Genomic DNA, 57671 nt, shown 5'->3' with positions numbered 1-57671 from the left:
GCCAGCACCTGCTAGGCCCATAACGTGCAAGCGATACTTCATGTTCATGCTGCTGTTATACACAGGACTTACGCAAGTCCGCCATATTTCAAGCATTTTTATTGGTGTAATGGGCTCTCTGGGCACCAACAAATATGTGTAAGGAGATTTCTGAGAAACAATATCCCCATTATTTGGAAAAAAGGCGCGGCTTCGCCGCGCCTTTTTTCCAAATAATGGGGAAGTTCTTATCTGGAAATCTCCTAAATCCTAAGAACCCGTTTGAGAAGGCTGCCCTTCTTCCCCCCAAAGGGTAGAAGAGCAACCTTCTTAATAGACTTTCTGCACAAATTGCTAGACAGTGAAGCCGCGTTAATTCACGCCCTCAAAGACCGTTCCGTGCAGGAGGCCTCATAACTTTGCAAATAACTTCTAATACAGAAAATTCTTACGGCATCCCTGAGGAAGCCTTATGGGATAGCTCATCCAGTGACCTATCATCAAACACTTCAATGCTATGGGTGATAGGCAATAGGTTTGAGATACTTTGAGCAATGAGGCTGAATTAGGGTTCAGCCCCATTGCTCAAAGTCATGATCCTAGGTTGGTTCTAGACAGCCGGAATGCTTTCAATCAAATCCCAGCGATTTGTTGTGGTAAACGCATCGTAGAGTTGGTTGAACATTCGGCGGCAATGGTTGTCTTGGCTGAGGGGTAATTCCTCATTCTTGACGACCACGTTCATTTGAACACCTTCATCGGTTTCAAATGCTCTGTCAATGAGAACTTCGATAGTCACCAGGCGCGAGTAAGTTACGCGGCCCGGTACTTCGCGGGCCACCATATAATCGTCCTCATCGTAAATAACGTCACAGTCGCAAGAGCGCAACACATCGCCCAATCTTTGTCGGAAAGACTCCAGCGGTGTCGCCACTTTAAAGAGGCTGGAATAACGAGCCATCGCTCAACTCCCGAATAGGCATTTAGCTCAGAGACTAACTGAGGTTTCAAAGGTTCCTCGTTGACTTCAAAAAGACACGAAACCTGAGAAGGGCAGTCTCAAGCGATTTCTGAAATAGCTGACTCCGTAAAATTAGTCCAGTTAACCGAACTTTACGTTGCTATTTCCCAATATTATGCATACTACGTAACAATTTTCACTCACCCTGAACATTTTTCACGACGAGCTTACTCTGTTTGACGTCGTCGTTGGCTTGCGGCTTCATTCCAAAGACCTGGATACACAAGGCTTTGAAGAATTTTCTTAGAAAGAAGATTGAGAAACCAGCCTATAGTATTTTCATACTTTTTTCCAATCCTCAGGCAAAAACTACCAATTTTGTCAGATCTTATAAGTACAGAAACCGACAGTGCCATATACAAGGGACATTATTGGTGGGAATTCGAGGCTCGTTGATCGTTTTTGAGGGGGGCGAGGGGGCTGGAAAGTCGACCCAGCTGCAGCGAGTCTGCCAGTGGTTACAGCAAAGTGATCTCTGGCAACAGCTGAAAGCTATCGGAATTGCCTCAGAGATGGTGATTACCCGAGAACCTGGCGGTACACCTCTGGGTTCTTCCATTCGGCAGTTACTGCTGCACTCTCCCGTGCAGGGAGATGAGGTAGAGGTAATGGGCGATCGCACCGAGCTCCTCCTCTATGCTGCTGACCGCGCCCAACATGTTGAAGCCATGCTTAAGCCAGCGCTAGCTCAGGGGGCTCTGGTGTTTTGCGATCGCTACACCGATTCCACAGTCGCTTACCAGGGATACGGTCGAGGTCTCGATCTGAGCCTCATTCACCAACTCAACCAAATTGCTACAGGGGGTCTCCGCAGTGATCTGACCTTATGGTTAGACATTGATCCAGTTGTAGGTTTAGCCCGCACCCAACGACGAGGTGCGGCTGATCGCATGGAGCAAAACAAGCTTGATTTTCATCAACGAGTGCGGCAAGGCTTTCAATCACTATTCCACGAAAAGGAATCGCGGACGGTGCAGATTGATGCCAGTGCGACTGAAGATGTTGTCTTTGAGCGGGTTCAGGCTGAACTGTGTCACTATTTGAAACAGGTCTATGGGGTCGAACCGGCTGCTGTAGCTGTACCCTCTGATCTGAGTCTAACGGTGCCTCCCGAATAGGTTTTATGGCGATCGCAAATCCTTCCCTACATTCGATTTATGAGTCAGTCGTAGGGCAGCCTCAGGCTATTGAGTTGCTGGTCTGTGCAATGGAGCGCGATCGCCTTGCCCCTGCCTATCTCTTTGTCGGACCAGCCGGCACTGGCCGACGGCGGGTAGCAGAGTGCTTCATTCGCTGTATGCTTGCCGGGAGCCCGGAGATGCTCCACTCACCTGTGCTACGCCAAAGAGTGGAACAGCGCAATCATCCTGACCTGCTGTGGGTCGAACCCACCTATCTGCATCAGGGAAAGCGCTTAACTCCAGCAGAAGCCGCCGAAGCTGGGGTAAAACGTAAAGCTCCCCCACAGATTCGTCTGGAGCAAATCCGAGAACTGAGTCAGTTTTTGAGCCGTCCGGCTCTGGAAGCTCCCCGTTCTGTCGTCGTGTTGGAAGCCGCTGAAACGATGGCCGAAGGGGCGGCTAACGGTTTGCTCAAAACCCTGGAAGAACCGGGACAGGCGACGCTAATTCTGATGGCCCCCGACGTAGAATCCTTACTGCCCACCTTGATTTCTCGGTGCCAAAAAATTCCCTTTCGGCGGTTAAGTGATCCGGATATGGCCACCGTGTTGCGCCGGGTGGAGCAGGATGAGGTTTTGCAGCACCCCGAGATCCTGGCTCTGGCTCAGGGGAGCCCAGGGGAGGCGATCGCCCACTGGCAACAGCTTCAAACCATTCCCCCAGAATTGCTAGAGCAGCTCACTCAACCTCCAACGACGCTGCGGCAAGCCTTAGAACGAGCGACTCAAATCCACCAGAGCCTTGATACAGAAGCTCAACTGTGGCTGGTGCAATACCTGCAACATCGCTACTGGCATCAGTTTCACCAGAGCCAGTACCTGCACCATCTGGAGACTGTACGCAAACAACTCCTGCGATTTGCTCAACCCCGTCTGGTTTGGGAGGTGGCATTGATGCAAATGCTACCGCAGGAAAACCGAATTTAGTGTTTTGTCAACTTTTAGGGTGAGATACGCGATACATACCAATCTCAAGCATGTTCATGAGGCCAGAAGGGATGGATTGAGGTTAAGCTCCAACCTTTCCTTCTGGCTGAATGCCTGTGAGTCAACCGGTAAAAACAACTTCGAATCTGCCATGATGCACGGTTACATCCCTCCCCACCGTTTTTTCCCATATCTGACCTGGACCGATATTGACACCATGCCTAACCGGGCTAATGTCGTGATTGTGCAACCCATTGGGGCGATCGAACAACATGGGCCACATCTACCGTTGATTGTGGATGCGGCGATCGCCACCGCAGTGGTTGGTAAAGCCCTGTCCCAGCTAGATCCCAATATCCCTGCTTACAGTTTGCCCCCGCTTTACTACGGCAAATCCAACGAACATTGGCATTTTCCGGGCACCATCACCCTTAGCGCCCAAACTCTCATTCAAATGCTTATGGAAGTAGGGGAAAGCCTTTATCGTGCAGGCTTCCGGAAGTTTGCCCTGATCAATGGCCATGGTGGTCAGCCCCAAATTATGGAAATTGTGGCGCGGGACCTACATCAGAAATACGACGATTTCCTGGTTTTTCCCCTGTTTGTCTGGCGAGTCCCCAACCTACCGTTCCAAGACCTGCCACCCAAGGAGTTGGAGTACGGTATCCACGCCGGGGAAATCGAAACCAGCGTGCTACTGTCGCTTCTGCCCGAACAGGTGCGGATGGATCAAGCGGTAGCCGAATACCCTCCTGAATTGCCTGAGGAGAGCGTACTGAGCATGGAGGGAGCCTTACCGTTTGCTTGGACAACACGAGATTTGAGCCGGAGTGGAGTCTTGGGTGACCCCTTGCCTGCAACTGTGGAGAAGGGCGATCGCATCCTCAATGCTGCCGTCGAGAGCTGGGTCTGTGTTCTTAAGGATCTTCATCGGTTCCGACAGCCCCAGGTTTGAGACGTTCAAGGCTTATACATTCTTGTAGTGTGCGAAGCCCACTACAAGAATGTTTGAAAGCAGGAGAGCCTGATTCTGTCGCCGCTCTGCGGTGAGTCTGTAGAAAAAGCTGAACTTCGTCGAAAATTTGCGTTTTTATCCTTCGATCCAGCCTGCCCCCTTTAGAATGGAGAAACAATAGGTACATATACACGGTGTTAGGGTATGGCAAGTGATGACGTTCAGATCTCCCATTCCCTTTCGGATCGAGAACTGCAAATTGTAGAACTCGTTGCGGCGGGGCTTACGAACCAAGACATTGCGGAAAAGCTTGAAATTAGCAAGCGTACCGTAGACAACCACATCAGCAATATCCTGACCAAGACAGAAACGGGAAACCGAGTTGCCCTCGTCCGTTGGGCCTTGCAATGGGGCAAAATCTGTATCGATGAGGTCAACTGCTGCACGCTACCCCCACCTCCTGGAGGTGCGCCAACTCCCGATATTGTGGCCGAGCCCGCGGAGGATACAGAACAAGTAGTCTCATAGCTCGAATAAACTAGCCTGACTTCTATACCTACAAAGTTCCCTGCCTCAGGTTAGCTTCTTCTCCATGACGATTGGATGTAGCAGATTGAACGATGACCGAAGAACACCATTGGATTACCTGCACAACCTTGCCGCTGGCTATTTACCGTGAAGTTGCCACCCACCTGCGGCAAGTGCCTGGAGTAGAGGCGGAGGTTTTGCCGCAAACCTCTTCTCAATTTGACTACTTACAAAGCCAGGCCGGAGGCTTGCGCTATTCTCTGAGTGCAGCCGATGACAATGCCCGCCAACGAGTCTCACAGATTTTGCAGTACTATGGCGATCGCTTTGGTCCCTGGCAACCCCTTCCCCAACCAAGCTAACCTTCAATCCGATTAAGAACGAGGGCGCGAGATAATTGCTACCTCACGCCCTCGTTCTTTCGGTCATCCTTATGAAAGCAAAATACCCCCTACTTGTCCTGTAAGTAACGTCAGTTCGGGATAAGCCCAACCGCCCATTATTGCGTGCGCGTCGCGTACGCAATAATGGGCTTTTTCGAGTGCCGCGCGAAGCGCGGCACTCGAAAAAGCCCTTAACCCGAACTGAGGTTAAGTAGGGGGTATTGGCTGTTTATATTGGGCAATTTGGTGAGGGGCGATCGCCAAACTATTTAATGTTTAAAGAGCTGTTTGAAGTTGGTTTTGTGCTCCAGGAAGCCAGAAAAGTGGCAATTTTTGAAGGGGTTTTAGACCGAGAACGAATAAGCACCTACCTCAAAGAGGCAGGTGCTTGTGGAGTTAGAACGGATTCCTGCTAGACATTAATCTACAGGTACCGATCCCGTGCCATACCGGCAGAAATTTACCAGAGGCCCCGAACAGGCTCGTTCGAGTAGTTCTGCTGGGTGTTGCTGGGAGCTTGAGTGGCAGGACGGTTGTAGTCCACTGTGGGCTGCTGCTGGGTGGTCTGGCCTGTTACAGGGCGGTTGTACCGAGGACGGCTGTCAACCTGAGGCTGGTTGATGTAAGTTTCACGGGTGTAGGTATCGCGCTGAACTCCACGATCAGCTTCACCAGTCCCCTCCACTTCATAGTCGTCTACACCAGGATCGTCACCTTCGTTGTCATTGATCACGCGGTTGGGAGAATTATCGATGGAAGATTGACCTTCACGATCAGCTTCCCGAATGGAGTTATTTTCAGACTGGCGGACAGGACCCCGGCCTTCACCGGTACCCTCTACTTCGAAGCTATCTACGCCGGGGTCGTCACCCTCGTTATCGTTAATCACACGGTTGGGGGACTGATCCAGAGAGGACTGCCCTTCATCATCAATTTCGCGCTGAGCATCAATCTGAGGCTGGCGAACATTGGGGCGACCTACGGGCTCACCAGTGCCTTCCGTTTCAAAGTTGTCGACACCGGGGTCATCACCTTCGTTGTCGGTGATCACGCGGTTAGGAGATTGATCTAGCGAGGAGCCGTCTTGCAGAGGAGAGCCGTTCTCGATGATCTGAGCGACGGTGGTTTCCCCACTGTTGGAGGTGTGCTCGTGAGCTTGAGCTGCCTGAAAAGGCGCAAATGCCAACCAAGCTAGTAGAGAAATGCCCGCAGTAGTAAAAATAGATTTCATGACCGTTGTTTCCACTTGCTAAAAAGGACTAAGCAGGTAAGTTACTGCTACAAACGGACGTAGAGAACAAATCTGCAATTTCACTAACCGCTGGTTAGTAAAGGTGCCAGAATAATCAAGAGACTAAGATCAGACTCTGAGTAATTTAGGCAGCAGAACCGGGGCAAGAAGCCAACCTGTATGCCTCCAGACCCTTCGGTAATATGCAGTTTGTTTAAGCATTTGGGCTTAATTAAGCCTTGTGCTCATTTGTCTTGTCCAATGCTGTTCCACGCTATTGTCAGATGAAAAGCCCTGATTTTTAGCCTGCCAATGGTTAGATCGAAGGGCATCTTGGGGTGTATATTCGTTAGTTTGGAACTCTGGTTGGCAGGTTACGACACAAAAAACTATGGGCGCAATTCAAGCAATTCGAGGTACACGAGACATTCTGCCGGGTGAGGTGGGTTACTGGCAGCGGGTCGAGGCGATCGCCCGCGAAATCCTCCATCGAGCTGCCTACCAGGAAATTCGCACCCCTATTTTTGAGCAAACAGACCTATTTGAACGGGGCATTGGCGAAGCGACCGATGTGGTCGGCAAGGAGATGTATACCTTTTCAGATCGGGGCGATCGCTCCCTCACCCTGCGGCCTGAAAACACCGCTGGGGCCGTACGCGCCTTCATCGAACACAACCTTTATGCTCAGGGAGGGGTGCAGCGGCTCTGGTACCTCGGTCCTATGTTTCGTTATGAGCGCCCCCAGGCCGGGCGGCAGCGGCAATTTCACCAACTGGGGGTAGAGGTGTTGGGTAGCAGCGATCCCCGTGCTGATGCGGAAGTGATTGCCATTGCTACTGATTTTCTACGGGCTATTGGCTTACAAAATCTGAAGCTGGAATTTAATTCAATTGGAGATGCCAGCGATCGCCAACATTACCGGGAATCTCTCGTAGCTTACCTCACTCCATACAAGGAAGAACTCGACGAAGATTCACAGCATCGGCTGACCCGTAACCCTCTCCGCATTCTCGATAGCAAAGATGCGAAGACCCAGAAAATTTTGGAAGGGGCTCCCAGCATTTTGGATTGTCTCAGCCCTGAATCCCAGGCACGCTTTGAGCAGGTGCAGCAACTCCTGACGGATCTAGGCATTTCTTTTAACATCAACACTCGTCTAGTGCGAGGGCTGGATTACTACACACATACCGTCTTCGAGATCCAGTCTGATGACTTGGGGGCTCAGGCAACGGTTTGTGGTGGTGGGCGGTACGACGGTCTGGTCACTGAATTGGGTGGCCCTGCAACTCCTGCTGTGGGTTGGGCCAGTGGTTTGGAGCGATTAATTATTCTGTTGCAACAAATTCAGCCACTACCTGCTGCAGCGTTAGATTTTTATGTCGTATCTCGGGGCGATCGCGCTGAAGCGAATGCCCTTAAACTGGCCCAAACCCTCCGACGCTTGGGTTTTGCCACGGAGCTAGACCTGAGCGGCAGTGCTTTTGGTAAACAGTTCAAACGAGCCGATCGCAGTGGTGCCCTCGCCTGCTTTATCGTAGGTGACGAAGAAGCAGCAGCGGGTACTGCTCAGTTGAAGTGGCTGGGGAGTGGAGAGCAGCAGGCGATCGCCCAAAGTAGCTTGGCTCAAGAGGCGGATGCTCTACGGCAGCAAATTGCAGCCCTCCGTCAAGGCTGATATAGCCCCAGGGTTTGTTTTAAGGTCATTTTTACGTGTGCGGAACGCACGAAAAAATAACCTTTCGGCCAGCTTTAAAACACACTCTAGGCTTTTCGCTAGGGTGAAGGTAAACCATGGTTGAGGGGTGGCACGTTGTGCTACCCCTCAACTATTTGCGGCGGAACTTTCCTAAGGGAGAACAGGGCGATCGCTTCCAGATGGCGCTCCTAACCTACAGGGATGCAACGACCCTATCTTCCTTACGAAGATTACCAGCCTCCCCTTCGCTTTGAACAATGAGAACTGGACAGGATGCATGGTGCAACACATAGTTACTGGTGCTACCCAATAAAACCTCTGTGAGCCCTCGCCGTCCCCGACGACCCATCACAATGAGATTGGCATGCCAGAACTTGGCAATCTGGCAGATGGCTTGGCCTGCTTCCTGTGGGTGGATACTGACCTGTACCGATACCCCCTTCTGCTGCGCCTCCTCGCAGAGATCCTCGAAGTACTGTTGAACTTGCTGGGATTGCTCCTCCATCTGAACCTGTTGCCAGTGGTAAGCCTGATTAACTAGCTGAGGAGCCAGCCCCATTTCCCCAGGAAAAAGAAGAAACTTAGGTACCAGTTCTTCCGTCAAACTGTGAAATAACAATAATTGGGCATGGTGCAATTGGGCCAGAGCTAAAGCCTGGTCGAACACCTTTTTCCCTAAAGGCGAGTCATCAATAGCAGCTAGGATTTTCTGGAAATTCATACGTTGCTCCTGCCGATACTTGTTTGATTCAATCTGCACAAGGAGGGGAGGTAGGATAACGAAACTCGATGTGAACTGTTGGCGTTCAGGGTTTTAGGCCCTTCATCCAACCACAACTTTAGGTTTTTTCAAAAAGAAAAATGAGTATGAGTTACTTCTCAGTTGAGGCAACTCACGAACCCATGTTCACACGCAAGGGGCTCACTCTATTTGTAACTTAAAGCTACAGTACATTCCTCCAAATAGGATATTCTGCGACATTGCTTAATGGATTAATTCATGGGTTTCTATCAACCTTTTATAAGCGAGCTCTTCATTAGAAATCGATACATGACCCATTTAATCTAATGTAATTATTCAAGTTATGGCTTTAGTGATTGATTATTCATCTTCAATTTATTGCGGCATTTTCTAATCTGCTAGGTATGAGGGAAGGGCGTGGGATGAAATCTCACAACGCTCTCTCGTACCTAATAGCTTGGAAAGCTACTTACTGACTTAATGTATTCATTCCTATTTGTGACCATTTCTATAAGAAAATTAGATGTTCTACTCCCATTCTTTTTATAAAAAATGGTTGTAGCTATAACTCAAAAGAGAATGGTTGAATTGATGTTATATAGCAATGGACAAGTCGGTTAAGTACAGCAACAGTAGCGTGGGGCACGCTGTATCTCAAGCTACTGTACTTAATCAACGCGCACAGCACTATAGATACTTGGCTGTCTACCTTCAAGGATGAGGGTAGACAGCAAAAACTGTTCAGGATTTTGCTAGACATAACGCTTTAAACGCGCCATAGCAAAAATCAGGGCTTCTTTCTCGTTACGAACCAAGAAAGAAGCCCTGATTTTTGCTATAGGAATGGGTCTTAAACTAGCATGCGTTCTAAGGCATTAATATCGGGGATGCTCAGGGTTTCTCGCTCCCGCACAATCAACCCCTTACGCTCCATGCGGCTCAGCACTCGGGTTACAGTCTCCCGAGCAAGTCCGCTCAAACTGCTCAGCTCCCGATGAGGCAGGTTAGGGATCTCGATGCCCTGCTGCCCTGCTCGGCCCTGACCGTCGGCCAGAAACAGGATGATGTCAGCGACCCGTGACATACTGTCAGACTCCCGCAAGCGCAGACGGCGGTTAACTTGCCGCAGCCGTCGTGCCATGAGCTGAGCCAATCGGATCCCCGCCTTGGGTTCTGATTGAAGGAGGTTAACAAAGTCTTGAGCAGGAAGGTTCCCAATGGTGGTAGGGACCAGGGTAATGACGTCTGTTGAGCGGGGAACCTCATCCAGTGGAGCCATTTCTCCAAAAAGCTCTCCGGTTCCCAAAATGTTTAGGGTGACTTCTTTGCCATCCAAGTTGTAGGTGCGAATCTTGACCCAACCTTTAAGGATGAAATAGACCGAACTTCCCCAATCGTTCTCCAGCAATAGCACCTGATTCGCCGGATGGTTACGAATAACCACATGGCTAATGGCTTGCTCAACCGATTCTTCGGGTAAGCCTTCAAAAAAGGGAGCATCGCGAATTAGATCTGGATCCCGAGAGTCACGAGAAGTCATTCGATCCTGTACTGGAGTCATATCAACCTAGACACTAGGATAAACATGCATACCCCTTGTTGGTCAGCGAATTCAACCAGAGCAAGAAGCGGCTATGCACGCTCCTAGGTGCAGCTCATCGCCATGGTATAACCGGGTAGGATTGTAAAAGGTTAACGCAAACTGGGAACAAACGTTCAATTTCCTGGCAATTCCAAAGAATTAGGCTGGAACTTTATGGTTGAGTTCGGTCTACTGAACAGAGGGTGTTTGAACCCCTGAGCCAGGCTCAAGGAGGTCAAACACCCTCTGAAGAATTATCCCTGGTTACGGAAACGCTCTTCCGGTTGGAAATTCTTGCAGAGGCAGCGCTCCAAATACCGAACCCGGTAGAAGTACCAGAACCGGCGAGGATCGAGAATAAGGGGCGATCGCTCGTCAAACACGGGTTGGTTCAGGAAGTGCCAGAGGGGTACGAAGAGGTTCGGTTTCATCATAGGGGGGAAAAAACAGGTTAACAATGAGGTGTGCTCTGGAATCGCTATAGATAGCGCCCAACCCTCTTGCGATTCCACTTTCAGAATGCCCAATTACGTATGTGATCGCACATTCTAGAAACGGGAATCACAAAATTTTTGTTCAAGATTTGTTGTGCCCTATCAGCATAAATGCCGAAATCTTTTTATTCTTTTTACAGCGAGCACATCATTTGAACATAACTCTATTGCAAGCATCCTCTAAACAATAGGAAAGCATAGTTTGCTGACCCTAATGAGAAGCTTTTTGAAAGCTTGATATTTTGCCCGTCCTCTTGACAGAGACAAGTTTATGACAATTTGTCGTCAACCCTTATAAATCAACCGGAGTGAGAGTTTAGCTACTGAATTATGTAAAAGTCTCCTGACTTAATCCTTAAAGAAATCTCATCAAAAATAAAGAAAGAGGGTAGCTGTTTAGTGGCTACCCTCTTCTCTTATCCTGATGAAATTACCTACAATTGCTGGAACAAACCTGATAGTATTCCTTGCTTAACTAAAATTTGATTAAGATATACTTTCAACCCATTAATTGGGCATAGTGTAAGCACAATTAATGGGTTAAGAAGATTGATTTGAGTTATTAAAAGTGGAGCTGAGGAGAGTCGAACTCCTGTCCGCACTGGTTATTAATACCCCACTCACTCACAGGCTTAGCTTCTCTAACCCTCGAAGCAGGAATCGTCATTTATCCCTGACGATGGGATTCTCTGGTGAAGTCTTAGCCAGTTCTCAACCAGAGGCAAGAAACTGGAGCATCCGTTGGGGGTTGGTCTACGATCCTTAACGGAGTCAAACCGCAGACGCTCGAACCAAGAGTGGTTTTTTAGGCGGCAGCTACAGCTACGCGCTTACGAGCAAAAGGTACGATGTTGTTCGCATGTACTTGTTTTGAGCCATTTATTTACGAGAGTTAGCTCGCTCTCGGCCTGCATCATAGAATAACGTTCGCCAACACGTCGAAACCGTTACAGCCCCATGTGCTTTAACCATTATAGCCACTCCCTTCCATTTCGGGAGGGTTTCTCATGAAGGTCAGCAATTCTCATTTTTGAAATCCAGCCCGAAAACCGCTCGCCCCAAGCGAGCGGTTTTCGGGCTTCAAAGCCGAGAGTTCGTGCCCGTAGGGCACAAACTCTCGGCTTTGAAGCCCATAATGAGAATTGCTGCATGAGGGTTGGGTGTGGTGCAGAAAAACCATCACACCCAACCCCGCAGAGACATTGCAGAGCTAGGCGACAAGCTCAATTTGTCTGTTCGATAACGTGGCTCTATTCGATAGGGTGGCAATTTTGACTTGTGCTTCGGTACCCGAGCCATCTGCATCAAAGAACAAGCTACCTGTGCTCTGGTTGTAGATAAAGCGCTGATTAACTGTGCTGGCTGTCGTTCCTAAGCGGAAGAGCGAAGCATTGAGCAGAGATCCAATTGCTTGCGTGAGATTAAATTCTGTGCGAGAAATTAAAATACGATCTTCTGCTCTGTTGAAATCTGTCAGGGTATCAGCACTTGTGGTGCGTACTCCTGTGAGGTTGAAGCGATCGCCCCCATTCCCCCCGGTCAGAACATCCCCACCGGCACCACCCAGCAGAGTGTCGTTACCATTACCGCCGTTCAAGCGATCGTTGCCGTTGTAGCCGACGAGAATTTGGTTGCCACTGCCACCTGCCAAACGATTATTGCCAGCGTTGCCTGCTACAAGGGTTGTGACGCTGGAAATAGCTGCATTGCCAGCAATATCTACACTTCTCGCTGTGAGGTTGAATCTGCCGTTTGTCAGATTGGGTGTATTCAGGCTCCAGCGACTGTTGTTGGCGGCTACGACGGTTCCCAATGCAGTCGTGCCTTTACGGACCGTTACAGCGCTACCAGACTCAGCAATGCCATTGAGGATGAATCTATTCGTTCCAAGCGGGTTGCTGTAGCTTGTAAGGGCGGGAAGGGTGGAGATACGTCTGTCGAGGGCATAGGTTCTGGATACACCAGCGATCGCATTCCCAGCAGTATCAATGGTGCGGGTCAGCAGATTACGAGAACCGGGTTGGAGAACCACGTCTGCGGCACTCCATGTGTTTCCGTTGATGGTCGCTGTGTTCCAGGTTGCCCCACCATTAGCTGACACCTGGATCGATTCACCCGTCGCTAGTGTACCTGTAAAGGTTCCTGTTACGGTCTGGTTCGCCTGATTGGTGATGAAATCTTCAGCTATTCGGGAGTCGGCACTGAGGGAGGAAATAGCGCTAACTGTTGCACTGGGGGCGATCGTATCGATGTTAAAAGTGTGGGTTACAGGGTTGCCGATGTTACCGGATAGATCGACCGTTGCCAGGGTAATACTTTGGCTGCCTTGCCCCAGGGCTGTAATATCGGCGGGAGTTAGTGTATATTGCCAGGTCGCTGCATTGCCGTTGCCAAAGACAACCACATCACGAGTGCCTGGTGAGCCTGAAATTGTCAAACTAATTTGGGCACCAATTTCTGTTTCGCCTGATAAAGTCACTTCCGCAGCGGCTTCGGCGGCGTTGATGACGTTATCACTGGTAACCGGATCAAAGGTGGGATCGGCTGCTGTTGTATCTAAGTCGAAGATAATGCGAATCGTATTTGAGACGTTGCCATTTGGCTTGAGTTGGCGCACATCGACAGTGTAGCGGCCATCTGTCGTGGGTGCGGTATAGCTGGTAAGCCATTCGCCATCGTTAATGCTGTACTGCACCGTATGGTTTTCTAAAACCCCGGTCACGGTGAGGTCGGCGACGTTGGTGTAATAATCTGTGGGGATGTTGGAGTCGGTGGTGAGGGCGATCGCTGGCATAGGAGGTGGTGCCGCATCGACCAGAACCGAGCGTGTACTCACTGCGCTAACATTACCGGCGGCATCGGTTGCCGTAACGCTGATTGTCGTGTTGCCATCGGCTGGAATGTTGAAAGAACCAAAGCGGATACCCCAATTGCCCATGCCACTAGCAAAGGCATCAAGGGTAACGTTCCCCCAGGTAATCTGGAGATAACTTCCCAACTGAGCGGTACCCGAAATTAGCACTCCTGCTTCCTTTTCGGCTTGGGTAATGATGTCGTCAGTGGCGACGATGTTAATTTGTGGAGCCTCTGGGGGTACCGTGTCAGGCCCATCTTCAACGTTAAAAACGGAGAGTCTGAGAAGGGCTGAGTCGCTCAAACCACCTGCATCTGTGACCGTGAGCGGGAGGATAATGACAGCTTGCCCGTCTAAACCCAAAGCCTCGAAATCAAGAGACACACCATCTTTAAGTTTGAGTTGATTACCAACAAACTCAAAGCGATCGTCGCCAACACTGTAGGTAAACGTCTCTCCCTCATCAATGTCGGATACTGGACCTATAAAGCCAGCGATCGCCCCCGGCGTATTCTCAAACACAGGTGTTGACGCATAATTAAAACCAAAGCCATTTGGTCGATCGTTGACGCTGTTGATGGTTAATGCAACTGTTGAGGCCGCTTCAGCATAGGCTGTACCATCCGAGCCATTCCACCCAAAGCTATCGGTGCCATTAAAGTTGAGAGCGGGCACAAAGCTCAGGTTATTAAGATCGGCAGCGGCAATTTCTTGATTGAGTGTGACAGCAGTACCGTTGAGCCTGAGCACACCATTTGTGGGGAGTGCTGTGATTTGAATTTTGCTGAGGCTATCCCCTTCTGGATCATCAAATGCGGCTGTGAAGTCGTTAAGGGTAAAAGCAATGGTCGTATCCTCGTCGCCTGATTTAGCGAAATTGGTCATGAGCTTGCCTTGGAAGAGGAAGGTGAATGAGTACCCGATACAAAAGGGGCGATCGCTGAAATGCTCAGAACGCTTAGAGTGATATGGCTTTGGCTGAAATGACTGCGATCGCTTGACACCAAATCAGTGCTTAACACCCACACAGGGTGTTTTTAATTACACAATTTGAATGAAACAAATTCCGAAGAAGTACGATGCAGGAATAGATTAATGCCGCTTTGTCATCCCCAAATTCGCATCCTGCATCTTTACTAAAACAAAACCTAGAACCGTTGTTTTTTGTCGCGCCGTGACGGAAAAATAACGGTTCTGAGTTTTGCTGCAATATATGAGCAAAGCTTTGCGTGTATATATTTCAACTGCTGCTACCGGGTTTTGGGAGTGCTGGCACAATGGATGCAATGTAAGGATTGATAGGAACAGCAGCGATGACCGCAGCAGGAAAATGGCAATTTTGGATTGATCGGGGCGGCACCTTTACCGACATCGTGGCCCAGAGCCCAGCGGGCGATCGCATCGTTCACAAGCTCCTCTCCGAAAACCCCGATCGCTATCCTGACGCACCATTGCAGGGTATCCGCGATATTCTCGGTGTTGCGTCCGATGCCCCCATTCCTGCTGAACAGATTGCCTGTATCAAGATGGGCACGACGGTGGCGACCAATGCATTATTAGAGCGGAAGGGCGATCGCACGGTTCTGCTGATCACCAAAGGCTTTCACGATGCCTTGCGTATTGGCTATCAGAATCGCCCCGATATCTTCGCCCGTCACATTGTCTTACCCGAAATGCTTTATGAACGGGTGATAGAAGTGGACGAGCGAGTGACAGCTCAGGGAGAAGTGTTGATCTCTGTTCGCCCTCTGGTCAGTGGTTTGATTGAAGATTTGCAGGATGCTTATAACGCAGGCATTCGTTCTTGTGCGATCGTGCTGATGCATGGTTACCGTTACCCTGACCATGAGCAGCAAGTAGCTGAATGGGCACGACAGGTTGGCTTTACCCAGGTATCGGTGTCCCATGAAGTTAGCCCACTGATGAAGCTGGTGAGCCGTGGCGATACGACCGTCGTGGATGCTTACCTGTCACCCATTCTGCGGCGTTATGTCGATCGCATTGCAGCAGAACTGAACTTGTCAGGTGACGAGTCGCCCCGCCTTATGTTCATGCAATCCAACGGTGGATTGACCGACGCCCAACTGTTTCAGGGCAAGGACAGTATTTTGTCCGGGCCAGCGGGTGGCATTGTGGGTGCAGTCCAAACCAGCCAGCACGCGGGGTTCGACAAAATTATTGGCTTTGATATGGGCGGCACCTCTACGGATGTCTCGCATTTCAATGGTGAATATGAGCGCACTTTCGAGACGGAAGTGGCTGGTGTGCGGTTGCGGGCACCCATGATGGCGATTCACACCGTTGCTGCGGGTGGTGGGTCAATTCTGAAATTTGACGGCTCCCGTTATCGTGTAGGACCAGCATCGGCTGGGGCAAATCCCGGTCCGGCTTGTTATCGCAAGGGTGGGCCGCTGACGGTCACCGACTGTAACGTAATGCTGGGCAAGGTACAGCCCGAGTTTTTTCCCAAGGTCTTTGGGCCAGCGGGAGATTTGCCTCTGGATGCGGAAGTGGTACGTCAGAAGTTTGCAGCCCTAGCCGAGGAGATTCAGCAAAAAACAGGGGATGTGCGATCGCCCGAACAAGTCGCCGAGGGGTTTCTGGCAATTGCTATCGAAACGATGGCTAACGCTATCAAAAAGATCTCCATCCAGCGGGGCTATGACGTCACCGAGTACACCCTGTGTTGCTTTGGAGGTGCGGGAGGACAGCATGCCTGCCAAATCGCCGATGCCTTGGGCATGAAGCAAATCTTCCTGCATCCTTATGCAGGTGTGCTGTCGGCTTATGGGATGGGATTGGCGGATTTGCGATCGCTCCGAGAACGCGCCATCGAAGCAGAACTCACCGAAGCGCTGCTGTCCACTTTGGAACGGGTATTAACGGAATTAGCCATAGCGGGTCGAGACGACCTCCAGCAACAGGGCATTAAAGCGGCAGCCAGCGATGCTCCGTTACAATCCGCGGGCCAAATTCAAATTGTTGCCAAGGTACACCTTCGCTACCAGGGTACCGACTCGTCTCTGCTGGTGAATTGGGGGAATTTGGCGAGTTTGCGATCGCAATTTGAAGCCCAACATCAGCAACGCTACGGCTTCAGCATGGAAAACAGACCTCTAGTAGTGGAAGCGGTTTCTGTGGAAGCGATCGGGGCAATGGATGTAGCTGGTGAGTTAGGTAGGGAGGAAGGCAGAGGGCAGGAGGCAGACGGCAGAAGGAAAGAGGCCATTGCAATGGTGTCTCTTTATAGTGGTGGTGCGTGGCATGAGGTTCCGGTTTACCGGCGGAGTGATTTGGGGGTGGGCGATCGCATCCCCAGCCCAGCCCTCATCATTGAACCCACCAGCACCACCGTTATTGAACCCGGTTGGGAGGCTACACTCACGGCACAGTCCAGTCTGCTACTCACCAAACTTGCTGAGGCTCAGATGGGGGACAATTCTGTTCCATCGACCCATCCATCCCCCTACCCATCGACCCAGCCCGACCCCGTTCTGCTCGAGATCTTTAATAACTTATTTCGGGCGATCGCCGAAGAAATGGGCGTCACCCTCCAGAACACCAGCTACTCCGTCAACATCAAAGAGCGGTTGGACTTCTCCTGTGCCCTATTTGACTCTCAGGGGCAATTGGTTGCCAATGCCCCTCACATTCCCGTTCACCTTGGCTCCATGAGCGAAAGTGTGAAGAGTTTGATTTCAGCAGTGGGTGATTCTATACAACCGGGCGATGTCTATGTTTCCAACAACCCCTACAACGGCGGCACCCATCTCCCAGACATCACAGTTATCACGCCGGTCTTTCCCCCGGATTCACCCACGGTTCCGCTCTTCTATGTAGCTTCGCGTGGTCATCATGCGGATGTTGGGGGCATGACCCCAGGTTCCATGCCCGCTCACAGCCAGACGATCGAACAAGAAGGTGTTTTACTCGATAACGTGCTGCTGGTTCGGGATGGGCATTTCCGAGAAGCCGAAATTCTGGGACTTTTAACCACTGGGCAGTATCCGGCACGTAACCCTGTGCAGAACCTGGCAGATTTGCAGGCGCAAGTGGCGGCCAATAAGCGAGGGGTGCAGGAATTGCAGCGGATGGTTAGCCGCTATGGGTTAGAGCAAGTGCAGACCTATATGCAACACGTTCAGGACAATGCAGAAGAGTCGGTGCGGCGGGTGATTACGGTGCTGTCTGATGGGCAGTTTACCTATCGCATGGATGATGGAACGCAGATTCAGGTGGCGATCGCCATCGACCACCCCACTCGCTCTGCCACCCTGGATTTCACAGGCACCTCTCCCCAACAACCCAACAACTTCAATGCCCCTCTCGCTATCTGTAAGGCTGTAGTCCTATATGTATTCCGCACACTGGTGGACGATAACATTCCACTGAATGCTGGTTGTATGAAGCCTCTGAGCATCAGTGTGCCGGAAGGGTGTTTGCTCAATCCAACCTATCCGGCGGCGGTAGTGGCGGGGAATGTGGAGACGTCGCAGGCGATCGCCAATACTCTTTACGGTGCTTTGGGGGTGATGGCAGCAGGTCAGGGCACCATGAATAATTTCACCTTTGGCAACAAGCGCTATCAATATTACGAAACAATCTGTGGTGGTTCAGGGGCGGGACCAGGCTTTGCCGGAACTGATGCTGTCCATACTCACATGACAAACTCTCGGCTCACGGATCCGGAAGTGCTGGAATGGCGCTTCCCGGTTTTAATTGAGAGCTTTAAGATTCGCCCCCATAGCGGTGGTAGAGGGCAATATGCTGGTGGAAATGGGGTTATTCGTCGGATTGAATTTCGAGAGGCAATGACGGCCTCCATTCTGTCAGGCCATCGTAAAGTTCCACCTTTTGGATTAGCTGGAGGGGAACCGGGGGTCATCGGGCGCAATATTGTTGAGCGAGAAGACGGCCAAATCGAATTTCTCAAGGGCTGCACAGAAGTTGCGGTACACCCAGGCGATACGCTGATTCTGGAAACTCCGGGGGGTGGAGGTTACGGGTCTTCTTCTTGAGTTGATCGCACTACGCACTTAGGAGGTTTCTGCATAAGAATCTACCCAGGATGTTGGTGCTTTGCCCGCGAAGCGGGCAAAGCACCAACATCCTGGGGGTAATTTCATTGTTGGAAATCTCCTTAAAACCAGAAGGGTTATGTTTGAAAAGCCGCGCGAATTGCAGCTGTTCAAACATAACCTGTGCGTAAAGCTCTATCAGTTTTGACAGACTCAGGGCTAAAGGGGAGATTGCTTCTAACATTCCCCGTTTTTTGTTAATCCCAGGGCGAGGGCTACAAGTTTTGCACGGAAACCTTATGGTTTCTACCTAAAATTCATTCTTGAAGCCGCCGCGCCATCCCGCATAATAGGAAATATTCGCACTAATGATGGGTAGGGTAACTCAGCGGCAATGCCAGGGTAATCCCCTCTGGAATAGTGTGTCTTCCTAAAATCATTGTTAAAATCGGTTACAAAGATTAAACTAATCCAACCATCCAACGAGGGAAGCAGTGGGAGCTATGGGTCGAGTCGGTGTCCTCTTGTTAAATCTGGGCGGGCCGGACAAATTAGAGGATGTACGTCCTTTCCTCTACAACTTGTTCGCTGATCCAGAAATCATCCGTTTGCCGATTCCCTGGCTGCAAAAACCCCTGGCCTGGTTTATTGCAACCAGCCGCAGCGGCAAATCCCAGGAAAACTATCGTCAGATTGGTGGTGGGTCGCCCCTCCGCCGTATCACGGAAGAGCAGGCGCAAGCCCTCCAGCAAGAGTTAACCCGCCAGGGTCAGGAGGCTCAGGTCTATATCGGGATGCGCTACTGGTATCCCTTTACGGAGGAGGCGATCGCCCGCATCAAACGCGATGGTGTTGAGCGCCTAGTCATCCTTCCCCTCTACCCCCAGTTCTCCATTAGCACCAGCGGTTCTAGCTTCCGATTACTTGAGAAGCTGTGGCGGGAACACCCCGACCTCAAGCCACCCGAGCACACTGTCATTGCATCCTGGTATCAGCGTCCGGGCTATCTGCAAGCCATGGCAGATTTGATCGCCCAACAGCTTTCTCAGTTTGAAAATCCTGACTCCGTTCACATCTTCTTCAGTGCCCATGGGGTGCCCGTGAGCTACGTAGAGGAAGCGGGAGACCCTTACCAGCAGGAGATTGAGGAATGTACGCGGCTAATCATGCGGACCCTCAATCGACCCAATGAGTACACTCTGGCTTACCAGAGCCGAGTTGGCCCTGTGGAGTGGTTGAAGCCTTACACCGAGGATGCAATCACGGAGCTGGCTGAGCGGGGTGTAGATAAGCTACTGGTTGTGCCCATTAGCTTTGTCTCCGAGCATATCGAAACCCTTCAGGAAATTGACATCGAGTATCGGGAGATCGCAGAAGAGGCGGGAATTCACACCTTTCAACGGGTACCTGCACTGAATACTCATCCCATCTTCATCGACGAGCTGGCAAAGATTGTGGTAGATGCCCTCAATAAACCCAGTGTGGATGTGGCCGAAACCCTGCGTCCCAACGATACGATGAAGATCTACCCGCCTGAGGGGTGGGAGTGGGGCCTGACGCCGGGTGCCGAAGTGTGGAATGGTCGTCTCGCTATGCTGGGCTTCCTGGCCCTCCTGGTGGAGCTGATTAGTGGTCACGGCCCTCTCCATTTTGTCGGATTGCTCTAAACAAAATTTGACTTTCACAGAATAAAAATCTGTGGAGACAAAAACTTTAGAAGCCGCAGTTCCCAAGGAACTGCGGCTTCTTGCTTTGCCTACAGGGTCCGTTCAAATAGGCTTAATCTCAGATGCCTGTTGTTCAACCCAGGCTTCCCACAGGTCAGGTCGGCGCTCTTGGGTGCGCCGAAGCTGTTGTTCATGTCGCCAACGCGCGATCGCCCCATGATTTCCTGACAGCAACACCTCAGGCACCTTCATTCCTCGAAACTCAGCCGGACGGGTATATTGCGGGTAATCCAGCAAACCGGCCTCAAAACTTTCAGCCTTTAACGACTCCTCTTTACCCACAGTTCCAGGCCGCAAACGAATCACTCCATTCATCAATGCCAGGGCTGGAATTTCTCCACAGGTCAGAACAAAATCTCCCAGAGAAACCTCGCGGGTCACTAACTCTAACACCCGCTCATCAACCCCTTCATAGTGACCACAGAGAATCACTAACTGATCGTAATTCTGGGCCATGTCTTGAAATAGCCCTTGCCGCATCGGCTCCCCTTGAGGTGTCATAAAGACTACTTCTCGACGGGGTAACACGGGTAAGGATTCGATCGCCGCAAAAATGGGTTCCGGTTTCAGCAGCATGCCCACACCACCGCCATAGGGTTCATCGTCCACCTTCCGGTGTTTGTCTATGGCAAAATCGCGCGGATTTGTGAAATGCACCTCAGCAATACGGTTGGCCAGAGCTCGACCCATTAACCCAGACTCAAGCGGCGAGGTAAAAAAATCGGGGAATAGGGTTACTACATCAAAGCGGAGGGGTAATGGCCCCTGAAGATCCATCATTGTCATTGCCCAAATATTGCCATCTGTCCATCATGAGCAATTTTTCTCGCCCCTTTCAACGATATAGCAACCACCTGAAAGTTTGAACTATTGAGAATAAACACAGCCATTCTTCTCAGGACTTATGCATTTGTGTTGTGGTGGGGTACTTCGCACCCCACCACAACACAAATGCATAAGTCCTGCTTCTGATAAGCTTCAAGCCCTGAAAACAGTCCAAAATGTCAAGGTTTCCTGTCTCAACAACAGGCGCTGTCCGATAGATTAATTTAGAAGGGGTTGAATGAATTGATTCTGGTGTGCCTGTCATCCTAAACATCAATTCCTAGAAATCTTCCAGATATGGAACGTTTCAAACACCTCGATCGAACGTGGACGGAGTGAACGGGTAGGATATGAGGATCGGTTGATTGCATTAGAAGCGTGAGGTCTTGTCTTATGAAAAGCGCTGCAAAAGCGATCGCCCCCCTCTTCGATTATCGTGGCTAGCCCGATGAGTGATTCCGCTAACCAGACCGGATTAGGGTTCTCTACTCATGAAAAAACAAACGTTTGCCCTAAACCGGTTATTGCGGCAAATCACCAACTTCACCCCAAGGAACGGTATGATGCTGCAATTGGAAACTGAAACCCTGCTTCCCAGGATGTCCGAGAAAACGAATACAGCAGTACTGGTAATCGGTGGTGCCGAGGACAAAGTCCACGGACGGATGATACTTACAACATTTTTTAATCGTGCGGGTGGCACCGATGCCCGAATTGCGATTATTCCGTCTGCCTCACGGGAACCTGTGATCATTGGCAACCGCTACCAAACCATCTTTGAGGATATGGGAGCCAAGGCCATTGAGGTGATCGATGTTCGCGAACGGGAGCAAGCTGATGATCCCCATTGGCAAAGCTTCCTGGACGATTGCACGGGGGTGTTTATCACCGGGGGCGATCAACTGCGGCTCTGTGGTCTGCTGGCCGATACGCCTATCATGGATAAGGTTCGCATTCGCGCTCAACTTGGCGAAGTTACCCTCGGTGGCACCAGTGCTGGGGCTGCCATTATGGGCCAGCATATGATTGCTGGGGGCGGCAGTGGAGAATCACCCAACCGTTCTCTGGTTGACTTGACCGCCGGACTCAACATTATTCCAGATGTGATTGTGGATCAACATTTCCACAACCGAAACCGGATGGCCCGTCTGATGAGCGCGATCGCCTCCTATCCCGATCGCCTGGGCATTGGCATTGATGAAGACACCTGTGCCATGTTTGAGTCGGATGGATCGTTCCAGGTCATCGGGAAAGGCACCGTTACAGTCATTGATGCCGGAAACATTTCATTCACAAACCAGCCCAGCGTGGGAACAAGCGATCCTCTCAGTATTCACAACATGAAGGTGCACATTATGTGCCATGGCGATCGCTACGATTATTACAAGCGAAAGCTTCTGCCCAAACACGTCTAATTCACGATAGAAATAGTCGTTTGGTATTGGCGATTGTAAGGTTTTACCAACTTTTTGATAGTTTTGCTACTAAACTATCCTTAAATCACTCTCTCCTTAAGGGGTTCGTAATTAACGTCTTAATGAACGCATGCTCGATTCCTTCAGACTCTTTTTACGGACGCTCTACCTATTGGCAACAACTCGTCGTCAAAGTGTTCTCCAGGAACAGTTTGATGGTTTCCTGGCAAAGGACACTAGAGCTTTGTTGTGATGGCCCGCATCTGCTCTCACCTTCAGACCTAATCCTGTATGAAAATCCTTAAGACTCAAACACTGCGAGGGGCAAATTACTGGAGTATCCGGTATAAGAAGCTAATCGTTGCTCGACTGGATCTGGAGGATTTAGCAAATCGGCCGTCTAACGAAATACCGGGCTTTTATGAAGGCTTAGTGGAAACCCTTCCGAGTTTGGTCGAGCACTTCTGCTCCCCTGGATGTCGTGGTGGTTTCCTGATGCGTGTTCAGGAAGGCACGATGATGGGGCACATTGTCGAGCATGTTGCTCTGGAGTTGCAAACCCTGGCCGGGATGCCCGTTGGCTTTGGCCGCACTCGGGAAACCTCAGAGCCCGGAATCTATCAGGTCGTATTTGAGTACGAAGATGAGCAGGCCGGACGTTATGCTGCGCGGGCTGCTGTTCGTCTCTGCCAAAGCATTGTTGATCGCGGCACCTACCCGGCTGAAGAGCTAGAGCAAGATTTACGGGATTTACAAGAATTTGCCCAGGACTCCTCCCTTGGGCCCAGCACCGAGCATATTGTCACAGCCGCTAAGGAGCGCAATGTTCCCTGGATGCCGTTAAGTGTGCGATCGCTCATCCAGCTTGGCTACGGGGTTCACCAAAAACGTATTCAGGCGAGCTTGACCAGCTTTAGCGGGATCTTAGGCGTAGAGCTAGCCAGTGATAAGGAAGGGACAAAGCGGATTCTCCAGGACGCTGGGGTTCCCGTTCCCCGAGGCACCGTTATTTACTATGAGGATGAGCTAGAAGAAGCCATCGATGAGGTAGGTGGCTTTCCTATCGTCATTAAGCCGTTAGACGGTAACCATGGCCGAGGTATCAGTATTAACCTCACGACCATGGAGCAAGCGGAGGAAGCCTACGAAGCCGCTCTGGAAGAATCTAAGACGCGATCGGTTATTGTAGAACGCTTTTATACTGGCCGTGATCACCGCATTCTGATCATCAATGGCAAAGTGGTTGCGGTGGCTGAGCGGGTTCCTGCTCATGTTATCGGTGATGGCAAGTCCACTATTCAAGAATTGGTTAATGAAACAAACAGCGATCCACTGCGGGGTTCAGGCCACGCTAACGTTCTGACCGCTATTGAACTCGATCGCGCTGCTTTTCAAATGCTTGATCGCCAGGGCTACACTTTAGAAACAGTGCTGCCCGCTGGAGAAATCTGCTACTTAAAGGCGACAGCCAACCTCAGTACAGGTGGCATTGCCATTGACCGCACTGACGAAATTCACCCTGAAAACCTCTGGATCGCCGAACGAGCAGCCCGTATTGTCGGTCTGGATATTGCTGGCATCGACATGGTGATTGAGGATATTTCTCGTCCTATGCGCGAGGTGGATGGAGTCATCGTCGAAATCAACGCGGCACCAGGCCTGCGGATGCACTTCTCCCCCAGTCAAGGCACCCCTCGCAATGTGGGAGCGGCGATCGTTGATATGTTGTTCCCACCGGGAACCCCTAGCCGAGTTCCCATCATTGCCGTTACTGGGACAAATGGAAAAACTACTACTAACCGCCTGATCGCCCATATCTTCAAACAAACCGGGCAGATTGTGGGTTACACCACAACAGACGGGATTTACATTGGCGATTTCCTGGCAGAAGCAGGGGACACGACTGGTCCTCAGAGTGCCCAGGTTATCCTGCAAGACCCAACTGTAGAAGTTGCCGTGCTGGAGACGGCGCGGGGCGGTATCCTCCGTTCTGGCCTGGGATTTGACCAGTGCGACGTAGGGGTTGTGTTGAATGTCGCTGCCGATCACCTGGGTATTGGCGATATCGATACGGTTGAGGATCTGGCTCACCTGAAGAGTGTGGTAGCAGAATCCACCAGCCCTAATGGCTATGTTGTGCTAAACGCCGATGATGCTTTAGTCACTGCGATGGCAAAGCGAGCTAAAGCGCAGATCACCTATTTTTCCATGAATCCAGAGAACCCTATCATTCAGCGCCATACGGCTCAGGGAGGCTTGACGGCGGTGTATGAAGACGGTTACCTCTGTATTCTCAAAGGCGACTGGACGCTACGTATCGAGCGAGCGGCAGATGTGCCCCTGACGATGGGCGGCCGAGCTCCGTTTATGATTGCCAACGCTCTAGCGGCTTCTCTGGCCGCATTTGCTCAAGGGGTGCCTATCGAGACGATTCGAGCTGCCCTGGCGACATTCCAAGCATCCGCAAATCAGACCCCAGGCCGAATGAATCTATTCAATCTGGGTAAGTTTCATGCCCTGGTAGATTATGCGCATAACCCCCATAGCTATGAGGCTTTGGGTGGCTTCATTCGCAATTGGGATGGTGAAAGAATTGGCGTGATTGGAGGACCTGGCGATCGCCGCGACGAAGATTTCATCACCGTGGGTCGGCTCTCTGCTGCCATGTTTGATCGCATCATTGTCAAAGAGGACGATGATACCCGTGGTCGCCCGCGAGGTGACGCTGCCAAGCTCATCGTTGAAGGTATCCGGCAAATTCAGCCCAACATGAATTACACGGTGATACTGAATGAGACAGAAGCAGTTAATCAAACCCTCGACAACGCGCCCGACGGTAGCCTCGTGGTGATTCTGCCGGAGAGTGTGAAGCGGGCGATCGCCCTTATCGATGCCCGGCGGCCGTTGCAAGAGGCGATCGCCCTCCAAACTCCCACAACTCAAACTGAGGCCAACACCGAATTCTCAGAAGCAACTGCTTCAGATAATGGTTCTTCTGACGGTGTTGAATTGGAAGAACTTGTCTAAGGAGATTTCCAACAATGAAATTATCCCCAGGATGTTGGTGCTTTGCCCGCGAAGCGGGCAAAGCACCAACATCCTGGGTAGATTCTTATGCAGAAACCTCCTAAAAACTTGTTTGAGAAGGTTGATTTTCTAGCTGAAAGGCATGGAAAATCGACCTTCTAAATTAGTCTTTAAACGACTTCTAAAAGATTTACTTACAGCGCTTCGCACTTGAATCAGCCACGGTTGTTTTTGTGAGAGACGCGCTCTGCGCGTCTCTCAAAAAAACAACCGTATTTTGAGCGCTTGAAAAGCGCTGTAATAGATATACTCATAGCCATTTTTGGCATAACGAAAACGGCTGCAACTGACATTAATGCACAAGTCCCAATATGGAGCAATCCATACAGAGAATGTGCTTAGTATTAAACACCAAGCATATTCTCTGCATGGATTGGAAGTTATTCCTTGGTGTCGTCGCCTTCTTCCAGTTCACCACTATTACTTTTGATTTCTTCCTTAAATCCCCGTAGGGTTTTTCCCAGGGCACTGCCCAATTCTGGGATGCGTTTTGGCCCAAAAATTATAATAGTCAAAACCGCAATAATTGCGACTTCAGGCCAGCCAAGACCAAATAACATGAACGTCTCCTGTAATCCGTTTTACCCGCTTTTCTGCTGTTTTATGGGTGCAGCGTAGTCGCTTAGCTTCTTTCCATAGCCTGTTCTAACTATACCCTTGCGTGGCTAGTTAGGATATCAAGAGCATTTTAGAGCAAGGCTTCAAAATGCTCTTGATATCCTAACTAGCTGCAATAGCAATATCAATGGAGGTATTCTGCAAATTTTAGAGATTGTTGGTTTCCCTGCGGCTTACAGTCGAGGTAATGAAGCTAAGGCCTCATCCGCTTGTCGAAATCGTTGCATCAGCTCGGGCTCCGTCATTTTCCGGAACCATTCAAATAGCTCTGGGTTAATCGTTAGAAACTTTTCTAACTCCAAACGGAAGCCCCGCTTCGGCATATCCTGAGGATCCATTCCCGTGATTGCAGATACCAGCGTAACTCCAAGACTGTAGAGGTCTGATGCAGTTACAGCGCGTCGTCCCATTTGTTCGGGAGGGATATATCCATCCGTGCCGACCAGACTAAAAGTGGTTCCATCGCTAGGAGCTAGAGATTTGACCGAACCAAAATCCACTAGACAGATTTGTGACATCAGTTGGCTCGGATCTTCCGAAAGCAGAATATTGCCGGGTTTGATATCGCGATGAATAATAGGTGGTTTTCTACCGTGTAGGTAAACCAGAATTTCCAGGACAATGCGTGCGACCTGGCACGCCTCTGCCTCTGTCAAGAGGCGTCCTTCCTCCATGTAGCGGTACAACGATTTCCCAGGCATATAGCTTTGAATTAGGGCTAACCCCTTGCCATTGCGGGGTAGGGCAATCTCGAAATAGCCCAAGTAGCGGGGCGTAGCTGGATGTTCCAGAGTTTGCAGGATATCCACTTCCCGCTTAAACAGTTTCAGGTCATCGGGGGCCATGTTCTCGTCAATGAACAAGAGTTTCAGGATGACTGGGGAATCCGTGATAAGGTCACGGGCCAATAATGTCCAGCGCCCTGCTTTTTTCCCTAGCTGTTGTTCAACTTCGTAGCGATCGCCCAGTATTTGACCTGACATAATGATTCCTATAGTGACTACGTTATTCAGGTAGTTGTCTTGGTGATTGCGGGCCTCCTGCAATCCATCCTACTTGGTGACCTGGATACAGTTGCTTCTCTGTTTCTAAAGCTTACAGTTCCCCGTCGGGAACGTATCATCTCATATCTTTATATCGCGATCTTGAATTCCCGTATGCCTTCTTCTACCTCATCTCTTCGAAGCCAACTTCACCCCCTGATTCACCAACTGGCGGATCGGTTGGAAGCGGTTTGGCAGCATCATCTAGAGCTGCAACCTTACCATCTACCCGAAGACCTGGGGTACGTGGAAGGCAAACTCGAAGGGGAAAAATTGATCATTGAGAACCGCTGCTACCAGACACCACAGTTTCGCAAAATTCATCTGGAACTGGCTAAAGTAGGCCAGGGCTTAGATATTTTGCACTGTGTAATGTTTCCCCGCCCAGACTATGATTTACCCATGTTTGGGGCTGATTTAGTTGGAGGTCGAGGACAAATTAGTATGGCCATTGCCGATCTCTCCCCAGTTCGTTCTGACCATACCCTACCCGACGCCTACCAACAGTCTCTCCAGGCACTTCCTTCCTCGGAGTTCTCAGACAACCGCAGTTTTCCGACGTGGGCCACGATCTTCTCAGACTTCTGCCTGTTTATCCGGCCCCAATCTCCCGAGGAGGAGACGGCATTTTTGAATCAGGTGGAAGCTTATATGACGGTGCATTGTGAGCGGGCGATCGCCACGCCATCTACCCCGGAGCAACGTAGCGAGATCATGGCCGGACAGGAGCGTTACTGCACTCAACAACAGCAGAATGACAAGACCCGTCGTGTTCTCGAAAAAGCCTTCGGAGCCGAGTGGGCAGAACGCTACATGACGACAGTTCTATTCGACCTGGCTCCGGCAGAAGACTAGGACGCGTTACCTTTAAAACAGGCTCTGAAGCCCAAAAAGAAAAATTGCGGGTGCATTGCACCCGCAATTTTTCTTTTTTACTAGGTGGATGGGACTAAGCGTTTTCGCAGAGACTCTGCTCGGCGCTTCGCCGTGCTATTTTTAGGCTCTGACTTGAGGGCTGCTTCGTAGGTTTCTAAAGCCTGGGCAACCAGTTGTTTCTTCTCATAGGCAAAACCAAGGTTGTTTAGAGCCGTCACATAACCCGGCACCTGATCCACGGCTTCTTTATAGTTACGGATGGCAAGGTCATATTGCTCCTGGGCAGCATAGGCGTAGCCCACGGCATTGTGCAGCAGTGCTTTATTCTCAGCACCTTCTAAGTCTTTAGACTTCAGCGCTTTTTGGAACTCAGCGATCGCCTGAGTGTACAGGCGCTTGTCCAACAAAATACTGCCCAATTCGTAATGTTCCCGCGCATTTCCTTTTCCTTGTTTCAGTTGAGCTTGCAACCGATTCAGCCGAGTTTCAGTACGCCGTGTGCGTAGAACCTGACGAACCAAAAACACCGCTGCGATGGAGAGCAAGCTCACCAGAAGGCCAAGATAGAGCGTTGGAAACGTCCCTTCGTTCATATCGTTAAAACCGCCTGTAATCGGAGTAAAAATTCCCTTTTCTCCTAGCCTACACCACAACCCTGTACTTCTTGGGCACAGCTATAGCCTTTGTCGCGTTAGTTGGGATATCAGGAATGAGTGGGAAGTACTGCTCTCACTCACTTCAGGCCATTTAGGTTAAGACACGAAGAGAGGGTAAATGCAAAGCATCTACCCTCTCTTTTACTCACAGCAGACTGGCTGCATTCAACGCTGCGATCGCTTGTTCCTAATCACGGTTCAAAGCAATTAGCAGCCGCAGAATGAACACGAACAGGTTGATGTAGGTCAGATACATCGACAAAGCTGCTGATAGATACTGCTCATCGCGGTAAGCCCGAGGCAACACAAAAAAGTCGACAACGGCTGAACCAACAAACAGCAATACGCCTATCCCAGAGATGGCAATCTCTATGAAAGTTGGAGTGTATACCCCAAATAGGGAAAGGGCCAGTTGTGCGATTAGCACAACGAACAAGGCCATAATGCCAATACGGATAGTTTGTGACAGGGCCATGCCATCTTGTTCAGATAGGTTAGAGCCAATTTGTCGCGCAGCGATAAAAGTGACTCCACATCCCAAAGCGGCAATACCGAGGCTAGCAATGCCTACAGTCCCAAGAGCCACAAAGACTAAACCGCTCAAGGTATACCCTGATAGCAAGCTATAGGTGGCTAAAAGCGGTAGTGCAGTTCCGTTATTACCTTTAGCTGCGACGCCCTGGGCAACAAAGAAAAGGGCCAATTCAGCAACAAAGGCCACCCAGAAGGTGGTCATAAACAGACCTGGGTTACTCTGGATCACACCCAATCCGCCATAGGTACCCAGGGCGGTCAGAATCAGCCCACCACCCAAATAGGGCAGCGCATTCTTAATAACATTGGGCCCGACTAGAGCCTGAGTTTGCGCATCACGGAATGCCTTACGAAAATTACTCGTGCTGGTCATAACTCAATCAATCTCCAAAGGTATGCATGGTTTAAACACCTTCTGACCTGAGTCATCAAATTTTTAGAAGATGCTTGAAGAGGTCCACGGAGAGACCAATGTTTTGCTAGTGGAAACTGCAAAAGTTTCTTTTCAAACACCCCCTTCTATCAGGGGCAGTAGATATTCATGCCTTTTCTACGCTTCCATACTCCCCTACTCTAAACTATTTGCTAAATTTCAGTTGTTCAATTGCTGACTTCGCATTACGAAGTAACCAATAGTTTCCTTTTGTTAACGATAGGTTCATGCCTCTCTATACCCTTAGATAGAGGCAGAAGATTTCTCGAATTGTCGCAGCTACAGCAAATTCGGGAACTATAACCGCAGGAGGCGATCGCTTCAAGCCTCAAACGGGCTCATCCGTAGGGTTACACAACATTCCGTAATTACGCTGAGCTAGTTAGGGGTCTCGCCCCACATTTCCCAGTGAATTAACGATGGTTGTTACCTCGCCATCCTTAGAGAATTAGCCTAAATCAAACCCCGCAGGTATCCACAGATGACGGCTAATTCCTCCTCCCTTCGGTCTCGTAGCATGGAATTGCTGATGGCCTATCAGCAGAACCCGTCTGTGAGCATTCGCAACCGACTCGTTCAGCTCAATGCCGGTCTGGTACGCAAGATTGCCCACCGTGTTAGCCACCAATGTGCAGAACCCTATGAAGATCTCGAACAGATTGGCTATTTGGGTTTAATCCGGGCTATTGAGCGATTCAATCCGAGCCAGGGTTGTGCCTTCAGTTCCTTCGCCGTTCCCTACATCCGTGGCGAAATGCTGCACTTCCTGCGCGATCGTGGCAGTGCCCTGAAAGTACCCCGCCGTTGGCAAGATCTCCAGAAAGAAGGCCAGCGCGTTCGCATTCAGTTGACTAAAGATCTGGGACGCAATCCCAACGAACGGGAAGTTGCAGACGCCCTCGGTATCTCCCTGGCAGAGTGGCATGAAGTGCGTGTAGCTGTGAAGAACCGCCTGCCCCTCAGCTTGGATGCAACGGTTCAACAAGTGGATTCCACCATCACTCTGGGCGAGACCCTGCCGGATATCAACTACCAGGCCATCCAGCGTCTGGAGGAAGACCGCCAGCAGCTCCAGCGTGCCCTGAACCAGTTGGAAGATAAGACCCGCGCTGCTGTGGAGTTTGTGTTTTTCAACGAACTGTCTCGTAAGGAAGTAGCTGAGCGGATCGGTGTCAGCCCTATGACCGTTACCCGTCGCATCCAGCGCGGTCTAGAGCAGATGATGACTTTCCTGCAAGTACAAGCTCTGCAAACAGACGCTCAATCCTAAGTCACTCAATCCTAAGTCACTCTAAAATCCCCTGAAAACTTGGAAGACACACCATCTAGATGGTGTGTCTTCCAAGTTTTTAAAGCTGCGATAGGGCATTTCGCTTCCTGATGTCCAAGCTCCGCTTCGGTACTTATACTCTCTGGGAGTCCAACTGGCTCCTAGATAACCTCTTATAAGTTAGTAACCAGGAATTAGCTCAGACGGGCATTGCACTCCAGGATAAGTCGTTGGTTTGCAACGGCATGGGGTTGAAGGGTTAACGCTCGCTGAAAGGCTTGGATGGCAGCAACATATTCGCCCAGAGCGGCATGGCATAATCCCTTGCCATGAATGGCTCCGAAATGGATAGGGTTGCGGGCAATAACTTGTTCACAGTCTGCCAGGGATTTTCGATATTGGTGCTGGACAAAATAGAGGACAGCCCTACGATTCCAGGCTTCTGCAAAATCTGGTTGGTCGTCAATTAGCTGAGTCAGCACTTGCTCAGCCTGCAAATATTTGCCAGATTCCATCAAAATTTGGCTCTGTTCCAAGATTTCTAGGCCATAAGTTCCCTTTTGCGTGAACCAGCGCCGCCAGAGTTCACGGGTGGCTAACTCGCGGACCTCTTCGTCTTCACTTTTCAGGTCGGCGAGCAATGCCTCAATGCTTTTATCCTCCATGGACTTAAACCTCGGCTCTCAGCTTGCTGTGGTTGTCTCTACTGCCATCTTGCACCAGAAAACGCCAAGGAGATTCCGCCCCTTGACCCTTACAGATGGGACTGCCGTTATAGCTATACGCACTTATGTTAGGGCAGAAGGAAAGGATTAGGGGGCTTAACCCTTTTCTTCTGCCCGCTGTAAACCATAAAACCCCATCCCTCCTGAGCGCAAAGTTCCCTGCAAGGGCGACAAACTCTTTGTTAGCTCGTCAGGTGGATCTCATATAACGCCTTCGACCAGAGCTTGCAGCTTATGAGCGTCTCACTGGTGGAAGAGTAGAACGATTTCGTCCAGTGAAATATGAAATAAACAAGTGTGTTTCATAGAAACAAATGAGCGAGAGGAGGGCGATCGCCCTCCTCTCGCTCATAGTTAAGATTTTGTAGAGTGCCAGCCAGGGGCTATAAACGGTGTAAGCTATCCCCTTACTTCATGGCTGTATTCCTCCAATGGCCGGGCTGCATTGACGAGGGTAAGCAACGGTCCAGTTTGCTCTTGACCGGTGGTAGCGAGATCACTGTGGCACAGATAGACGCGATCGCCCGTCCGGTGCAACAAATCTCGCACTTGCCGCTCCAGTCGCTGTTGATCAGCCTCCAGAACATCAGCCGTTGTCCAGGGGCGACCTGACCATTCCTGCAACATCAGGGGAGCCCCAAATAGGTCACTGTTCCCGGTGAGCCAAAGGGGAGAGCCCGCATCCAGCCAGAACTGCCAACGATGGAATAGCCGTGCTGCCCGGTATTGATAAATCGTAGCCAGGGTAACGGCCTTGCGTTCTGTAATCGGTCGAGCCGGATAGGGATCCGCGGTGAGGGTGCCATTGCGGAGCAGCGTGATGAAATGCCCTACTGAGGTGCTCATGTCTCGGCGGCGACCCTGGGGATTGGACGCCTCTACCTGAAATAGGCGAGAGTCTACTTCCCAATAATGTTGCGCCGTTTCCATAAACTCTCGTAAGGCGGCCAGGCGATCGTAAGCCAGATGACTTCCCCCCAACAGAAACCGCTGAATAGCCCGATCAAGAAGGGTCACTGGGCTGGGTATTAGCCGTTGTTGTTGCTGAAGCTGTTGATCCGAAATCCATTGCCGAATCTGTTCGTAGGCATCTGCTGCCCGATATCCCAGACGATCCCAGCGAGGAAATGCTGTGATCGGCAACAGGGTCGGTCGCTCTAAGTCGGGCACAAAACAGTGATCCACCAGCAACCCGGCCCGCACAGGGTCGATATGAGATTGTTCCAGAGTGGAGGTTTGAGGATCCAATAGAGCCGGTTGGCTCAGGATGATGAGCAATTCAGCGATCGCCCCCATCTCCAACATTCCTCCCAGCCCTGGGTAAACCATCGCCATGATGGTCAGCAGGACCCGTACGGTAGGATATCCCACCAGGGGTTCTTGCTCATTCAACGCCTCCACGGCTACTCCCTGGCGGCTGAGAATTTCGCGCAGCGTGTAACGGGCGATCGCATCCAACCCGGGTCCAATAATAGCGACCTCTTGCGACTCCACTTGCCCTGATTGAATCCCCTCTATCACGACTTCTGCGGTCCGTCGCAACAACTGCGCCCGTGACACTGTTTGGATACTGCGAATGGTTTCTGGCATGGCTGGTAACAACACCGGCTCTCGTACCCAGCCCACCAGGGTTTCTGCCCACGCTACCCCTAAGCTATCGGAGGGGCTGGGCAATGTCAGGACTTGACAACGCTCCTGCAGACTAGCGAGAGCTTGAGGATCTGCTCCTAAACCCCGACGAATTGCTCTGTTGGGGTTGAAGGTGAAAACTCCGGGGAGATCTTGGTCTAGGAAGAAGTTGAAGAGTTGGAGAGCGATCGCCGGATACTCATCCACATCATCCGCCAGCACCGCCCGGTATCGTTGCCGCAGTCGCTCCTGATAACCAGGATGGGGTAGTAAATAGCGCCAGTAAAGGTCTGTTACCAGGCCATAGGTGAGCAATCCCCGCTCAAGGCACCATTCCCGCCATCGTTGTAATACCTCTCCAATAACGTCCCATAGAGGCGAAGATCCAAATCCATCCTCTAAAACGCCCGGAATATTCTCCAGCGGTATAGTGCCAAAGGCGGCAAGCTGGAAGAGGTCGAGCGATCGCCGCACCACAAAATAATCTGACACCCCTTCCATTTTGAGGCGACCGCTTTCCAGGTCCGGTTGCCACAGTCGGGTTGCCAATTCTTGCTCAGTTTCAGGACGTAGCCGCAACGGGAAGCGGGCTGGAATACCCAATTGCTCTACCAGTAGGGGGTAGAACAGAATGACCTCATCCTGAAAAAAACCCAGAGGAGTTGTGGAGTCAAAAGGGTAGGGGAAAGGTGGGGTATCGGACCTACCTTCCCCCAGTAGGTTAGCTAATTGCTCTGCGAGATGAATTCGGTTGTCCCCCGTTGCCGCGAACACCAGCATCGGCTGTGGGGGAAGTTCGGATTGGGGATCTCCTAAGACTTGGGCTAGGGTGCCAAATTGCTCCACCAACCGCTGGGTCTTGCCACTTCGGGTGCCGCCCAAAATCCATTGGTTAGGAAATACAAGGGGAGTCATGGAACTTGGCGACTAAATTCTGCCGTCCGCTTTCTCAAATACTATACTTTCTTCATTCACCTTTACCTCGCTTACAGGATAGGTTGTCGATCCCGAATCTCATCAGGGATCTCACCTATCTGTCGTGGGGATGTTTAAAAAGTTGCACTTTTCGTGTACCTATGTCTGAGAAATACCCTCTAGGGGGATCTTCCTTAATCATCTGTTAAGGAAATTCGTTTCCCAAATGTCGGTTTTAGCATTCGGGCCTTGCTAGTCTTACCCCGAAGTCCCTTCAATGTCATGATTTATCCTTGCCTCTCCACGTTTGAACCGTTACCCCGGGTTTATCGGTGTTTAGTGCAGTTTTATGAAAAACTCAGTTTCCACAGTGTTTAACCGCTTAGCCCAGGGTGCCAATCAATGGCTTATGCGGACTCCTGAGCGCGCCCTTGACGAAGCCTACGAAGCCGCCATGCGGATTAAGGCTATTGAAGACAACCATTTCAATGGGGCTCGTATCTCTGTGGAGTATGGCAACTACGGCCGTAGCACCATGGACTACTTCCAGAGCGAGTTGCGGAAGTACCTCAACATTGCCAAAGTTCGGCTAGCGGAATTTCGAGCTAGTAACACACTGCTTCGGCTTTCCAACCGCTCATTCACCGAAGTGCAGATGGATGAAGCCGACACAGAGGAGTACCGCATTAATATCATTGATAAGCCAGCCCTCATTCTGCGTAAGTTAAACGCGATTGATGAGATCATCGCCCGCTACAGCTATGCTGGGCCTCCTCCCTCCGCCATTATGGTGGTCTCCGAGAATAGCCAAAAACCTGCTCGTAACGGAAAGCGCCCAACCCCAGCAGTACAACGGGCTAATGGGAACTCTCTTGCCGATCGTCCCACTCCTCTCAGCCGCCGAGCTAAAACCGAGGAATTGGTAGACAACGTAGAATCCATCGCCGATAAGACAGGAGTACTACCTCGTTCGATTCTCAAAAGTGTGGAACGGGTCAAGCGTGAGCTCGATCCCAATGCCGAACGGGACGTTGTTGATAACTATCGGCGTTCCAAAATGCGCACCACGATCGCCGTCCGATTGGTCCTGTTACTCGTTATTATTCCGTTGCTGGTACAGCAGGTTAGCAAAAGCTTTGTCGTGGGTCCTATTGTGGATCGGATGCGAACTCCGGAAGCTTCTGCTCTGTTCATCAACATGGATATGGAGGAGGAAGCTCTAACCGAGTTGAATCGTTACGAAGAGCGGCTGCGATTTGAACGGCTCATTGGGAAGGCTCCAGACTTGACTGATGAGAAAATCGAAGAATCGCTGAAGGAACGGGCGGTTGAGCTGGCAGAAGAATTTCGGCTTCAGAGCAATGATGCGATTAAAAACGTCTTCTCGGATATGCTGGCTGGGGTGGCTTTTATGTTCATTCTGGTTAATAGCCGCGAGGAGATCGAGATCCTCAAATCCTTTATTGATGAATTGGTTTATGGCCTCAGTGACAGCGCCAAAGCGTTCATCATCATTCTCTTTACCGACATGTTTGTTGGTTTCCACTCACCTCACGGCTGGGAGGTATTGTTGGATGGGGTAGCACGCCACTTCGGCTTAGAAGCTAATCATGATTTTATCTTCCTGTTCATTGCTACCTTCCCAGTGATTCTGGACACTATCTTCAAATATTGGATTTTCCGATACCTCAACCGGATTTCTCCTTCTGCTGTGGCAACTTACCGAAATATGAACGAGTAATTTCAGCCCCACTCCTTTTTAAGGAGACACTGAAGCGTCAGCGAAGCTTGGTAAGGGCATGAGTTAAGGCGAGGTTTAACAGACAGTGCCCAAAACGCTAATCAAATGAAACGCTCTAATCAATAAAAAGGAGGCTGCGACTTCGCAGCCTCCTTTTTTCATCGAATCGAGGTCACTATAGCTGTTTCACAGAAGCCACCAGATCCGTCAGCACATCGCGTGCGTTGCCGAATAACATCATGGTCTTGTCATCGTAGAACAGCTCATTCTCAACCCCTGCAAACCCGGCGCTCATCCCGCGCTTGATCACAATCGTGTGGTGCGCTTTGTCTACTTCCAGAATGGGCATGCCGTAAATGGGGCTTTGAGCATTGCTCCGTGCCGCTGGGTTCACCACATCGTTAGCGCCAATCACCAGTGCTACATCTACCCGCTCAAATTCAGGGTTGATGTCCTCCATGTCATAGAGTTGGGGATAGGGCACATTGGCCTCGGCCAGCAGTACGTTCATATGACCTGGCATCCGTCCAGCCACCGGGTGAATAGCATACTTCACTTCCACACCCAGACGGCCCAGTTGATCGGCCAATTCGCGAACGGTGTGTTGAGCTTGGGCCACAGCCATCCCGTAACCAGGAACGATCACAACGGATTGGGCATAGCCCAGCATCATCGCCGCTTCTTCGGAGTCGATGGGATGGACAATGCGATCGCCCACCTCAGACCCATCTCCACCTGTCGTTTTCTTTGCGTCATTAAAAGCCGTGAACAATACATTCGTGAGGGAACGGTTCATCGCCTTACACATAATTTGGGTCAGGATGATCCCCGATGCCCCTACCAGTGCTCCAGCAACAATCAGCATGTTGTTCATCAACACAAACCCTGCGGCACTGGCAGCCAACCCCGAAAAGGAGTTGAGCAGCGAAATCACCACGGGCATGTCTGCCCCGCCGATGGGATTGGTGAACAGCACTCCCAAAACCAATGAAATCCCGATAACGCCCAGGAAGATGGCCTGTTGGGTTGAGTCCTGAATCAGCAGGACGCTGCCCCCCAGAAACAGAGCAACCAGACCCAGGCTGATCAGACGCTGCATAGGCAACACAACGGGTGCACCACCGATAATTCCCTGCAGCTTCGCGAAGGCAATTAAGCTTCCCGTCAGGGTTACACCCCCAATCAGAACACTCAGCAGAATTGTAATCAGGTTACTCAGGGTTGGGACTTCCCCTGCTCGTAGTAACCGTTCAAATTCCGCCGCTGCCACCAGAGTGGAGGCCCCCCCACCCAAGCCGTTGAGTAGACCCACCATTTGAGGCATAGCGGTCATTTCAACCTTTTGGGCCATCACGATGCCAATCACAGAACCGACCAAAATCCCCGCGAGGATCAGCGGGAAGTTCATCGGGGTTTGGTAGAGGAGTGTAGCAGCGATCGCCAGCAACATCCCCACTGCTGCCAAACTGTTGCCCTTCCGCGCCGTTGCCGGTGATCCCAATCGCTTCAGGCCCACGATGAAGAGTGACACGGCCACTAAGTAACCCAGTTCAATACCGTTATTCAAAACACTCGTCATAGCTTAGCCCTTCGCTTCTTTCTTCTTGAACATCTGCAACATGCGATCGGTTACCAGGAAGCCCCCAACGACGTTGATGGTGGCCAACACGATCGCAATAAAGCCCAATGCATTGATCCAGTTCACCCCAGAACCCAGGGTCACAAGCAAAGCGCCAATTACCGCAATCCCGGAGATAGCGTTTGATCCTGACATCAGGGGCGTATGCAGCGTCGGCGGAACTTTGTTGATTACCTCAAATCCAATAAAGGAGGCCAACACGAAGACCACCAGGGCGGCGATTAACGGTTCGGTCATAGTCAAAAGTCCTTGAATTGTCTTGGAAGGGAAGGGTTGATTTTTCATACTGCAAGGTAAGAAAAATCAACATTGAATGTTTTAGATTCAGGGGCAACACCCTAATCCAGAATGGAGGGCTGGCGGAGTTGCTCTAGGGCTGCCTTCACGCGGGCGTTCCGTAGTTCGCCGCCGTGGGTGACACAGACGCTCGAAATAATGTCGTCTTCAAAATTCAGATTGGCCTGCCCGTCCTTAATGAAGTGCTTCAGCAGGTTTGTAACGTTTTTGGCGTACATCTGGCTGGCATGAATCGAGGTGGAAGAGGGCAGATTGATCGGTCCCAAAATCGTGACGCCATGCTTCACTACATTGCCACCAGGCTCAGTACAGGCGCAGTTGCCGCCCTGCTCTGCCGCCATGTCCACAACGACAGATCCCGGTTTCATCTGGGCCACCATCGCCTCAGTTACCAGCAGGGGAGCTTGTCGCCCCGGCACTTGAGCGGTTGTAATGACGAGGTCAGAGTGCTTCACGTGCTCAGCGACAACTTCGCGCGATCGCTCCTTCGATGCCTCAGAAATTTCCTTGGCATAGCCTCCTTCAGCCACGGTGTCCTCATCCATGGGCACTTCCACAAACTTGGCCCCAAGGCTCTGCACTTCTTCCTTCACCGCCGGGCGAATGTCAAAGGCCTCGACCACCGCTCCTAGACGACGGGCGGTAGCGATCGCCTGTAGCCCGGCTACCCCAGCGCCAATCACAAATACCTTTGCAGGAGGGATAGTACCCGCTGCCGTTGTCAACATCGGTAAAAAGCGCGGTAGAGCAGCAGCCCCAATCAACACCGCTTGATAACCTGCCACACTAGCCTGGGAGGACAGCACATCCATGCTCTGGGCGCGACTTGTACGGGGGATTAGCTCCATGCTCATGGCAGTAATGCGTCGCTCTGCCAATCGCTGCATCATGCCAGGATCCCCAAGAGGATTCAGCAGACTAATCAGGATGGAGCCTTCCCGCAGTAGCTCGACCTCAGATTGGCCATCGCGATCGTGCAAAGGGCTCACCTTCAACACAATGTCGGCGTTATTCCAGGCTTCATAGTGGTCATGCACAATGTGGGCTCCTGCCGCTTCATAATCAGCGTCACTGAAAAAGGAGCCACTTCCAGCCTGAGTTTCTACCTGGATCTCTAAACCAGACTGCACCAGGCGGCTAACCAGATCTGGGATCAGGGCAACGCGCCGTTCTCCCCCTTCAGTTTCACGAACTACGGATAACTTCATGGACGTTCCTCAGTAAAGTCTCGTTGGCAAAAGTACCCATCTTGCTCATCCGCAGTAATCGTTAAAAAGAGCGATTTATGCAGCAATAGTGACGGCATTGATGAGAGATTTTGAAGATTAAAGATGGGCTTGTTAGAAGTTCCGCAGGCCTAGCGAACTTCCTAGAAATGGGGTGAACCCCTCAGTACCATTCAAAAGTTTCGGATTATTTTCGTTGGCTCATCAGGCACGGATTTAGATTTCCTTTAGAAAGGGAAGTGCTTAGGACAAGAGCTGATGTTGCTAAGATGCCTCCCCTTTTGTCGTCGATAACAGTACGACACAATAACTTAAGATTCTCAACAGCACCAAATGAGTATTTATTCTTGGGTTTGCAGCGGCTCTAGTCATCTTCTAGAGTTATTTGCATCCTAAGAGTGATCCCCATTTTTCAATACATATCTTCAACTTGTCTTAGGAAGTATTTGATTTTTTGACGAGGCTGATAGTCTCATCATAGCGATCGCGAAAGCTCCTAAAGGCATATCTTGTAATCAACTGTTACGCCTTATCCATTGCTTCCAGCAATGCTCAAGCTATTTCAACAAAAAATAAGAAACGTGACGAAATAAGTTCGTTCTTGTCCCCCACGTCTGCCATAACTATTGGGTCGCTCATATTTATTTGCATGCAAAACTAGAGCCTTTAATTTGCTATCTAGACTGACAAAAAACAAAACTTACCCTTTCTTTTATGCGTTATACGGTGATGACAAAAAACAGGATTTAAGTTCTGTCGCTCAGTCTATTCCTGGTGTCGTGGTAGTTAGAACGTCAGGAGGGAATGGGATAAGTAGTTACAATTCAACATCAGACCTAAAAGGCCGTGCTGCTCATAAAGTGAGCAGCACGGCCTTTTAGGTCTGATGTTCAATGAGGTTGAGCTGCCTACAAGAGCAAAAATAAGCTCAAGGCATGATTCAAGAGAATTAGTCTTTGGATAGAAACTATTCAGAATATAGCTCTGTAGGATTTGTCCGGATTGGGCACTTTTACAGGAGAGATATCGTCACATCACGTAACAGGTTGTCCTTCTATGCTGGTAAAGTCATAGAGTCTGTAAACGTTAAGCATTTGTAATGTCCCGGTGTGGGCGTGGTTTATGGTTTCTAAAATCCCTTTCACTCGTACCGTTTCCGCTCTAGCGATCGCCGTAGGGCTGCTGGCATCAACGGGTACAGCGTTGTTCGCACAATCTCTGCCCGGTTTGGTGATTTTCAGCGGTGTTGATCGAGACAATATTCTGGGCTATCGGCTCGACTTTGAGGGCGTTCCACGGCGTCGTGATCGCTATCGTTTGCGAATCTCAGGGACAAAGCTACCCACGGCCGTCTCCCAACTGACCATTACGTATCCAGAAAACTACGATGGCAGCTTTGACACGGAAGACATCGAGCTGCGCGTCGAAGGTCAAGAGGTCCCCGTCAGCGAAGTGCGATGGAGCGAAGAAATCCGAGAGGTCAGTATCTATCCAGTTGACTCCATTCCGGCTAACTCCCGGGTTGAGGTCGTTATGTCTAACGTCAGGAATCCTCGCCGAGCTGGTATGTACTACTTCAATGCCCTCATTCTGCCAACGGGTGATATTCCCCTACGGCGGTACGTCGGCACCTGGATCATTGGTATCGGCGACACCAATTAAAGTGAAGTGTGGCACCTTGTTAGAAGTCGGAGTTCTTCAAGAATTCCGACTTCTTGCTGTGCTCCTACAGCTTGATCCGTTTTCACTTTTCATGGGCGATCGCCACATTGCTGCTCTGACAAAAGCGCTCAAACCCTCAAATATTTTGCCTTCTACAACGTCTCGGTGCTACCATTACTGATTGTGACTTTTTGGAATCGGAGTAACCCTAACAATGACAAAGCGCACCCTGGAAGGAACCTCTCGGAAGCGTCGGCGTGTTTCCGGCTTCCGCGCACGGATGCGAACTGCAACGGGCCAGCGGGTCATTCGCGCACGGCGTCGCAAAGGAAGAGCACGGCTCTCTGTATCTGAGGGTTAAGTATTGAGTTGTCTGGGCTCCTTTTGAGGTAGGTATTCATCCGATAGCCACCAGACAGCACTCACGATGATCTCTGGATGGCTTTGTGGTGCTACCAAAAACCCACCGGCTCAGACGCCGAGAAGACTTTAATGCGGTTTACCAGGGTGGTCGGCGGTTTAGAAGTTCACACTTCACCCTGCTGGTACTGGTCGATTCCCCCGGTCGAGATGTTGAATCTTCAAAGCCCTTACCCTCCCGCTTCGGGATTTCTATCAGTCAAAAAGTTAGCAAGCGCGCTGTAGTGCGAAACCGCATTAAGCGGCAAATTCGCGCTATTTTGCGGGAATTTCTACCTCATTTGCAGGTAGGCCGACGACTGGTCATTAGCGTTCGACCCAATGCGGTTGGGTGCGAATACCAGGAATTTCTGAGAGAATTAAGAAAATTGCTGACGCAGGCTGAGGTGCTTGATGGGCATTCGTGAAGAGACGTTTTATGAAGGTGGCCCCCATGTTGGCGACCTGATTTTCAATATTCTCCTGGGCTTTACCGTGATTTGTCTTCCCCTGACGGTGGGTTCAATCGTCCGCGCCATCTGGTTGCGATACCACATTACAAGCCGCCGAATTTCGGTGACAGGGGGGTGGATGGGGCGTGATCGCTCAGACATCATCTACTCTGAAATCCGCCAGGTGGTTACCGTGCCCCGTGGCTTAGGGCTATGGGGGGATATGGTATTGACCCTGAAGGATGGCAGCCGCCTGGAACTGCGCGCAGTTCCTCGTTTTCGAGAAACCGCTGCTTATATCAACGAAAAGATTGGGGCGAAGGCTCCTGTCACCAAGGCAGGCTAATCGGGTCTTGGAGTCAATGGTCTAGTGGCCGACGGTCGCCCTGTCAAGGGGCGATCGCTCCCCCGGTAAGCAGGTAATTCCGATCGTTTAATTGTTGGGGATTCCGATACATTAGATTAGGTGTTATTGGTTTCCCAGAACCCCACACATCTCAACCCACCAGAGCACGCAGGATATAGATTAAGACACATGGATTTTGGCGTTAGCTTTCTTTCCAACAACGTAATGTTGCCAATCCTGGATTTCTTCTACGGGATTGTGCCCAGCTATGGTCTTGCGATCGTTGCGCTGACTCTGGTGGTACGGTTTGCCCTGTACCCCCTCAGCGCTGGCTCGATTCGCAACATGCGCCGAATGAAGGTGGCTCAGCCTGCCATGCAGAAGCGCATGAAAGAGATTCAGGAGCGCTACAAGGAAGAGCCGGCAAAGCAGCAAGAAGAGATGTCCAAAGTCTACAAAGAGTTTGGTAATCCTCTCGCAGGTTGCTTTCCAGTTCTCTTGCAGATGCCCATCCTGTTTGCCCTGTTCGCAACCCTGCGGGGGTCACCATTCTCTGATGTGCCTTACTCCGTAAACCTGCAAATTTTACCGAAAGAGCAGGTCGAACAGATCCAGCCTCAAGCCTTTACCTCTAAGCCTCAAAACATTTACGTTTCCGACGGTGTTCACGTCCCCGTTGCCGCTGTTATTCCCGGCGGAAGCCGATTGGCAGTCGGTGAGAAGACTCGGATTGATTTCCAGACCACAACGGGCAAACCCCTCAGTGCTGTAATTGAGGAGTATCCCGACACTGAAATTACTCCCAAGTGGACCGTTACCAAAGGGCAAGATCGCATCAACATTACAGAAGATGGTGTTGTTGAAGCGCTTCAGCCGGGTGATGTGACAATTCAGGGTAAAGTGCCTGGGCTTGCCTCCAATAAAGGATTCTTGTTCATTAAAGCGCTGGGCCGTGTTGGAGCTGTTGATCAAGCTACTGGTGCAATCAACTGGGATATCGTCGGGATGGTTGCCTTCTTCGGCATCTCTCTCTACGTCAACCAAATTCTTTCAGGTCAGACCCAGGGGCCAAACTCAAACCCTCAACAGGCGGCCGTTAACAAGTTAACTCCCATCCTGTTCTCGACCATGTTCCTGTTCTTTCCCCTGCCTGCGGGTGTGCTGATGTACATGAGCATCGCTAACCTGTTCCAGACAGCACAAACCTTCATTCTGTCGCGTGAGCCTTTACCGGAAAACCTGCAGAAGATTGTGGAAGAGGAAGAGCGCAAGTCCGGTAGTGGGGATTCGCGGGATGCTCTCCCGTTTGAACCCGGTCGCAAAAAGAAAGCTTCGTAAGGGTGTGACCCATGGACGACAAGGTTCAGCAAGGCGAGAGTTGGTTAGAGAACTTATTGCAGCTATCGGGGCTAGATGCCTCGGTGAAGCATGAAGCCGCTCATATGGCAGATGATGGGAGCTGTTGGATCGAAATTGATGCCAGCTCCCTGACTCCCGAGCAGATTCAAGCGCTAACGGGTTCCCACGGCGAGGTATTGGATTCTATGCAGTACCTCATCAATACCACTCTCAACTTGGGTAAGCAGGAAGGTAGCCAGCAGCCTTACACCATTGAGCTGAACGGCTATCGAGCACGCCGACAGGCTGAGCTCAAGCAGATTGCCGAAAATGCGGTAAATCGTGTCTTGGAGACAGGGGAGGAATACGAAATTCCTTCTCTGTCCTCTGCAGAACGTCGTCAGGTGCATACCTATTTGAAGGACTACGAACATATCAAGACGGAGAGTCGAGGCCAGGAACCGGATCGGCGTCTGGTGGTGCGTCGGCTCGACTAACAACGGAAGGTCGTCATCATGACTAGCATCCACATTCCCCGTCTGATTCACCTCCCGGATCAGACCGAACGGGTGGAGATTAAACAGCATCTCCTGGATTTGGAAACGCTTACCCCTGTGCAGGGCTTTGTAGAAGTCAGCCACCGGGGTAATTATTTAGACGTCAAGGGTCAGGCTGAAACGATTATGACTCTGACCTGCGATCGCTGTCTGCAACAATTCAACCACCGTCTTAGTATCAAAGCTTCCGAAATGATCTGGTTGGAGGAAGCGATTGACGAATCGCTTCTGGAGCCGGAACGGGAAGTCCTGATGGAAGAGCTAGTAGAGACGGTTTCACCTCAAGGCTACTTTGAACCAGAAACCTGGCTCTACGAACAACTTTGTCTTGAAATCCCCCAGCGTAAGCTGTGCGACTCCGAATGCCCTGGCATTGAGCTGAGCGATGAGCTACCTGAGGTTGAGACAAAGGTTGATCACCGATGGGCTTCTCTTGAAGCGTTGAAACGGCAAATCTCTAATTAATCGCAAAAGAGGGTAGGACTAAGTCCTACCCTCTTTTTTTGGACTGGAGCGTGTTTCAGAGCTGTCTGGAAGGTGTTTTTTTCGTGCAGAAGGCACACGAAAAAACACCCTTTAAAACATTTGGCTTAAGGATTTGAAAAAAAACTATGTCAGATAGTTAGGATGTTAGGGACGAATGGCTGTTCGCCCCAACTGCGCGAGCATTATCCTTTTCAGCAGTCGCCCTACGCCTTGTCATGAGCTTTAATCAGGAATTTGAGCTACTACTGCGTGCCCGCTACCCACTCATCTATGTACCAACCCGGGAAGAAGAACGAGTGGAGGCGGCGATCGCCCGCGTTGCCCAAGCCGGAAACCGGAGCGTTTATACTTGGGATTTTGTTGAAGGCTATCAGGGTAACCCCAACGATGCCGGATTTGCCCGTCGGAACCCTTTGCAAGCGCTTGAACTCGTCGAGAAACTTCCCGTTTCAGCTTCAGCCATCTTTATCTTGCGAGACTTTCAGCGCTTTCTTGAAGACGTGGCTGTGGCCCGTAAATTGAAGAACCTGACCCGCCTCCTTAAATCCCAACCCAAAAACCTGGTAATTCTCTCGCCGCAGATCACGATCCCCGATGACCTGAGTGAATTGCTGACTGTGCTAGATTTCCCGCTACCAGACTTCAACGAAATCAAAGGGGAACTACAGAACCTTTTAGCGTCTACAGGAGCATCCCTGGGGCATCGAGAGCTAGATGCCCTGGTGCGCTCCTGTCAAGGTTTGTCGATGGATCGGATTCGACGGGTGTTGGCGCGGGCGATCGCCGACCACAAAGCTATCCAACCCGACGATATTGAACTGATTTTGGAAGAAAAACGCCAATCTATTCGCCAAACCCAAATTCTTGACTTTTACCCGGCGACAGAAAAGATTTCTGACATCGGTGGCCTTGATAATTTGAAGGACTGGTTACTACGTCGAGGCGGCGCATTTTCGGAACGAGCGCGGCAGTATGGGTTGCCGCATCCTCGCGGGCTTTTGTTAGCCGGGATTCAGGGGACGGGGAAGTCGTTGACGGCGAAGGCGATCGCCCATCACTGGCACCTACCCCTGCTCCGGCTAGATGTCGGTCGGCTCTTCGCTGGACTGGTGGGGGAGTCTGAATCCCGTACTCGTCAAATGATCCAATTGGCTGAAGCACTAGCCCCCTGCGTGTTGTGGATTGATGAGATTGACAAAGCCTTCGCTGGGTTTGATGGACGCGGCGACTCTGGCACCACCAGCCGTGTGTTTGGCACTTTCATTACCTGGATGGCTGAAAAAACTTCGCCTGTGTTCATCGTGGCAACGGCGAACAACATCCAAGCGCTACCGCCCGAATTGTTACGCCGGGGCCGATTTGATGAAATTTTCTTCGTCGGTTTACCTAACCAGGAGGAGCGGCAGGAAATTTTCTCAGTTCATCTTTCCCGGCTGCGTCCTCATAATCTGCAAAGCTACGACTTGGAGCGATTGGCTTACGAAACCCCTGATTTCTCAGGAGCGGAAATTGAGCAAATCCTGATTGAGGCAATGCATATTGGCTTCAGCCAGAATCGCGATTTCACTTCAGACGATATCCTGGAGGCGGCCAGCCAAATTGTTCCACTGGCTCGCACCGCCAAGGATCAGATTGAATTCTTACAGGCCTGGGCCGCTGCTGGTAAAGCACGTATGGCTTCTCGAATGAGCAGCCAGATGATGGGCGGTGCTTCATTTCACTAAATCCGTTTGAAAAGTTGACTCTGCTTGTGCGTTGCACCAGTAAAATAACGTTTGCCAAAACTTTTCAAACGTTCTCTCAGGGAGAAAATCGATGGCCGGTGTGGCGAAATTCTTTTTAGGGTTTGTGTTGGCGATCGCCATCCTCTTCTTCGCAGGGGTGACGACCGCTCGTTATATGATTACCCGCCTAACTGCGCCACCGCCAAGGCCTGTTTTCCCAAATGATAATCCTATACCCCCGGAAGCTGAGGCATCCCCGAAGCCTTCAGCAACTCCGGCTCCTGAGGCTTCCTCAGAAGCGGCAGCCCCTTCTGCCTCTCCTTCCCCTTCTGTCTCTCCTTCCCCTTCTGCCTCTCCTTCTCCTTCCCCTTCTATGGCCCGAGCACGGGTAACGCAACCCATTGGATTGGTGCTGCGTTCTGATGCAAGCCAGTCATCTGAACAATTAGGTGGGGTTGATTTCAATACAGAAGTGGAAATTTTGGGTACTAGCCCAGATGGACAGTGGCAGCAGGTTCGTACAGCCGCAGGACAAGAGGGGTGGATTAAGGCAGGAAATACAGAAGCTATCCAATAGTCCTTTAATTTCCATTCTTTATAAAAACTCAAAGTCCTAATTTTGCGATCGCAAAGTGATAGCAAAATTAGGGCTTTTGAGTTTTTATAAAGAATTACTTGAGAACCAATTCAAGAACCCGGTTGTGGAAGAGCGTTATCGTACTGTGCTCTTCCACAACCGGATTCTTGAATAGGCTCTGAACGGAGTGAATGAGGGTGGGTACTATGAAACATCGTAAAGAAACATACTCAGACCAAATACTTGAAAATGCCTGGAAGCTAAGCTGCAAAGGGTTTTAGAAGTAGAAGAGATAAAGCCAGCAATGAAAGATTATCAAGAAACGTATCTATCCCTAAACCTTAGTTACAATGCCAACCTTTCGGAATACCCGGCTATCAAACGAATGGTAGGTTAAATGAGTAATTCGCTATACCTTTTAGCCGAGCCGCCAATAGCACGTATGTATAAGAACACGCGAAAAGATTGGGTTAGCGCCGCGCTGACGGCCTCCCTGGGAGCTGGTATCGCTACGACCTTTGCTGTGAGCCAGGGACAAAACCCCCTGATTGCGATAGGAATTACGGCCTTTGCAACTGTTGCGGCTCTTGTAATTGACCATTACGCCTAACAAGTTTGTAACTTCTGAGTAGTTAACTGCTCATAGTTCTGTAAAGCTACGTTTCAAGTCATGTGGATTCATCCCAATCGCTGAGCAGCCTACGCTCAGCGATTTTTTTCGTCATTTTTTAGGTATGAAGCGCTGTGCGCGTTGCTTGAGTACAGCAATGCGCACAGCGCCGCCCCGCCACTGCCCCTGTTGGAGCTGCTCCCCTAATTTCCCTTCCTCCCAACTGCTAGAAAATCTTCAGCACTTCCTATCCCAGCAAAATGAAACTAATCTAACCTCAGTTCGGGATAAGCTGAAGTGCTCATTTTGGCGTGCGCTTTGCGCACGCCAAAATGAGCGTTTTTGAGTGCCGCGCAACGCGCGGTACTCGAAAACGCCCGCTGAGGTGATTACTCCTGGATGTACCCTCACTGTGAAGAAGCTGGAGGGCCAGATGCAGTTGCATAGCGATCGCCAGGGGCGGGTGTTTCGCCTTGAGACTCTGCCTGGTGTGGACGTACCACCCAGTAAGCCAGTGCCCCGAGCAGGGGAATGAACGCCAGTGCAGTGAATGCGGTTGGATGTTTCACAGAGCGACGGCGCATGTCATCCTGCATCAGCGCCGGAAAAAGCAACCACAACAAGCAAAAATCCAGGCTCATCACATGGATAAAACGGCGGGTTTGCCATTGATGGGCAAAATCGCTCCAGTCTCCCAGGGTAAGGCCGTAGAGTACCAGGGGAATGGTGCCCAAGGCGATCGCCCCTGCCGTCCAACGTGAATCAAGCAGCTTCAGAATCAGGCTTTTCTGACCAGTAAACGGTTGGCCTGGTTTGCGTAGAGCCAGGTACGGTAGGATAGTAAAGGCCCCAACCCCAAAAGAGCCAATCGTGAAGGGGTAAGCTTTCACCGTTTGACCGCGTCCATCAAACAGCATCACGGCTGCATAAATCATCGGCCAGATACCCATCACATTAAACAGCGACACGATGAGTGGATTAATCCCATCCCATTGCCCTGTAGAAAGGCGCTTAATTAGGGAAAAAGTTTCGCTGGGGTTGTCAGGGGGAGCCAAAAAGAAGGCATAAACAATCAAGCCAACCCAAACGAACCAGAAAAGACGGGGATTAATCATAACGTCCGATGAAGACAGACTTTGTAAATGACTCTTTTAAGATTTGCAGGTCTTTGAAGATTTGTGAATAGGCCGAAATAAGTACAGCATTGGATGAGAAGGCTTATTTTTTTTGATAAAAGGTTATCAAAAATCTAACCTTGCATTTACACATTACCTATCGCTCTACGCAGAGAAGTTCAATTTTGAATTTTTCGCAATTGAAAATGCAGCTAAATAAACATTTTCAGTGAATTAAATGACCGTTGAAGAAGCAGAGATAGGTAGCCTGCAATCTCTCTCAATAGGGGTGCTGCGATCGCCTGAAACCCTTTCCAGCAGAAGAGGTAAGGACTTTCAGCTATTGGTAATTTGAAGAGAAGCAGGAATTACGACGGAGCTCAAGGAAGGTTTAACTATGGTGAACGCCAACAATAACCCCCAATATGATCCAATGCTCGACCCAACCGTAGATCCCATGATGGATCCGATGTTAAATGTAGATACGGTGAACGGCGAGCTTATGGACAACACTGTTATCCAATCTAGTGATATGCAGTCGGGCGAAGATTTGACAGAAGAGCAGAAATCGAAGCGCCATATCGCTGCTGAGGCCATCGGGGCTGCAGGCGGTGGTGTTGCTGGAGCCGCCATTGGTAGCATGGTTGGTGGCCGTCTGGGAGCCGCTGTGGGTGCAGTCGGTGGAGCGCTCGCTGGTGCAGCCATCGGTGACCAAGTAGCCGAAAATCTGGATCAAAAACTGGATACCGCAGTTCACGCTGTAGAAGGTGCTGTGCAGGACGTGACCCACCGTGTTGAAGGGGTTGTTGAAACCGTTCAACATAAGGTTGAAGAGGTCGACCTGAAAGGAGCGGTTAGCACCGTTCAGCACAAGATTGAAGAGGCTGATGTACAAGGCATTAGTGCTTCCGTTCAACACAAGATTGATGAGGCTGATGTACGGGGTGTAACCAGCACTGTACAGCAAAAGATTAACGAAGTAGATGCACACGGTGTTGCCGAGTCCGTCAAGCACAAGATCGATGAAGTGGATGCCCGTGGCGTTAGTGAATCCGTCAAGAGCAAGATCGATGAAGCGAATGTAGCTGGTGTTTCTAACGCCGTGCAGCGCAAGATTGAGGATGTCGATACCCAGGGTATCGGTGAGTCTGTAAAGGGCAAAATCAATGAAGCGAATGTAGCCGGTATCTCCAACACGGTACAGCGCAAGATTGATGACGTCGATACCCAGGGTATCGGTGAGTCTGTGAAGGGCAAAATCAGCGATGTTGATACCCAGGGCATTGGTGAGTCTATCAAAGGCAAAATCAGCGATGTCGATACTCAGGGCATTGGTGAGTCTGTCAAAGGCAAAATCAGTGACGTCGATACTCAGGGTATTGGTGAGTCTGTAAAAGGCACCGTTGATGAAGCTCGAGGAAAAATTGCGGGCCAATCCAACGATCAATCCCCCGAACCTTATGCGGCTCCCATCTACTCCAGCAGTATGGATATGGATGTTGAGCGTGACCCCTTTGCTACACAACCTCCCATCGATCCTCTAATGATGTCAGCTCCCATGTTGGGTAGTGAGTCTAGTATTGGTTCCGACCCCATGATGGGTATTGATTCAACGGATTACTCAAGCTCTGATCCGCTGGTTGGAATTGAATCAACCGATTACTCTGATCCCATGATCGGAATTGAACCGTCGGCCTATTCTGACCCTATGCTTGGCATTGATCCACTGACCACATCGGAACCGACTCCGATGATTGACCCCATGACCGGCGTTGATCCAATGTTCATGCCTGACTTGGAAGCTTCCTCCGATCGCTCTGAAGAAGAGCGGCGATATGGGCAAGACTAAGGTTGTAGTGTTCTAACCTACAACGAACTAAAGTTGGTGGGCACTTTGTGCCCACCAACCGTACCTTCAAGTTGAAAACCCTTGTGGTAGGCGCGCTACATGCGACGTACTTACCGCAAGGGTTTTGTTCTGGTTTTTTGTGCAGATTTACCTGTTTCAAACATGTGAATGGGGTGTAGTGAAAGGGGCACTTTATGACTCTTTTACTACACCCCATCTATACGACGGAACACTACCAGCTACTAATCTATGTGAATGAAAGTACCCGATTGGGGGATAGTACGGGCTGAAATGCGTGTTATACTACATTTTGTAGTATAAGTGTTTTAACAATGAAGTTAGTTCCTTGTCGCTAACCTAGATTTTGATCTCCCGGCTGGTGTATCCGGTGCCTATTTATATACCGTCGGGCTGTCTCCACAATCGGTTAGCGATTTCTTGCTTCGCTGCGCCGCAGTCCAGCGCTACAAGGACTGCTCCGTACTCACAAGAAGGAGCTAATTTATGTCGAGAACTCCCATTCTTCAGGCGAGTCACTTAAGCTATGAACTCGCTACGCTGCGGACGCTGTTTAGTGATGTTGCGGTGACAATATGTGAGGGCGATCGCATCGGTCTCATAGGCCCCAACGGTTGCGGCAAATCTACCCTGCTTCAGCTGCTCGCAAAGCAACAAATTCCTGCAGCTGGAACCGTTAGCACAGCTGTTAATGTTTACTACTTGCCCCAGATCAGCACTCTCCAACCCAGCGATGAATCTGTAATCGATTGGCTTAACCGGGCAACCGATGAATGGTGGGCGGTTACAACTCTATTAATGGAGCAATTTACTACAGAGCTTTCCCTTACACAGCCCATCCGGAGTTTAAGTGGGGGGGAATGGACAAAGCTATGGCTCGCGCTGGCTTTATCAAAGCAGCCGGATATCCTGCTACTCGATGAACCCACTAATCATTTGGATCTGCTGGCTCTGGAGCAGTTGCGTGTAGCTCTAAATCGGTTTACTGGAGCTTTTGTCATTGTTTCCCATAAGCCGTTTTTTCTGGATCAAGTGGTGAACACCATCTGGGAGCTGACTCCTGAAAAACTTCGAGTTTATGGCGGAAACTACTCCTTTTACCGTGGCCAGAAGGAAACAGACCATGAGGCAACCCTGCGAACCTATGAAGTAGCGCGTAAGGAGTTGAAACGGGCAACAGCCGCAGCTCTACAAGAGCAGCGACGGGCAGCGCAATCTCGCCGACAGGGGCTAAAACAGGCGGGAAGTATGCCCAAAATTCTTGCCGGGGCTAAGAAGCGACAGGCTGAGGTGACAGCCGGTACCGCCCAGAAGAAGTACGAAGCAATGGTTCAAGCAGCCCAGCAAAAGGTAACTGAAAGCAAAATTAAAACCTCTAAAGCGACTCGGGTTCAACTAAATGAGTGCAGTCAGAAACGGAAAAACCTGCTCTCAATTCAAGGGGCAGATCTGCAAGTGGGCGATCGCCCTCTCATCTCTCAAATCCAACTCCAGGTACGGTCAGGCGATCGCATTGCTATCACGGGCGCAAATGGTTCTGGAAAATCAAGCTTGGCCCAAGCCATTTTGTTTGACAGTGCTCCTGCCCAGCTGACGTCGGGTGAAGTCACAAGGTCAAGCGCGATGAAAGCGGTTTATTTGGATCAGAGCTACAACCTGATTGACCGCCAACAGACTGTGCTGGAAACCATGCAAAACGCAAACCCTAATCTCAGCTATCAAGTGGTGCGGCAGCAGTTGGGGCATTTCCTATTCTTTGGCGATACGGTACACCAACCAACATCGGGCTTAAGTGGCGGGGAGTTGGCCCGGTTAGCGATCGCCGTCATCAGTATTTCCGAAATCGACTGGCTCATTTTGGATGAACCAACCAATAACCTGGACCTGGACACGGTCGATGCCATGATTGATGGCCTCAACGAATTTCAAGGGGCTCTCTGGGTGATTTCCCATGATATTCATTTTCTCAGCCGCATTGGATTGGAGCAGGCCTACCATGTGGCCCATGGAAAACTCCATTTCCTCGTTCATAGCCCCGATGATGCGGATGCCTATTACCAGGAATTACAACATGGCTTCTAGAGCGCGTTTTTAAACCGCTGAAAGGTTGTTTTTTCGTGCGCGAAGTGCACGAAAAAACAACCTTGTAAATATAGGCTCTAATTAGTCACGCATCCCGCCATTTGCCCTTCTCAAAGCTTTACTGTCTGGGACCACTGAGTGTTCGTCCTTCCAGCATTTATGAACGGAATTTAAAGGAACGCGCTTGCTGGGCCATAGAGCATTATTGTGTAGTTTTCCATCGACTATCCTTAAACTGGGGTTAAAGCGCTAAAATCCTATCGACTTACCGGGGTATAATAAGAGGATGTCCCTGGTATAGGCGATCGCATTCCTGAAGCGTAGCCGATTTTGAGTTGCAGGTTTTGGGCGATCGCAATGTAGGGGCAATTACTATTCCCATCCCAAGGCATTCTTTTCCAGGGCCCATCCGTAATCGAAGAGGACTTTTCCATGGCTATTGCAAACGACGTTACAGAGCTCATTGGTCATACTCCACTGGTGCGGCTCAACCGCATTCCCCAGTCTGAAGGGAGTGTTGCCCAAATTGCCCTCAAGCTAGAGGGTATGAATCCTGCTGCCTCTGTCAAAGACCGCATTGGTTACGGCATGATTCAGGCTGCAGAAGAGGCAGGACTGATTAATCCAGAAACGACCATTTTGGTCGAACCAACCTCTGGTAATACCGGGATTGCCCTGGCTATGGTTGCTGCCGCCCGTGGGTATCGCCTGATTCTGACCATGCCCGAAACCATGAGTTTGGAGCGGCGAGCGATGCTCCAGGCCTTTGGAGCCCAGTTGGAACTGACTCCAGGTAGCGAAGGTATGAAGGGAGCCATTCGACGGGCTGAATCAATCGTGAACTACTTGCCTAATGCGTTTATGTTGCAGCAGTTCCGCAACCCTGCCAATCCCAAAATCCACCGGGAAACGACCGCTGAAGAGCTGTGGAATGACACCAATGGCGAGATTGATATTCTCATTTCTGGTGTTGGTACAGGCGGCACGATTACAGGGGTAGCCGAAGTGCTGAAGCAGCGTAAACCTGGTTTTCAGGTGGTTGCTGTTGAACCGGCCAATAGCCCAGTTCTGTCAGGTGGGCAGCCTGGACCCCATAAGATTCAGGGAATTGGGGCTGGTTTCGTTCCCGATGTCCTGCGGGTAGATTTGATTGATGAAGTCATCTCTGTAGTGGATGATGAGGCGATCGCCTTTAGCCGCCGCTTAGCGCGAGAAGAAGGTTTGCTATCAGGCATTTCGGCAGGAGCTGCGCTAGCCGCTGCCATTCACATTGGTAAGCGTCCTGAGAATGCGGGTAAGTTGATCGTTGCCATTCAACCAAGCTTTGGCGAACGTTATCTCAGCACCGTACTTTTCCATGATCTACCACCCGTTCAAGTAGCAGACCTGGGGCCTCTTAAGCAAGAACTAGCTCCTATTTCCTGAGATTCAATGTTTGTTTAAAGAGATGTTAGGGAAACGAATTCTAACAGCTACTTTGAAGGTGTATTTAGAACACCTACTAACATCATTACTCGGTAACATTTCTGCAATTTCCATTGTGCCAATGTATCCTGGAATTTGATTTTTCTGTTCCACTTTTTAAAGTGAATATTGATAGCTAGAGCTAATCTAGCTATCAATATTCATTGCACAATGGTCATCTGCACAACTGATCCAGATTGTATGAATTCATGCCGTCATTTGTTAATACAAATCGGGCATAGCCATTTGTCTTCATGTGAGAGTTTCTCAAATTGGGATACTCCGATGTATAGATTCTGAATGAGAGCACTAATCTACACAAACTAATGGAGTGGTATTGCTGCTCCATTAGTTTGTGTAGATTAGAAGCTCCTTTTATTAAGAAATGAGCTGTATTTTTCTATCTTTTTAGAATTGACTATATTGTTATCCTTGTTGCTAAGTTTTTTGGGCAACACACTGTACAATCCCTTCGTTAGCCTGCAGTCAATTCAGTTATTCAACGTTCATCATGACCTCCTCCTACCGCTACGAAACGCTTCAAATTCATGCGGGACAAGAACCGGCTCCCGGTACTAATGCCCGTGCAGTGCCCATTTATCAAACCACCTCTTACGTCTTTGATGATGCGGATCACGGGGCGCGGTTGTTTGCCCTTCAAGAGTTTGGCAACATCTACACCCGCATCATGAATCCCACAACGGATGTATTTGAGAAGCGGGTCGCTGCCCTGGAAGGAGGAGTCGCTGCCCTGGCTACTTCCAGTGGTCAAGCCGCACAGTTTTTAGCCCTCAGTACTATCGCTCAGGCAGGAGATAATATCGTCTCCACCAGCTATCTTTACGGCGGTACTTATAACCAATTCAAAGTGACGTTGCCCCGTTTAGGCATTGATGTCAAGTTCGTAGAAGGTGACGATGTCGAGTCCTTCCGACAGGCGATTGACGATCGCACCAAGGCTATTTATGTCGAGAGCATCGGTAATCCTCAGTTCAACGTCCCCGACTTTGCAGCCCTGGCTCATGTCGCCCATGAAAGCGGCATTCCACTAATCGTAGATAACACCTTTGGAGCGGCAGGTTATCTGGTGCGTCCTATTGATCATGGAGCTGATATCGTTGTGTCCTCAGCTACCAAATGGATTGGTGGACATGGAACTTCTATTGGTGGTGTTATTGTCGATTCCGGGAAGTTTGACTGGGGCAATGGTAAGTTCCCCGTTTTTACGGAACCTGCTCCGGGCTACCATGGCCTCAATTTCCAGGAAGTATTTGGTCCAAACGGCCCCTTCGGTAACATTGCCTTCATCATTCGAGCACGGGTGGAAGGACTGCGTGACTTGGGGCCTTGCCTCAGTCCTTTTAATGCCTTTTTGCTGCTTCAAGGCTTAGAAACCCTTTCCCTACGGGTCGATCGCCACGTGTCGAATGCCCTGGAATTGGCCCAGTGGCTACAACAACAACCCCAAGTGGCCTGGGTAAATTACCTGGGTTTACCAGAACACCCCTATCACGCCCGTGCCCACAAGTATCTCCGTCATGGCTTCGGCTGTGTGCTGAACTTTGGCATTAAAGGTGGTCTAGAGGCGGGTCGTGCGTTTATCGATCAGGTCAAACTTGCAAGCCATCTGGCTAACGTGGGTGATGCCAAAACTCTGGTTATCCACCCTGCTTCCACAACCCATCAACAGTTAAGCGAAGCTGAGCAGAAATCGGCTGGGGTAACACCCGATTTAATTCGCGTTTCAGTGGGCATTGAGCACATTGATGACATTCGAGAAGATTTTGCCCAGGCGTTTGCGGCGATCGCTCAAGGTTCATGATTTACAGGCATTTGCTTTCCCCTGAAACTCAGGTTCACACTATCGCAGAACCCGTACTGCTGGAGTCCGGCGTTTCCCTGCCTCAAGTTGAAGTGGCCTATCGTACCTGGGGTAAGCTAAATGCCAGCGGCGATAATGCCGTGCTGGTATGTCATGCTCTTACCGGTGGAGCCGATGTCGACCAATGGTGGGCACCGCTGCTAGGCCCAGGGTGCTGTCTCGACCCTGAACAGGACTTTGTGATTTGTAGCAACATCTTGGGAAGCTGCTATGGTACGACCGGACCAACCTCCATCGCTCCGAACACAGGGCAGTCTTATGGCCCTACCTTTCCTGCTATCACTGTGCGCGATATGGTGCAGGTACAGGCCCGTTTGATACAGGGCTTAGGGGTACGATCGCTCCGCATGGTTATCGGCGGCTCCCTGGGCGGAATGCAGGTTCTGGAATGGGCCTTGCTCTACCCTGAAATGGTGCAATCTTTAGTTCCAATTGCGACATCAGGCCGTCACTCTGCCTGGTGTATTGGGCTCAGTGAGGCCCAACGACAGGCAATCTACACGGATCCCAATTGGCAGGGGGGCTATTATGAGCGCGATCGCCCCCCTGCTAAAGGCTTGGCTGTTGCCCGCATGATGGCCATGAGCATGTATCGCTCTTGGGCAAGTTTTGAGGATCGGTTTAGTCGTCAATTGGCTCAAGATGTTGCAGAAGAACCATTTGCCGTTATTCGCTATCTCCATCACCACGGAGATAAGTTGGTAAATCGCTTTGATGCTAATACTTATGTCACTTTGACCCAAGCTATGGATCGTCATGATGTAGGGCGCGATCGCGGTGACTATGCTGCAGTCTTAAACTGTATCCACCAGCCTACCCTTGTCGTAGCGATCGACTCCGATGTTCTCTATCCCCCTATGGAACAACAGGAACTAGCAACCTATATTCCCAATGCCGAATTAGTCTGTATTTCCTCCCGCCACGGGCACGATGCTTTCTTGATTGAAATGGATGTACTCAACAGTCACATCATGCAGTTTCGCCAAACCCTAACAACCCAGAACAAAGCTATCAGCTCAACACGCTAGAAATTGTTTCTTACCGTCCGCTGATTGGATATATCTCACATCCCAAAACTTTAATTCTGCCACCTCTTCATGGCGGTAGAATTGGAGTCTTGGGTTTTGGTAACTGTGCCAACCTAATTACTAAAAAATCCTATTTCACCTTTCGCTGGCTGCTCTGTCAATACAACTGTCGATCTGGGTCTATTGATTGTTACCGCTTGCTTGAGCAGTCTGACTACCCAAGCGTGCAAGTTGCTGACTCTCTCCAATAACTGTCGTCTCTGGTTACCAATCGTAGTGAGATGCACCTGATACTGGGTTCCCAGTTCAGAAATTTTTCTCATCTCGAACAACTTGTCCTCCAATTCAGGACTGTATTGCTTGCATTTTTTGCTCGTGGATCACCCCTATCATGACTTCGAGTGGTTCAGAGCTGAGCCCTCTGTCCAATTCTCGGGACCCTTGCACCTAAAGCTGGGAGATTGGTTAAAAAGCTTGATATGAGGGATTTAGGAGATATTGGAGCAGGAATTTTCGAATTTTTTGAGAAAAGGGGTTTACAAAGTTGCATGGAACTTGTTACATTGGCAAAGCGCTGGAAGAGGTGACCCACACATCAAGCGTCCTGAACAATAGCCAAGCGCTATGGGTAGTGAAAACATCCTTTAGTAAGTTCGGTTAAACTCACCACAAATGAGGAAGTTCAAGTTAAAGTGGGAAATGTGCCAAAGCGACGACTGCGGTACAGAGAGAACCTGGAAAAAGCAATAGTTTGAAAGCCAAGCGAAAACCAATCCTCGTTAAGAAACTACGAGATTGATTTATCAATCTCAAAACAGAAACAGGATTCCGAAGCT

Annotated in this window: 47 protein-coding genes and 1 other RNA gene (1 of these 48 running past the window's edge); 28 read left to right on the top strand and 20 right to left on the bottom strand. The window is 50.4% G+C overall.

The annotated features are described in order from the left end of the window. Nucleotides 1-42 carry the 5' portion of a hypothetical protein gene (locus tag NDI52_RS17050; protein ID WP_190771229.1) on the bottom strand. 645 nt of this gene lie to the left of the window's left edge, so only the first 42 of its 687 coding nucleotides appear in the window; it begins with the start codon at nucleotides 40-42; its stop codon lies off the left edge, out of view. A gap of 547 nt (nucleotides 43-589) precedes the next feature. Next, a complete protein-coding gene (locus tag NDI52_RS17045; protein ID WP_190771228.1) occupies nucleotides 590-940 on the bottom strand; it encodes a hypothetical protein in 351 nt (116 codons plus the stop codon). Between the two features lie 440 nt (nucleotides 941-1380). Here NDI52_RS17045 and tmk point away from each other — a divergent pair, with 440 nt between their 5' ends. The 5 genes from tmk (at nucleotide 1381) to NDI52_RS17020 (ending at nucleotide 4952) form a co-directional block, all read left to right on the top strand. After that, nucleotides 1381-2118 carry a dTMP kinase gene (gene tmk / locus NDI52_RS17040; protein ID WP_190771234.1) on the top strand — a complete coding sequence of 246 codons (738 nt, stop codon included), beginning with the start codon at nucleotides 1381-1383 and terminating at the stop codon, nucleotides 2116-2118. Nucleotides 2119-2123: 5 nt separating this feature from the next. After that, nucleotides 2124-3107, top strand: coding sequence for a DNA polymerase III subunit delta' (locus tag NDI52_RS17035; protein ID WP_190789327.1), 984 nt, complete (start codon nucleotides 2124-2126; stop codon nucleotides 3105-3107). A 154-nt stretch (nucleotides 3108-3261) separates the two neighbouring features. Further along, on the top strand, nucleotides 3262-4062 hold the full coding sequence (locus NDI52_RS17030; protein ID WP_190771233.1) for a creatininase family protein: 801 nt from the start codon (nucleotides 3262-3264) through the stop codon (nucleotides 4060-4062). A 204-nt stretch (nucleotides 4063-4266) separates the two neighbouring features. Continuing rightward, nucleotides 4267-4590, top strand: a complete 324-nt coding sequence (locus NDI52_RS17025; protein ID WP_190771226.1) for a helix-turn-helix transcriptional regulator — start codon at nucleotides 4267-4269, stop codon at nucleotides 4588-4590. A gap of 92 nt (nucleotides 4591-4682) precedes the next feature. Continuing rightward, nucleotides 4683-4952, top strand: coding sequence for a hypothetical protein (locus NDI52_RS17020; RefSeq protein ID WP_190789326.1), 270 nt, complete (start codon nucleotides 4683-4685; stop codon nucleotides 4950-4952). Between the two features lie 481 nt (nucleotides 4953-5433). Here the strand turns inward: NDI52_RS17020 and NDI52_RS17015 are convergent, their stop codons facing one another. Further along, on the bottom strand, nucleotides 5434-6204 hold the full coding sequence (locus NDI52_RS17015) for a hypothetical protein (protein WP_348256473.1): 771 nt from the start codon (nucleotides 6202-6204) through the stop codon (nucleotides 5434-5436). A 391-nt stretch (nucleotides 6205-6595) separates the two neighbouring features. On the opposite strand from NDI52_RS17015, the gene hisS reads away from it, so the two are divergent. Beyond that, a complete protein-coding gene (hisS, locus tag NDI52_RS17010; protein ID WP_190771223.1) occupies nucleotides 6596-7879 on the top strand; it encodes a histidine--tRNA ligase in 1284 nt (427 codons plus the stop codon). A 214-nt stretch (nucleotides 7880-8093) separates the two neighbouring features. On the opposite strand, the gene NDI52_RS17005 is transcribed toward hisS, so the two are convergent. From NDI52_RS17005 to NDI52_RS16985, 5 genes are all read right to left on the bottom strand, one after another. Next, nucleotides 8094-8621, bottom strand: a complete 528-nt coding sequence (locus tag NDI52_RS17005) for a universal stress protein (RefSeq protein ID WP_190771222.1) — start codon at nucleotides 8619-8621, stop codon at nucleotides 8094-8096. A gap of 871 nt (nucleotides 8622-9492) precedes the next feature. Continuing rightward, nucleotides 9493-10182: a Crp/Fnr family transcriptional regulator gene (locus tag NDI52_RS17000; RefSeq protein WP_242035742.1), complete on the bottom strand. Its 690-nt coding sequence runs from the start codon at nucleotides 10180-10182 to the stop codon at nucleotides 9493-9495. Between the two features lie 296 nt (nucleotides 10183-10478). Further along, the gene (locus NDI52_RS16995; protein ID WP_190771220.1) at nucleotides 10479-10658 is read right to left on the bottom strand and encodes a hypothetical protein; all 180 of its coding nucleotides are present in this window, start codon (nucleotides 10656-10658) and stop codon (nucleotides 10479-10481) included. 626 nt (nucleotides 10659-11284) lie between these two features. Further along, nucleotides 11285-11675, bottom strand: a transfer-messenger RNA (tmRNA) gene (gene ssrA, locus NDI52_RS16990). Between the two features lie 253 nt (nucleotides 11676-11928). Next, nucleotides 11929-14457 (bottom strand): Ig-like domain-containing protein, encoded by a 2529-nt coding sequence (locus tag NDI52_RS16985; RefSeq protein ID WP_348256472.1) that lies wholly within the window; start codon nucleotides 14455-14457, stop codon nucleotides 11929-11931. A gap of 428 nt (nucleotides 14458-14885) precedes the next feature. Between NDI52_RS16985 and NDI52_RS16980 the strand changes: the two genes are divergently transcribed. Beyond that, nucleotides 14886-18590 (top strand): hydantoinase B/oxoprolinase family protein, encoded by a 3705-nt coding sequence (locus tag NDI52_RS16980; protein ID WP_190771218.1) that lies wholly within the window; start codon nucleotides 14886-14888, stop codon nucleotides 18588-18590. 503 nt (nucleotides 18591-19093) lie between these two features. Further along, on the top strand, nucleotides 19094-20257 hold the full coding sequence (gene hemH, locus NDI52_RS16975; RefSeq protein ID WP_190771217.1) for a ferrochelatase: 1164 nt from the start codon (nucleotides 19094-19096) through the stop codon (nucleotides 20255-20257). Nucleotides 20258-20359: 102 nt separating this feature from the next. On the opposite strand, the gene trmD is transcribed toward hemH, so the two are convergent. After that, entirely contained in the window at nucleotides 20360-21097 is a 738-nt protein-coding gene (gene trmD / locus NDI52_RS16970; protein WP_242045892.1) for a tRNA (guanosine(37)-N1)-methyltransferase TrmD, read from the bottom strand. Between the two features lie 608 nt (nucleotides 21098-21705). Here trmD and NDI52_RS16965 point away from each other — a divergent pair. After that, nucleotides 21706-22557 carry a cyanophycinase gene (locus NDI52_RS16965; protein ID WP_190771231.1) on the top strand — a complete coding sequence of 284 codons (852 nt, stop codon included), beginning with the start codon at nucleotides 21706-21708 and terminating at the stop codon, nucleotides 22555-22557. A gap of 291 nt (nucleotides 22558-22848) precedes the next feature. Continuing rightward, on the top strand, nucleotides 22849-25584 hold the full coding sequence (gene cphA, locus NDI52_RS16960) for a cyanophycin synthetase (RefSeq protein WP_190771216.1): 2736 nt from the start codon (nucleotides 22849-22851) through the stop codon (nucleotides 25582-25584). 440 nt (nucleotides 25585-26024) lie between these two features. On the opposite strand, the gene tatA is transcribed toward cphA, so the two are convergent. Both tatA and NDI52_RS16950 read right to left on the bottom strand, forming a co-directional pair. Next, nucleotides 26025-26204 carry a twin-arginine translocase TatA/TatE family subunit gene (gene tatA / locus NDI52_RS16955; protein WP_190771215.1) on the bottom strand — a complete coding sequence of 60 codons (180 nt, stop codon included), beginning with the start codon at nucleotides 26202-26204 and terminating at the stop codon, nucleotides 26025-26027. Nucleotides 26205-26435: 231 nt separating this feature from the next. Next, nucleotides 26436-27245 (bottom strand): serine/threonine-protein kinase, encoded by an 810-nt coding sequence (locus tag NDI52_RS16950; protein ID WP_190771214.1) that lies wholly within the window; start codon nucleotides 27243-27245, stop codon nucleotides 26436-26438. Between the two features lie 174 nt (nucleotides 27246-27419). Here NDI52_RS16950 and NDI52_RS16945 point away from each other — a divergent pair, with 174 nt between their 5' ends. Continuing rightward, a complete protein-coding gene (locus NDI52_RS16945) occupies nucleotides 27420-28160 on the top strand; it encodes a phycocyanobilin:ferredoxin oxidoreductase (protein ID WP_190771213.1) in 741 nt (246 codons plus the stop codon). Nucleotides 28161-28240: 80 nt separating this feature from the next. Here NDI52_RS16945 and NDI52_RS16940 read toward each other — a convergent pair whose 3' ends face one another. Together NDI52_RS16940 and NDI52_RS16935 are read right to left on the bottom strand one after the other, a co-directional pair. Beyond that, a complete protein-coding gene (locus NDI52_RS16940) occupies nucleotides 28241-28774 on the bottom strand; it encodes a tetratricopeptide repeat protein (RefSeq protein WP_190771212.1) in 534 nt (177 codons plus the stop codon). A 250-nt stretch (nucleotides 28775-29024) separates the two neighbouring features. Further along, the gene (locus NDI52_RS16935) at nucleotides 29025-29744 is read right to left on the bottom strand and encodes a Bax inhibitor-1 family protein (RefSeq protein WP_190771211.1); all 720 of its coding nucleotides are present in this window, start codon (nucleotides 29742-29744) and stop codon (nucleotides 29025-29027) included. Nucleotides 29745-30285: 541 nt separating this feature from the next. Between NDI52_RS16935 and NDI52_RS16930 the strand changes: the two genes are divergently transcribed. Next, nucleotides 30286-31074, top strand: a complete 789-nt coding sequence (locus NDI52_RS16930) for an RNA polymerase sigma factor SigF (protein ID WP_190771210.1) — start codon at nucleotides 30286-30288, stop codon at nucleotides 31072-31074. A gap of 194 nt (nucleotides 31075-31268) precedes the next feature. Here NDI52_RS16930 and NDI52_RS16925 read toward each other — a convergent pair whose 3' ends face one another. Together NDI52_RS16925 and NDI52_RS16920 are read right to left on the bottom strand one after the other, a co-directional pair. After that, on the bottom strand, nucleotides 31269-31739 hold the full coding sequence (locus NDI52_RS16925; RefSeq protein ID WP_190771209.1) for a tetratricopeptide repeat protein: 471 nt from the start codon (nucleotides 31737-31739) through the stop codon (nucleotides 31269-31271). A gap of 459 nt (nucleotides 31740-32198) precedes the next feature. Further along, nucleotides 32199-34343, bottom strand: a complete 2145-nt coding sequence (locus NDI52_RS16920) for a recombinase family protein (RefSeq protein ID WP_190771208.1) — start codon at nucleotides 34341-34343, stop codon at nucleotides 32199-32201. A 349-nt stretch (nucleotides 34344-34692) separates the two neighbouring features. On the opposite strand from NDI52_RS16920, the gene NDI52_RS16915 reads away from it, so the two are divergent. After that, entirely contained in the window at nucleotides 34693-36084 is a 1392-nt protein-coding gene (locus tag NDI52_RS16915; RefSeq protein WP_190771207.1) for a proton extrusion protein PcxA, read from the top strand. A 175-nt stretch (nucleotides 36085-36259) separates the two neighbouring features. Here the strand turns inward: NDI52_RS16915 and NDI52_RS16910 are convergent, their stop codons facing one another. From NDI52_RS16910 to NDI52_RS16900, 3 genes are all read right to left on the bottom strand, one after another. Then, entirely contained in the window at nucleotides 36260-37663 is a 1404-nt protein-coding gene (locus NDI52_RS16910; RefSeq protein ID WP_190771206.1) for an NAD(P)(+) transhydrogenase (Re/Si-specific) subunit beta, read from the bottom strand. 3 nt (nucleotides 37664-37666) lie between these two features. After that, entirely contained in the window at nucleotides 37667-37960 is a 294-nt protein-coding gene (locus NDI52_RS16905) for an NAD(P) transhydrogenase subunit alpha (RefSeq protein ID WP_190771205.1), read from the bottom strand. A 101-nt stretch (nucleotides 37961-38061) separates the two neighbouring features. After that, nucleotides 38062-39228, bottom strand: a complete 1167-nt coding sequence (locus NDI52_RS16900) for a Re/Si-specific NAD(P)(+) transhydrogenase subunit alpha (RefSeq protein WP_190771204.1) — start codon at nucleotides 39226-39228, stop codon at nucleotides 38062-38064. A 1140-nt stretch (nucleotides 39229-40368) separates the two neighbouring features. Here NDI52_RS16900 and NDI52_RS16895 point away from each other — a divergent pair. From NDI52_RS16895 to NDI52_RS16850, 10 genes are all read left to right on the top strand, one after another. Further along, the gene (locus NDI52_RS16895; RefSeq protein ID WP_190771203.1) at nucleotides 40369-40908 is read left to right on the top strand and encodes a DUF2808 domain-containing protein; all 540 of its coding nucleotides are present in this window, start codon (nucleotides 40369-40371) and stop codon (nucleotides 40906-40908) included. Between the two features lie 214 nt (nucleotides 40909-41122). After that, entirely contained in the window at nucleotides 41123-41269 is a 147-nt protein-coding gene (gene rpmH, locus NDI52_RS16890; protein WP_190771202.1) for a 50S ribosomal protein L34, read from the top strand. Between the two features lie 85 nt (nucleotides 41270-41354). Next, entirely contained in the window at nucleotides 41355-41735 is a 381-nt protein-coding gene (gene rnpA, locus NDI52_RS16885; protein ID WP_190771201.1) for a ribonuclease P protein component, read from the top strand. Continuing rightward, the gene (locus tag NDI52_RS16880) at nucleotides 41722-42105 is read left to right on the top strand and encodes a PH domain-containing protein (protein WP_190771200.1); all 384 of its coding nucleotides are present in this window, start codon (nucleotides 41722-41724) and stop codon (nucleotides 42103-42105) included. The genes rnpA and NDI52_RS16880 overlap by 14 nt, the downstream gene beginning before the upstream one ends. A 189-nt stretch (nucleotides 42106-42294) precedes the next feature. Continuing rightward, on the top strand, nucleotides 42295-43443 hold the full coding sequence (gene yidC, locus NDI52_RS16875; protein WP_190771199.1) for a membrane protein insertase YidC: 1149 nt from the start codon (nucleotides 42295-42297) through the stop codon (nucleotides 43441-43443). A gap of 11 nt (nucleotides 43444-43454) precedes the next feature. Further along, nucleotides 43455-43940 carry a R3H domain-containing nucleic acid-binding protein gene (locus NDI52_RS16870; protein WP_190771198.1) on the top strand — a complete coding sequence of 162 codons (486 nt, stop codon included), beginning with the start codon at nucleotides 43455-43457 and terminating at the stop codon, nucleotides 43938-43940. Nucleotides 43941-43958: 18 nt separating this feature from the next. After that, a complete protein-coding gene (locus NDI52_RS16865; RefSeq protein ID WP_190771197.1) occupies nucleotides 43959-44465 on the top strand; it encodes a YceD family protein in 507 nt (168 codons plus the stop codon). A gap of 236 nt (nucleotides 44466-44701) precedes the next feature. After that, nucleotides 44702-46210: an AAA family ATPase gene (locus NDI52_RS16860; protein WP_190771196.1), complete on the top strand. Its 1509-nt coding sequence runs from the start codon at nucleotides 44702-44704 to the stop codon at nucleotides 46208-46210. Between the two features lie 91 nt (nucleotides 46211-46301). Then, on the top strand, nucleotides 46302-46787 hold the full coding sequence (locus NDI52_RS16855) for an SH3 domain-containing protein (protein ID WP_190771195.1): 486 nt from the start codon (nucleotides 46302-46304) through the stop codon (nucleotides 46785-46787). A 442-nt stretch (nucleotides 46788-47229) separates the two neighbouring features. Continuing rightward, nucleotides 47230-47397, top strand: a complete 168-nt coding sequence (locus NDI52_RS16850) for a hypothetical protein (RefSeq protein WP_190771194.1) — start codon at nucleotides 47230-47232, stop codon at nucleotides 47395-47397. A 407-nt stretch (nucleotides 47398-47804) separates the two neighbouring features. On the opposite strand, the gene NDI52_RS16845 is transcribed toward NDI52_RS16850, so the two are convergent. Next, entirely contained in the window at nucleotides 47805-48512 is a 708-nt protein-coding gene (locus tag NDI52_RS16845) for a DUF2834 domain-containing protein (RefSeq protein WP_190771193.1), read from the bottom strand. A gap of 397 nt (nucleotides 48513-48909) precedes the next feature. On the opposite strand from NDI52_RS16845, the gene NDI52_RS16840 reads away from it, so the two are divergent. After that, on the top strand, nucleotides 48910-50361 hold the full coding sequence (locus tag NDI52_RS16840) for a glycine zipper domain-containing protein (protein WP_199307768.1): 1452 nt from the start codon (nucleotides 48910-48912) through the stop codon (nucleotides 50359-50361). 504 nt (nucleotides 50362-50865) lie between these two features. Beyond that, nucleotides 50866-52461: a ribosomal protection-like ABC-F family protein gene (gene abc-f / locus NDI52_RS16835; RefSeq protein WP_190771192.1), complete on the top strand. Its 1596-nt coding sequence runs from the start codon at nucleotides 50866-50868 to the stop codon at nucleotides 52459-52461. A 257-nt stretch (nucleotides 52462-52718) separates the two neighbouring features. Here the strand turns inward: abc-f and NDI52_RS16830 are convergent, their stop codons facing one another. Beyond that, entirely contained in the window at nucleotides 52719-52895 is a 177-nt protein-coding gene (locus tag NDI52_RS16830; protein ID WP_348256471.1) for a hypothetical protein, read from the bottom strand. On the opposite strand from NDI52_RS16830, the gene cysK reads away from it, so the two are divergent. From cysK to metX, 3 genes are all read left to right on the top strand, one after another. Beyond that, a complete protein-coding gene (gene cysK, locus NDI52_RS16825) occupies nucleotides 52894-53886 on the top strand; it encodes a cysteine synthase A (RefSeq protein WP_190771190.1) in 993 nt (330 codons plus the stop codon). The genes NDI52_RS16830 and cysK overlap by 2 nt on opposite strands. A gap of 550 nt (nucleotides 53887-54436) precedes the next feature. Further along, complete coding sequence (locus NDI52_RS16820) at nucleotides 54437-55747, top strand: O-acetylhomoserine aminocarboxypropyltransferase/cysteine synthase (RefSeq protein WP_190771189.1); 1311 nt, start codon at nucleotides 54437-54439, stop codon at nucleotides 55745-55747. After that, a complete protein-coding gene (gene metX / locus NDI52_RS16815; RefSeq protein ID WP_190771188.1) occupies nucleotides 55744-56835 on the top strand; it encodes a homoserine O-acetyltransferase in 1092 nt (363 codons plus the stop codon). The genes NDI52_RS16820 and metX overlap by 4 nt, the downstream gene beginning before the upstream one ends. Nucleotides 56836-57671 lie beyond the last annotated feature (836 nt).

This window comes from Leptolyngbya sp. PL-A3 (assembly GCF_039962325.1).
In the GTDB taxonomy this organism is placed as follows: domain Bacteria; phylum Cyanobacteriota; class Cyanobacteriia; order Elainellales; family Elainellaceae; genus Vacuolonema.
The sequence above is the reverse complement of the archived record's forward strand: the minus strand, read 5'-3'. Positions and strand labels throughout refer to the sequence as shown.

What these genes read in the sequence shown, in the direction of transcription:
- NDI52_RS16915 (WP_190771207.1), top strand. Translation starts at nt 34,693, where the DNA reads ATGAAAAACTCAGTTTCCACAGTGTTTAACCGCTTAGCCCAGGGTGCC.
- NDI52_RS17015 (WP_348256473.1), bottom strand. Translation starts at nt 6,204, where the DNA reads ATGAAATCTATTTTTACTACTGCGGGCATTTCTCTACTAGCTTGGTTG.
- NDI52_RS16840 (WP_199307768.1), top strand. Translation starts at nt 48,910, where the DNA reads ATGGTGAACGCCAACAATAACCCCCAATATGATCCAATGCTCGACCCA.
- NDI52_RS16985 (WP_348256472.1), bottom strand. Translation starts at nt 14,457, where the DNA reads ATGACCAATTTCGCTAAATCAGGCGACGAGGATACGACCATTGCTTTT.
- NDI52_RS16945 (WP_190771213.1), top strand. Translation starts at nt 27,420, where the DNA reads ATGCCTTCTTCTACCTCATCTCTTCGAAGCCAACTTCACCCCCTGATT.
- NDI52_RS17025 (WP_190771226.1), top strand. Translation starts at nt 4,267, where the DNA reads ATGGCAAGTGATGACGTTCAGATCTCCCATTCCCTTTCGGATCGAGAA.
- NDI52_RS16895 (WP_190771203.1), top strand. Translation starts at nt 40,369, where the DNA reads ATGGTTTCTAAAATCCCTTTCACTCGTACCGTTTCCGCTCTAGCGATC.
- NDI52_RS16900 (WP_190771204.1), bottom strand. Translation starts at nt 39,228, where the DNA reads ATGAAGTTATCCGTAGTTCGTGAAACTGAAGGGGGAGAACGGCGCGTT.
- NDI52_RS16965 (WP_190771231.1), top strand. Translation starts at nt 21,706, where the DNA reads ATGCTGCAATTGGAAACTGAAACCCTGCTTCCCAGGATGTCCGAGAAA.
- hemH (WP_190771217.1), top strand. Translation starts at nt 19,094, where the DNA reads ATGGGTCGAGTCGGTGTCCTCTTGTTAAATCTGGGCGGGCCGGACAAA.
- NDI52_RS16935 (WP_190771211.1), bottom strand. Translation starts at nt 29,744, where the DNA reads ATGACCAGCACGAGTAATTTTCGTAAGGCATTCCGTGATGCGCAAACT.
- NDI52_RS16910 (WP_190771206.1), bottom strand. Translation starts at nt 37,663, where the DNA reads ATGACGAGTGTTTTGAATAACGGTATTGAACTGGGTTACTTAGTGGCC.
- NDI52_RS16855 (WP_190771195.1), top strand. Translation starts at nt 46,302, where the DNA reads ATGGCCGGTGTGGCGAAATTCTTTTTAGGGTTTGTGTTGGCGATCGCC.
- abc-f (WP_190771192.1), top strand. Translation starts at nt 50,866, where the DNA reads ATGTCGAGAACTCCCATTCTTCAGGCGAGTCACTTAAGCTATGAACTC.
- NDI52_RS16880 (WP_190771200.1), top strand. Translation starts at nt 41,722, where the DNA reads ATGGGCATTCGTGAAGAGACGTTTTATGAAGGTGGCCCCCATGTTGGC.
- NDI52_RS17020 (WP_190789326.1), top strand. Translation starts at nt 4,683, where the DNA reads ATGACCGAAGAACACCATTGGATTACCTGCACAACCTTGCCGCTGGCT.
- rpmH (WP_190771202.1), top strand. Translation starts at nt 41,123, where the DNA reads ATGACAAAGCGCACCCTGGAAGGAACCTCTCGGAAGCGTCGGCGTGTT.
- hisS (WP_190771223.1), top strand. Translation starts at nt 6,596, where the DNA reads ATGGGCGCAATTCAAGCAATTCGAGGTACACGAGACATTCTGCCGGGT.
- NDI52_RS16940 (WP_190771212.1), bottom strand. Translation starts at nt 28,774, where the DNA reads ATGAACGAAGGGACGTTTCCAACGCTCTATCTTGGCCTTCTGGTGAGC.
- NDI52_RS16925 (WP_190771209.1), bottom strand. Translation starts at nt 31,739, where the DNA reads ATGGAGGATAAAAGCATTGAGGCATTGCTCGCCGACCTGAAAAGTGAA.
- NDI52_RS17035 (WP_190789327.1), top strand. Translation starts at nt 2,124, where the DNA reads ATGGCGATCGCAAATCCTTCCCTACATTCGATTTATGAGTCAGTCGTA.
- yidC (WP_190771199.1), top strand. Translation starts at nt 42,295, where the DNA reads ATGGATTTTGGCGTTAGCTTTCTTTCCAACAACGTAATGTTGCCAATC.
- NDI52_RS16920 (WP_190771208.1), bottom strand. Translation starts at nt 34,343, where the DNA reads ATGACTCCCCTTGTATTTCCTAACCAATGGATTTTGGGCGGCACCCGA.
- tatA (WP_190771215.1), bottom strand. Translation starts at nt 26,204, where the DNA reads ATGTTATTTGGTCTTGGCTGGCCTGAAGTCGCAATTATTGCGGTTTTG.
- NDI52_RS16905 (WP_190771205.1), bottom strand. Translation starts at nt 37,960, where the DNA reads ATGACCGAACCGTTAATCGCCGCCCTGGTGGTCTTCGTGTTGGCCTCC.
- cphA (WP_190771216.1), top strand. Translation starts at nt 22,849, where the DNA reads ATGAAAATCCTTAAGACTCAAACACTGCGAGGGGCAAATTACTGGAGT.
- NDI52_RS16820 (WP_190771189.1), top strand. Translation starts at nt 54,437, where the DNA reads ATGACCTCCTCCTACCGCTACGAAACGCTTCAAATTCATGCGGGACAA.
- NDI52_RS16930 (WP_190771210.1), top strand. Translation starts at nt 30,286, where the DNA reads ATGACGGCTAATTCCTCCTCCCTTCGGTCTCGTAGCATGGAATTGCTG.
- trmD (WP_242045892.1), bottom strand. Translation starts at nt 21,097, where the DNA reads ATGATGGATCTTCAGGGGCCATTACCCCTCCGCTTTGATGTAGTAACC.
- NDI52_RS17000 (WP_242035742.1), bottom strand. Translation starts at nt 10,182, where the DNA reads ATGACTTCTCGTGACTCTCGGGATCCAGATCTAATTCGCGATGCTCCC.
- NDI52_RS17045 (WP_190771228.1), bottom strand. Translation starts at nt 940, where the DNA reads ATGGCTCGTTATTCCAGCCTCTTTAAAGTGGCGACACCGCTGGAGTCT.
- NDI52_RS16850 (WP_190771194.1), top strand. Translation starts at nt 47,230, where the DNA reads ATGTATAAGAACACGCGAAAAGATTGGGTTAGCGCCGCGCTGACGGCC.
- NDI52_RS17005 (WP_190771222.1), bottom strand. Translation starts at nt 8,621, where the DNA reads ATGAATTTCCAGAAAATCCTAGCTGCTATTGATGACTCGCCTTTAGGG.
- NDI52_RS16950 (WP_190771214.1), bottom strand. Translation starts at nt 27,245, where the DNA reads ATGTCAGGTCAAATACTGGGCGATCGCTACGAAGTTGAACAACAGCTA.
- NDI52_RS16980 (WP_190771218.1), top strand. Translation starts at nt 14,886, where the DNA reads ATGACCGCAGCAGGAAAATGGCAATTTTGGATTGATCGGGGCGGCACC.
- NDI52_RS16870 (WP_190771198.1), top strand. Translation starts at nt 43,455, where the DNA reads ATGGACGACAAGGTTCAGCAAGGCGAGAGTTGGTTAGAGAACTTATTG.
- NDI52_RS16995 (WP_190771220.1), bottom strand. Translation starts at nt 10,658, where the DNA reads ATGATGAAACCGAACCTCTTCGTACCCCTCTGGCACTTCCTGAACCAA.
- NDI52_RS16830 (WP_348256471.1), bottom strand. Translation starts at nt 52,895, where the DNA reads ATGGAAAAGTCCTCTTCGATTACGGATGGGCCCTGGAAAAGAATGCCT.
- NDI52_RS16845 (WP_190771193.1), bottom strand. Translation starts at nt 48,512, where the DNA reads ATGATTAATCCCCGTCTTTTCTGGTTCGTTTGGGTTGGCTTGATTGTT.
- cysK (WP_190771190.1), top strand. Translation starts at nt 52,894, where the DNA reads ATGGCTATTGCAAACGACGTTACAGAGCTCATTGGTCATACTCCACTG.
- metX (WP_190771188.1), top strand. Translation starts at nt 55,744, where the DNA reads ATGATTTACAGGCATTTGCTTTCCCCTGAAACTCAGGTTCACACTATC.
- NDI52_RS17030 (WP_190771233.1), top strand. Translation starts at nt 3,262, where the DNA reads ATGCACGGTTACATCCCTCCCCACCGTTTTTTCCCATATCTGACCTGG.
- NDI52_RS16860 (WP_190771196.1), top strand. Translation starts at nt 44,702, where the DNA reads ATGAGCTTTAATCAGGAATTTGAGCTACTACTGCGTGCCCGCTACCCA.
- NDI52_RS16865 (WP_190771197.1), top strand. Translation starts at nt 43,959, where the DNA reads ATGACTAGCATCCACATTCCCCGTCTGATTCACCTCCCGGATCAGACC.